The 56,769-nt window shown below is 59.4% G+C and carries 52 protein-coding genes and 1 tRNA gene (2 of these 53 running past the window's edge); 37 read left to right on the forward strand and 16 right to left on the reverse strand.

What is annotated here, in order from left to right:
* A protein-coding gene (gene leuD, locus GOB86_RS02310; RefSeq protein ID WP_165990775.1) for a 3-isopropylmalate dehydratase small subunit crosses the window boundary here: on the forward strand, window positions 1-91 show its end. The gene continues 533 nt to the left of window position 1, outside the view; the window shows 91 of its 624 coding nt (coding positions 534-624); the start codon falls outside the window, past its left edge; it ends in the stop codon at window positions 89-91.
* Between the two features lie 23 nt (window positions 92-114).
* Entirely contained in the window at window positions 115-1,239 is a 1,125-nt protein-coding gene (leuB, locus tag GOB86_RS02315) for a 3-isopropylmalate dehydrogenase (protein WP_165990776.1), read from the forward strand.
* A 171-nt stretch (window positions 1,240-1,410) separates the two neighbouring features.
* Here the strand turns inward: leuB and rpsU are convergent, their stop codons facing one another.
* The gene (gene rpsU, locus GOB86_RS02320) at window positions 1,411-1,614 is read right to left on the reverse strand and encodes a 30S ribosomal protein S21 (protein WP_003623949.1); all 204 of its coding nucleotides are present in this window, start codon (window positions 1,612-1,614) and stop codon (window positions 1,411-1,413) included.
* A gap of 215 nt (window positions 1,615-1,829) precedes the next feature.
* Between rpsU and def the strand changes: the two genes are divergently transcribed.
* From def to GOB86_RS02345, 5 genes are read left to right on the forward strand one after another with little or no spacing between them, the layout of a single operon-like run.
* On the forward strand, window positions 1,830-2,360 hold the full coding sequence (gene def, locus GOB86_RS02325) for a peptide deformylase (protein ID WP_165990777.1): 531 nt from the start codon (window positions 1,830-1,832) through the stop codon (window positions 2,358-2,360).
* Window positions 2,357-3,022 carry a ubiquinone biosynthesis protein COQ9 gene (locus GOB86_RS02330; protein WP_165990778.1) on the forward strand — a complete coding sequence of 222 codons (666 nt, stop codon included), beginning with the start codon at window positions 2,357-2,359 and terminating at the stop codon, window positions 3,020-3,022. The genes def and GOB86_RS02330 overlap by 4 nt, the downstream gene beginning before the upstream one ends.
* A gap of 14 nt (window positions 3,023-3,036) precedes the next feature.
* Window positions 3,037-3,549 carry a MarR family winged helix-turn-helix transcriptional regulator gene (locus tag GOB86_RS02335; RefSeq protein ID WP_165990865.1) on the forward strand — a complete coding sequence of 171 codons (513 nt, stop codon included), beginning with the start codon at window positions 3,037-3,039 and terminating at the stop codon, window positions 3,547-3,549.
* 1 nt (window position 3,550) lies between these two features.
* On the forward strand, window positions 3,551-4,273 hold the full coding sequence (locus GOB86_RS02340; protein WP_165990779.1) for a response regulator: 723 nt from the start codon (window positions 3,551-3,553) through the stop codon (window positions 4,271-4,273).
* A 5-nt stretch (window positions 4,274-4,278) separates the two neighbouring features.
* Entirely contained in the window at window positions 4,279-5,664 is a 1,386-nt protein-coding gene (locus GOB86_RS02345; RefSeq protein WP_242012432.1) for an ATP-binding protein, read from the forward strand.
* A gap of 28 nt (window positions 5,665-5,692) precedes the next feature.
* Here the strand turns inward: GOB86_RS02345 and GOB86_RS02350 are convergent, their stop codons facing one another.
* Entirely contained in the window at window positions 5,693-6,253 is a 561-nt protein-coding gene (locus GOB86_RS02350) for an outer membrane protein assembly factor BamE (protein WP_165990780.1), read from the reverse strand.
* Window positions 6,254-6,509: 256 nt separating this feature from the next.
* On the opposite strand from GOB86_RS02350, the gene GOB86_RS02355 reads away from it, so the two are divergent.
* The 7 genes from GOB86_RS02355 to GOB86_RS02385 all read left to right on the forward strand — a co-directional run bounded on the left by GOB86_RS02355 (window position 6,510) and on the right by GOB86_RS02385 (window position 10,803).
* Complete coding sequence (locus GOB86_RS02355) at window positions 6,510-7,064, forward strand: DUF177 domain-containing protein (protein WP_165990781.1); 555 nt, start codon at window positions 6,510-6,512, stop codon at window positions 7,062-7,064.
* Between the two features lie 170 nt (window positions 7,065-7,234).
* Complete coding sequence (gene rpmF, locus GOB86_RS02360) at window positions 7,235-7,438, forward strand: 50S ribosomal protein L32 (protein ID WP_048852785.1); 204 nt, start codon at window positions 7,235-7,237, stop codon at window positions 7,436-7,438.
* An 85-nt stretch (window positions 7,439-7,523) separates the two neighbouring features.
* The gene (gene plsX / locus GOB86_RS02365) at window positions 7,524-8,630 is read left to right on the forward strand and encodes a phosphate acyltransferase PlsX (protein WP_165990782.1); all 1,107 of its coding nucleotides are present in this window, start codon (window positions 7,524-7,526) and stop codon (window positions 8,628-8,630) included.
* A 72-nt stretch (window positions 8,631-8,702) separates the two neighbouring features.
* Window positions 8,703-9,671 carry a beta-ketoacyl-ACP synthase III gene (locus GOB86_RS02370; protein ID WP_165990783.1) on the forward strand — a complete coding sequence of 323 codons (969 nt, stop codon included), beginning with the start codon at window positions 8,703-8,705 and terminating at the stop codon, window positions 9,669-9,671.
* Window positions 9,672-9,708: 37 nt separating this feature from the next.
* A complete protein-coding gene (locus GOB86_RS02375) occupies window positions 9,709-10,062 on the forward strand; it encodes an integration host factor subunit alpha (RefSeq protein ID WP_264811541.1) in 354 nt (117 codons plus the stop codon).
* A gap of 34 nt (window positions 10,063-10,096) precedes the next feature.
* Window positions 10,097-10,651 carry a MerR family transcriptional regulator gene (locus tag GOB86_RS02380; RefSeq protein WP_165990867.1) on the forward strand — a complete coding sequence of 185 codons (555 nt, stop codon included), beginning with the start codon at window positions 10,097-10,099 and terminating at the stop codon, window positions 10,649-10,651.
* A 78-nt stretch (window positions 10,652-10,729) separates the two neighbouring features.
* Window positions 10,730-10,803, forward strand: a tRNA-Pro gene (locus GOB86_RS02385).
* A gap of 62 nt (window positions 10,804-10,865) precedes the next feature.
* Here the strand turns inward: GOB86_RS02385 and GOB86_RS02390 are convergent.
* Window positions 10,866-11,984, reverse strand: a complete 1,119-nt coding sequence (locus GOB86_RS02390; RefSeq protein ID WP_165990784.1) for an AI-2E family transporter — start codon at window positions 11,982-11,984, stop codon at window positions 10,866-10,868.
* A gap of 200 nt (window positions 11,985-12,184) precedes the next feature.
* Between GOB86_RS02390 and murJ the strand changes: the two genes are divergently transcribed.
* Both murJ and GOB86_RS02400 read left to right on the forward strand, forming a co-directional pair.
* Window positions 12,185-13,735, forward strand: coding sequence for a murein biosynthesis integral membrane protein MurJ (gene murJ, locus GOB86_RS02395; RefSeq protein ID WP_165990785.1), 1,551 nt, complete (start codon window positions 12,185-12,187; stop codon window positions 13,733-13,735).
* A gap of 12 nt (window positions 13,736-13,747) precedes the next feature.
* Window positions 13,748-15,025, forward strand: a complete 1,278-nt coding sequence (locus GOB86_RS02400) for a UdgX family uracil-DNA binding protein (protein WP_165990786.1) — start codon at window positions 13,748-13,750, stop codon at window positions 15,023-15,025.
* A 9-nt stretch (window positions 15,026-15,034) separates the two neighbouring features.
* Here GOB86_RS02400 and GOB86_RS02405 read toward each other — a convergent pair whose 3' ends face one another.
* The 4 genes from GOB86_RS02405 to trxB all read right to left on the reverse strand — a co-directional run bounded on the left by GOB86_RS02405 (window position 15,035) and on the right by trxB (window position 18,368).
* Entirely contained in the window at window positions 15,035-15,325 is a 291-nt protein-coding gene (locus tag GOB86_RS02405) for an integration host factor subunit beta (RefSeq protein WP_086645467.1), read from the reverse strand.
* 152 nt (window positions 15,326-15,477) lie between these two features.
* Window positions 15,478-15,942, reverse strand: a complete 465-nt coding sequence (locus GOB86_RS02410; protein WP_165990787.1) for a MucR family transcriptional regulator — start codon at window positions 15,940-15,942, stop codon at window positions 15,478-15,480.
* Window positions 15,943-16,429: 487 nt separating this feature from the next.
* Window positions 16,430-17,311 carry a LysR substrate-binding domain-containing protein gene (locus tag GOB86_RS02415; protein WP_165990788.1) on the reverse strand — a complete coding sequence of 294 codons (882 nt, stop codon included), beginning with the start codon at window positions 17,309-17,311 and terminating at the stop codon, window positions 16,430-16,432.
* Between the two features lie 103 nt (window positions 17,312-17,414).
* Window positions 17,415-18,368 carry a thioredoxin-disulfide reductase gene (trxB, locus tag GOB86_RS02420; RefSeq protein ID WP_165990789.1) on the reverse strand — a complete coding sequence of 318 codons (954 nt, stop codon included), beginning with the start codon at window positions 18,366-18,368 and terminating at the stop codon, window positions 17,415-17,417.
* A 264-nt stretch (window positions 18,369-18,632) separates the two neighbouring features.
* On the opposite strand from trxB, the gene GOB86_RS02425 reads away from it, so the two are divergent.
* From GOB86_RS02425 to GOB86_RS02460, 8 genes are all read left to right on the forward strand, one after another.
* Window positions 18,633-19,058 (forward strand): Lrp/AsnC family transcriptional regulator, encoded by a 426-nt coding sequence (locus GOB86_RS02425; RefSeq protein WP_408737289.1) that lies wholly within the window; start codon window positions 18,633-18,635, stop codon window positions 19,056-19,058.
* Window positions 19,058-20,179, forward strand: coding sequence for a glycosyltransferase (locus tag GOB86_RS02430; protein WP_165990791.1), 1,122 nt, complete (start codon window positions 19,058-19,060; stop codon window positions 20,177-20,179). The genes GOB86_RS02425 and GOB86_RS02430 overlap by 1 nt, the downstream gene beginning before the upstream one ends.
* 86 nt (window positions 20,180-20,265) lie before the next feature.
* Complete coding sequence (locus GOB86_RS02435; protein ID WP_165990868.1) at window positions 20,266-21,651, forward strand: ArnT family glycosyltransferase; 1,386 nt, start codon at window positions 20,266-20,268, stop codon at window positions 21,649-21,651.
* A gap of 81 nt (window positions 21,652-21,732) precedes the next feature.
* Window positions 21,733-22,728, forward strand: coding sequence for a glutathione synthase (gshB, locus tag GOB86_RS02440; protein WP_165990792.1), 996 nt, complete (start codon window positions 21,733-21,735; stop codon window positions 22,726-22,728).
* 147 nt (window positions 22,729-22,875) lie between these two features.
* A complete protein-coding gene (locus GOB86_RS02445) occupies window positions 22,876-23,571 on the forward strand; it encodes a class I SAM-dependent methyltransferase (RefSeq protein ID WP_165990793.1) in 696 nt (231 codons plus the stop codon).
* A gap of 153 nt (window positions 23,572-23,724) precedes the next feature.
* Window positions 23,725-24,993: a heme-copper oxidase family protein gene (locus GOB86_RS02450; protein ID WP_165990794.1), complete on the forward strand. Its 1,269-nt coding sequence runs from the start codon at window positions 23,725-23,727 to the stop codon at window positions 24,991-24,993.
* Window positions 24,990-25,949, forward strand: a complete 960-nt coding sequence (locus GOB86_RS02455; RefSeq protein ID WP_165990795.1) for a heme o synthase — start codon at window positions 24,990-24,992, stop codon at window positions 25,947-25,949. The genes GOB86_RS02450 and GOB86_RS02455 overlap by 4 nt, the downstream gene beginning before the upstream one ends.
* Window positions 25,950-25,951: 2 nt before the next feature.
* Complete coding sequence (locus GOB86_RS02460; RefSeq protein ID WP_165990796.1) at window positions 25,952-26,089, forward strand: hypothetical protein; 138 nt, start codon at window positions 25,952-25,954, stop codon at window positions 26,087-26,089.
* Between the two features lie 148 nt (window positions 26,090-26,237).
* Here the strand turns inward: GOB86_RS02460 and GOB86_RS02465 are convergent, their stop codons facing one another.
* The 6 genes from GOB86_RS02465 to GOB86_RS02490 all read right to left on the reverse strand — a co-directional run bounded on the left by GOB86_RS02465 (window position 26,238) and on the right by GOB86_RS02490 (window position 34,173).
* A complete protein-coding gene (locus GOB86_RS02465) occupies window positions 26,238-27,197 on the reverse strand; it encodes a TIM44-like domain-containing protein (RefSeq protein ID WP_165990797.1) in 960 nt (319 codons plus the stop codon).
* Between the two features lie 24 nt (window positions 27,198-27,221).
* Entirely contained in the window at window positions 27,222-28,562 is a 1,341-nt protein-coding gene (locus GOB86_RS02470) for a TldD/PmbA family protein (RefSeq protein ID WP_165990798.1), read from the reverse strand.
* Window positions 28,559-29,824: a M16 family metallopeptidase gene (locus tag GOB86_RS02475; RefSeq protein ID WP_165990799.1), complete on the reverse strand. Its 1,266-nt coding sequence runs from the start codon at window positions 29,822-29,824 to the stop codon at window positions 28,559-28,561. Before GOB86_RS02475 ends, GOB86_RS02470 begins: the two co-directional genes overlap by 4 nt.
* 64 nt (window positions 29,825-29,888) lie before the next feature.
* Complete coding sequence (thrC, locus tag GOB86_RS02480) at window positions 29,889-31,289, reverse strand: threonine synthase (protein ID WP_165990800.1); 1,401 nt, start codon at window positions 31,287-31,289, stop codon at window positions 29,889-29,891.
* A 64-nt stretch (window positions 31,290-31,353) separates the two neighbouring features.
* Window positions 31,354-32,505: an L-dopachrome tautomerase-related protein gene (locus tag GOB86_RS02485; protein WP_165990801.1), complete on the reverse strand. Its 1,152-nt coding sequence runs from the start codon at window positions 32,503-32,505 to the stop codon at window positions 31,354-31,356.
* A gap of 162 nt (window positions 32,506-32,667) precedes the next feature.
* On the reverse strand, window positions 32,668-34,173 hold the full coding sequence (locus tag GOB86_RS02490) for a carboxypeptidase M32 (RefSeq protein WP_165990802.1): 1,506 nt from the start codon (window positions 34,171-34,173) through the stop codon (window positions 32,668-32,670).
* A 102-nt stretch (window positions 34,174-34,275) separates the two neighbouring features.
* Between GOB86_RS02490 and GOB86_RS02495 the strand changes: the two genes are divergently transcribed.
* The 3 genes from GOB86_RS02495 to GOB86_RS02505 are packed head-to-tail and all read left to right on the forward strand — an operon-like array spanning window position 34,276 to window position 41,902.
* Entirely contained in the window at window positions 34,276-36,222 is a 1,947-nt protein-coding gene (locus GOB86_RS02495; RefSeq protein ID WP_165990803.1) for a tetratricopeptide repeat protein, read from the forward strand.
* A 15-nt stretch (window positions 36,223-36,237) separates the two neighbouring features.
* A complete protein-coding gene (mutS, locus tag GOB86_RS02500) occupies window positions 36,238-38,904 on the forward strand; it encodes a DNA mismatch repair protein MutS (protein ID WP_165990804.1) in 2,667 nt (888 codons plus the stop codon).
* 46 nt (window positions 38,905-38,950) lie between these two features.
* Window positions 38,951-41,902 (forward strand): [protein-PII] uridylyltransferase, encoded by a 2,952-nt coding sequence (locus tag GOB86_RS02505; protein ID WP_165990805.1) that lies wholly within the window; start codon window positions 38,951-38,953, stop codon window positions 41,900-41,902.
* Here GOB86_RS02505 and GOB86_RS02510 read toward each other — a convergent pair.
* Complete coding sequence (locus GOB86_RS02510; protein WP_165990806.1) at window positions 41,894-42,766, reverse strand: NUDIX hydrolase; 873 nt, start codon at window positions 42,764-42,766, stop codon at window positions 41,894-41,896. The genes GOB86_RS02505 and GOB86_RS02510 overlap by 9 nt on opposite strands.
* A 182-nt stretch (window positions 42,767-42,948) precedes the next feature.
* Here GOB86_RS02510 and GOB86_RS02515 point away from each other — a divergent pair, with 182 nt between their 5' ends.
* The 4 genes from GOB86_RS02515 to fusA all read left to right on the forward strand — a co-directional run bounded on the left by GOB86_RS02515 (window position 42,949) and on the right by fusA (window position 47,813).
* Window positions 42,949-44,691: an ABCB family ABC transporter ATP-binding protein/permease gene (locus tag GOB86_RS02515; protein ID WP_194301044.1), complete on the forward strand. Its 1,743-nt coding sequence runs from the start codon at window positions 42,949-42,951 to the stop codon at window positions 44,689-44,691.
* A 65-nt stretch (window positions 44,692-44,756) separates the two neighbouring features.
* A complete protein-coding gene (locus tag GOB86_RS02520) occupies window positions 44,757-45,071 on the forward strand; it encodes a hypothetical protein (RefSeq protein ID WP_242012439.1) in 315 nt (104 codons plus the stop codon).
* Between the two features lie 119 nt (window positions 45,072-45,190).
* Window positions 45,191-45,496 carry a 50S ribosomal protein L28 gene (rpmB, locus tag GOB86_RS02525; protein WP_025826129.1) on the forward strand — a complete coding sequence of 102 codons (306 nt, stop codon included), beginning with the start codon at window positions 45,191-45,193 and terminating at the stop codon, window positions 45,494-45,496.
* 229 nt (window positions 45,497-45,725) lie between these two features.
* On the forward strand, window positions 45,726-47,813 hold the full coding sequence (gene fusA / locus GOB86_RS02530; protein ID WP_165990870.1) for an elongation factor G: 2,088 nt from the start codon (window positions 45,726-45,728) through the stop codon (window positions 47,811-47,813).
* Here fusA and GOB86_RS02535 read toward each other — a convergent pair.
* Window positions 47,794-47,970 (reverse strand): hypothetical protein, encoded by a 177-nt coding sequence (locus tag GOB86_RS02535; protein WP_165990808.1) that lies wholly within the window; start codon window positions 47,968-47,970, stop codon window positions 47,794-47,796. The two genes, fusA and GOB86_RS02535, sit on opposite strands and share 20 nt — an antisense overlap.
* A gap of 192 nt (window positions 47,971-48,162) precedes the next feature.
* Window positions 48,163-50,961 carry a phosphoenolpyruvate carboxylase gene (locus GOB86_RS02540; RefSeq protein ID WP_165990809.1) on the reverse strand — a complete coding sequence of 933 codons (2,799 nt, stop codon included), beginning with the start codon at window positions 50,959-50,961 and terminating at the stop codon, window positions 48,163-48,165.
* A gap of 149 nt (window positions 50,962-51,110) precedes the next feature.
* On the opposite strand from GOB86_RS02540, the gene GOB86_RS02545 reads away from it, so the two are divergent.
* From GOB86_RS02545 to GOB86_RS02570, 6 genes are all read left to right on the forward strand, one after another.
* Complete coding sequence (locus GOB86_RS02545) at window positions 51,111-52,409, forward strand: DUF445 domain-containing protein (RefSeq protein ID WP_165990810.1); 1,299 nt, start codon at window positions 51,111-51,113, stop codon at window positions 52,407-52,409.
* Window positions 52,410-52,672: 263 nt separating this feature from the next.
* Window positions 52,673-53,137, forward strand: coding sequence for an SUF system Fe-S cluster assembly regulator (locus GOB86_RS02550; RefSeq protein WP_165990811.1), 465 nt, complete (start codon window positions 52,673-52,675; stop codon window positions 53,135-53,137).
* Between the two features lie 3 nt (window positions 53,138-53,140).
* Window positions 53,141-54,625, forward strand: a complete 1,485-nt coding sequence (gene sufB / locus GOB86_RS02555; protein ID WP_165990812.1) for a Fe-S cluster assembly protein SufB — start codon at window positions 53,141-53,143, stop codon at window positions 54,623-54,625.
* A 13-nt stretch (window positions 54,626-54,638) separates the two neighbouring features.
* Window positions 54,639-55,409, forward strand: a complete 771-nt coding sequence (sufC, locus tag GOB86_RS02560) for a Fe-S cluster assembly ATPase SufC (protein ID WP_165990813.1) — start codon at window positions 54,639-54,641, stop codon at window positions 55,407-55,409.
* Window positions 55,406-56,686 carry a Fe-S cluster assembly protein SufD gene (gene sufD, locus GOB86_RS02565; protein ID WP_165990814.1) on the forward strand — a complete coding sequence of 427 codons (1,281 nt, stop codon included), beginning with the start codon at window positions 55,406-55,408 and terminating at the stop codon, window positions 56,684-56,686. Before sufC ends, sufD begins: the two co-directional genes overlap by 4 nt.
* Window positions 56,683-56,769: the beginning of an aminotransferase class V-fold PLP-dependent enzyme gene (locus tag GOB86_RS02570; protein WP_165990815.1), read on the forward strand. It continues 1,167 nt past the right edge of the window; the window shows 87 of its 1,254 coding nt (coding positions 1-87); its start codon is at window positions 56,683-56,685; its stop codon lies off the right edge, out of view. The genes sufD and GOB86_RS02570 overlap by 4 nt, the downstream gene beginning before the upstream one ends.

Here is a 56,769-nt window from a genome sequence, read left to right on the forward strand (position 1 = left end):
CCAGACCCTTAAGCACGAAGCCAATATTACAACGTATGAAAAACGGCAGGATCAGGCCAAATCCTGGCTGCCCACCATTCATTTTGATTGAACAGACCCATACGGAGCACCGCCATGACAGACCCCAAGCAGCCCGTTAAACTCCTTGTCCTGCCCGGAGATGGCATTGGCCCGGAAGTTGTGCGTGAAGTCGGCCGCATTATTGCATGGCTGGAAAAAAAGCGCGGCCTGACATTTGAACTGACCGAAGATCTGGTTGGTGGTGCATCTCTGGCGGAATATGGCGTGCCGATCCGTGATGAGGTGATCGAGAAGGCATGGGCGGCCGATGCCGTTCTGTTCGGTTCGGTGGGGGACCCCAAGTGGGGGCATGTCAGCTTTGACAAGCGCCCCGAGGTTGCCATTCTCAAGCTGCGTCAGGAACTGGGGCTCTTTGCCAACCTGCGCCCTGCCAAGGTGTTTGACGCACTGGTGGATAGCAGCACACTCAAGCCCGATGTTGTGCGCGGTCTGGATATTATGATCGTGCGTGAGACAGTGGGCGGCATTTATTTTGGCGACCCGCGCGGGATTGAAACCCTGCCCGATGGTTCCAAGCGCGGCATTAACACCGAAGTGTACACCACGTCGGAAATCCAGCGCGTTGCCCGCGTTGCGTTCGATCTGGCCCGTAAGCGTGACAACCGCGTGTGTTCGGTGGAAAAATGCAACGTGATGGAAAGCGGACTGCTGTGGAAAGAGGTCGTGACCGATGTGCACGCCCGTGACTTCCCTGACGTCGAACTTTCCCACATGCTGGCCGATAACTGCGCCATGCAGTTGGTGCGGAACCCGCGCCAGTTTGACGTGCTGGTAACGGGCAACCTGTTTGGCGATATTCTGTCCGACCTTGCCTCCACGCTGACGGGTAGCCTTGGCATGCTCCCCTCCGCCACGCTGGGTGCGGAACAGGCCGATGGCCGCCGCCCGGCACTGTACGAACCCATTCATGGTAGTGCGCCCGACATTGCCGGGCAGGGCATTGCCAACCCGATTGCCCAGATCCTCTCCTTTGCCATGTTGCTGCGTTATTCGCTGAACCTGCAGTCGGAGGCGGATATGATCGAGCAGGCTGTCTCCAACGTGCTGGCCAGTGGCCTGCGTACGGCGGACATTATGGCCGAAGGCATGGCCCGCGTTGGTACGTCTGTTATGGGCGAGGCCATTGTGCGCGAACTGGACAAGCTCCAGAACAGCTAGGACCTGCACATACGCAACAAAAAAGCCGCCCACGTAAATGTGAGGCGGCTTTTTTGTGCCTGATAATCCGGTGGAGACGGGGGCTCCCGCACCGTGCCATCAAGACAAACAAAAAGGCCGGTACCCAAGGGTGACCGACCTTTTATGCCTGCAAAACAGGAGGAGGCTGGCTTAGAAGCCTTCGCGTTCCAGACGCTTCCGTTCCATTTTGCGTGCGCGACGTACGGCTTCTGCCGCTTCACGCGCTTTGCGTTCGGACGGCTTTTCAAAGTGCCGACGCAGTTTCATTTCACGGAAGATGCCTTCGCGCTGCATTTTTTTCTTGAGCGCTTTAAGAGCCTGATCGACATTGTTGTCACGGACTAGAACGTGCACTTGGTCACTAACCCCTGTTCAAAAAAAATCCGGTAAACCGGTTTTTGGGAAGCCATTAAGGAAGGAGATCCGCGTTACCCTTCCGGGCTGCCGATTCCACTGTTGGCGGTCTCTATAACACGGCCTTAAGACAAGATACAATTCGTTCTTGCGTATCAGACCCGCACTTCCGTGTGTTTTATTGTGGTTGTGCAAAAAAACAGGACAACAAAAGCATGTCGGTTCTAGCCATAGCCCGGATGGGCCACCCGGTTCTGCTGCAACGTGCGGTTGAGGTGGAGGATGTAAGCGCTCTCCATATCAGGGATCTGTTGCAGAATATGCGAGAAACCCTGACCGAAAGTGGCGGTGTGGGTCTAGCGGCACCTCAGGTGCATGTGCCCCTCAGGCTGTTCCTCTACTCGGTGCCGCCCGCACGCAGCGAGGGGGAGGATGATCCACCACGCCCCGTGCAGGCGCTGATCAACCCCATATTGGAGCCAGATGGCCCGGATATGATGCAACGCCTTGAAGGCTGCCTGTCCATTCCCGGATTCCGGGGGGAGGTGCCGCGTTATCGCCGTGTGCGCTATAGTGGGTGGGATGAGCACGGCGCACGGGTGGAAGGTGTGGCCTCGGGGTTCTGTGCCAATGTCATGCAGCATGAAATGGATCATCTGGACGGAATCCTCTATCCCATGCGTATGACGGATATGGCCCGCTTTGGTTTTGAGGCGGAAATAACACGGTATGGGGTAAAGGCATGAGCATGCTGCCGGGTAAAATGGAACAGGCACTCTCTCTGGCTGTGGCAACGCTGGCAGCAGGCGTTATGCCTGCCCCCATGGAGCGCGATACGGACCGGGACGATGCCCTGCGCAAGCTGGCCGCAGTTGCGGGGGAGTGTGGGTGGAGCATGGCAACACTCCGTTCCGTGGCGGGGCCAAATGCGGACCTCCTTTTTCCCGCAGGGGTGGTGGAGATGGTGGAGGCATGGTCCGACCTGTGTGACCGCACCATGGTGGACGCCATGCGGGACACGCCCGAGCCAAGGCTGAGCAGGCGGGTGCGTCAGGCTATTCTGCTGCGCCTGCCCGTTGATGGGCCACGACGGGCTGCGGCATTGCGGGGCATGAAAGTCTTTTTGTCCTGCAAGGGGCAAAAAGCTTTCAGGCGCGCATGGGTGCGTACGGTCAACGCCATATGGCAGGCCGCGCAGGATGACGCGACGGGTCTGACCTATGTCAGCAAAAGGCTGACTTTGGGGGCGGTGTATGCCTCGGTCTTCCTGTATTGGCTCAGCCGGGGGGGGGATCAGGCCGGGTTGGAGGCGTTTGTTGACCGGCGGTTGGCCGATGTGCTGCGCATAGGCCGCCTTAAGGCCCGTTTTGGCGCACCCGTTGCCACACCAGCCCCCGCCAAAGGATAGGCGCGCGGATGGCCATGCCACCGCCCCACGAGCGCGCGGGCTCCGATCTGCTTTTTTTGCGCGAGGAAAGCCTGCGACTGGCGCAAACACTCATGTTCCTGGCCGCGCGGGATATGGCCGAGGCCGTAGCCCCCGTGCTGGAGGAAGATGGCCTTGGTCGCGCGCATTATCGCGTGTTGCAGGTTCTGGCCTTTAGCCCCGGTATTCCCGTCAGCCGGTTGCAGGACATTCTGGGTGTGACCAAGCAGAGTCTGGGGCGCACATTGCAAGAACTGGATGGGCGGGCCTATCTGGAGAGCCGGACCGGACGGCAGGACAGAAGGCAGAAGCTGCTGTTTTTAAGCCCAACGGGCAAAGCGGCGGAAGCCCGGCTTTTTGCGGTGATCCGCCAAAGGCTGGTCGCTGCCTACCGGGAGGCAGGGGGAACTGCGGTGGAAGGCTTCCGGCGTGTTATAAGTGGTATGCTGTCCGAGCATAGTCGTGCCTTGCTCACGGAAGAGAGCGTAGGCCGCAGGGAAGGGCGTTAACATGTCTGAGCAGATAACAACCACCGAAGGGGACGTTGCGTCCCATGTTATGGTGGTGGATGACGACCCACGCCTGCGCCGCCTGTTGCAGCGGTACCTGTTTGAGCATGGGTTCCGCGTAAGCGTTGCAGCCAATGCGACGGAGGCGCGGCATACGCTTGAAGGGATTCAGCCCGACGCCCTTGTGCTGGATGTGACCATGCCCGGAGAGAACGGTCTGGACCTGACCCGCGCCCTGCGCGATGCCGGGCAGGACCTGCCCATTCTGCTCCTGACCGCGCGGGGCGAACCAGAAGACCGTATTACCGGGCTGGAAGCAGGGGCGGATGATTATCTGGGTAAACCGTTTGAACCGCGAGAACTGCTGTTGCGGCTCAAGGCGCATCTCAGGCGGCACCAGCCTCCGCCGCCCACGGATAACCTGCGGATTGTCAGGCTGGGGGACAAGGAGTTCGACCCGGTCAGGCTGCTGCTGAGCGGGCCGGATGGCAACATCCACCTGACCGGGGGGGAGGCTGCTCTGCTGTGCGTTCTGGCGCGTAGACCCAACGAGACCTTCACGCGTGAGGACATTGCCAAGGCCATGGACATGACCGAAATTGGCGAGCGCGCGGTGGATGTGCAGGTTACGCGCCTGCGCCGCTGCATAGAGCCAGACCCGCGTGAGCCGCGCTTTTTGCATACGGTGCGGGGCCGAGGGTACGTGCTCAAGCCGGGTCTGTAGGGCGTATGACCGGCCGCAAGGGTTTTCGCCTTTTTCCGCGTGGGGGGTGGACCTCACTCAAGATGGAAAAATCGGTCAGGCGTGTACTGCCCCGCTCCCTGTTGGGACGGTCCTTGCTGATTGTTCTCTTTCCACTGCTGATCACGCAGGGAATCGCGCTTGAACTGTATTACGGCAATTTTCTCAAAGTCGTATCCCGGCGGCTTACGGGCTCTGTTACGGCGGAAATTGTTCTGTCCCTCAATGCGCTGGAACGGCTGAAAAACCCGGCGGATAAGGAGTGGTTTGTTGCACAGGCCCGTGAGCAGCTACAGCTTATAGAAATCTGGCGACCGGGAGAAAAACTCGCCCGCGTTGGCTCCACCCATGTTCTGGGCCCCATGGATGATGACCTTGTGCATGCCCTGCATGAGGGCATTGATTATCCGTTTTTTGTCAAATGGCGGCATTTTCATCATACGGTACGGATTTACATTCAGCTCCCGGATGGGGTGCTGGAAATTGATACACCCAGAAAACGGCTGGATATGGGGCAGATCTGGCTGTTTGTCGCGTGGACTGTAGGCAGCACTCTGCTGTTGTTCATTATCGCGGGGCTGTTCATGCGCAATCAGGTGCGGGCCATCCGCCAGTTGGCTCAGGCGGCGGAACAGTTTGGCATGGGGCGCGATATTGGCCCCATACGCCCCGCAGGCGCGCAGGAGGTGCGTAAGGCTGCTGTAGCCTTCAACCGCATGCAGGACAGGATAACCCGCTTTGTGGCGCAACGTACGGGCGTTCTGGCGGGTGTTTCGCATGATCTGCGCACCCCACTGACCCGCCTGCGCCTGTCTTTGGCCATGATGCCCCGTGAAGGGGCCATATGCGCCAAAGGCATGACCGAAGATCTGGACGAGATGATCGGTGATATTGCCGAGATGGAACACATGATCGACAGCTACCTTTCCTTCGCACGGGGGGAAGGGTCGGAGAGCGTGCAAAAGGTTGAAATGCTGCCTTTTCTGGAGGATGTGGTGGCAGCCGCGCGACGGGCCAGTGTGCATGTTCGCGCACTTGTGGTGGAGCCGGGGCTGCACGCACATATGCGACCAGATGCCATGCGCCGCGCATTGGGCAACCTGTTTGATAACGCCCGCAGGCATGGCGCGAGTGTTGTGCTGAGCGCGCGCCACGTTGCCGGGGGGGTCAGTATTCTGGTGGATGACGATGGACCGGGCATTCCGCCAGACCGCCGGGCGCATGTGCTGCGTGCGTTTGAGAGCGGGCAGGGCGGCGGCACGGGGCTGGGGCTGACCATTGCGCGCGACATCATTCGGGCGCATGGGGGCGAAATGGCGTTGGAGAACGCGCCTGAAGGCGGGTTGCGGGTAAGGCTATATCTGCCAAACTAGGGCAGTCTGCCCATCCGGCTGTGTTGTTTTACAGGGAGTTACCCGACCCGAAGTGACCGGGGCCTGAACTGTTGTTGAACATGCCACCCTGTCCGCCAGCGGCCCCGGAACCCATCATGTTCTGCATGGGGTTATAGCGGCCCACATTCCCCAGAATCTGCTGGAGCGCATTGATCTTGGTGCCCGGCGTTGGCGTGATCTCGTTGATCATGGCAACGTGCTTGGCATCCTTGAGGCTGAGGGTGCGCATGCTTTCCAGTGTGCCGGCATTGTTGAACTTGAGCACAACAAGGTTCTGCTTGATCACACCGGGAAAATCCATGGGCACCAGATGGGTGGTCATGGAAATGTAAATCCAGATGTTATCGTCAAACGCACCCTTGGTGGTGGGGGAGCCCATAAGGTCAATGGCGTCCGCACGGGTGCTGGAGCCGGGTTCAAGCTGGCTGTATTCTTCAGGCTCGATAATGGAGCCTCTGGGCGTGGGGGTGGGGCCAAAAACCTGACAGCCAGACAATACAAGAACAGTGGCAAGTGCCCCGCAGGCACTTTTAAGGCGCGATGTCTTGGTCTTGCGTGGCGGCGTCATCTGGTCAGGGTGTCCCAAACGTAAGATTGTGATCCATGATCGTCATCCAACTGGCAACGGCCATTTCTGTCCGATGCCCCAACACTCGCGGGGCGTCAATTGCTGAATGGCAAAAAGAGCACGCTTTGTGCGCTTCATGCATTGTCATTACTCCATAAAGTTCCGCTTGTGTGGTAGATTGTTCATGCGGTGACCAGAAAGCTTTGTCCCGAGCGTGTCCCGCCTGCTTGTTTCAGCGTTACTTCAGGAGACCTCCATGACCGAAAAGCCAGAATTTTTTCGCCCTCTGGCCGTGCGCCGAATCGGAATACTGGGAACGGATATGACTGTGGAAGCCACGCCGGACGAATGTAAAAAAGTAGCCAGGCGGCTGGGCTTGCAGGATGTGGCCATGCTGCGCTGCCGCTACCGGCTCAAGGACAATGGACGGGGCGTTGTTACGGCCGAAGGCGCCATGGCCGTCCGTTTTACGCAGACCTGCGTTGTGAGCATGGAAGCGTTTGAGGATATGATGGCGGGATCGTTTGTTATCCGCTTTGTTCCCGCCAGCCAGTTTGTGGAAGCTGACGCGCCCGATATGGACGCGATTGATGAAATTCCGTATGAGAGGCAGGACGTTGATCTGGGCGAGGCTGTGGTTGAGCAGTTTGCACTGGATCTGGAGCCCTATCCGCATGCGCCTGATGTTGCTCTCCCTCCCGGCCTGATCATGGATGAGGAAGAGGTGGAACAGCACGGTCTTGAGGAAGAGCCAGAGAAAAAGGCCAGTCCGTTTGCTGGTCTGGCCCGCTGGCGGGGTGGAAACGCGTAATTGCCCAAGTGTGGGTGTGGGGTTTTCTTTTAGGATTGCTTGCGAAAACGCTTGCTGTCTGCTAGAGGCCGCGGCTCAGTGCTGGTGTTAAACCTGTTATGTCGTCTGGCTGCGTTAACGCGTGACCGGGCGTGTTGTTCAAACCATTTTTATGAGAAGGGGCTGGGCTTATGGCTGTACCCAAAAAGAAAACCTCGCCTTCACGTCGTGGCATGCGTCGCAGCCATGAAGCTCTGCGTGCAGAAGCTCATGCTGAATGCTCCAACTGTGGCGAACTGAAGCGTCCTCACAATGTCTGCAGTCATTGTGGTCATTACGACGGTCGTGAAGTGATTGCCGCCGGCAAGGCACTCAAGGTCGCCGTTCGCGCCTGATTTTTCAGGCGTGAGAACGCGTGCTGCATCCGTCGCACGCGGGGTAATGGGGGTAAGGCATCTGCGGCATGGCAGAGAAGCAGGCATGAGCAAGACCGAGATTCCAGAAAGTTTTCCTTCCGACCCTAACGAGGTGTTCAATCTCGCCGTGGACGGGATGGGGGGCGATGGGGCTCCAGAAGTGGTTGTTGCCGGGCTTGCCGTTGCCGCCGAACGGCACCGCAATATCAAGGTGCTTCTGATCGGGGATGAAGCGCGCCTGCTCCCTTTGCTGGCGAAGTATCCCAAGGCTGCGTCCATATGCACGGTGTGGCATACGGATGTGTCTGTCTCGATGGACATGAAGCCAACATCCGCGCTGCGGATGCGTCAGTCCTCCATGCGGCTTGCCATGGACGCCGTGGCCAGTGGACGCGCCCAGGGGGTTGTGTCCGCCGGTAACAGTGGTGCCATGCTGGCGCTGGCCAAGATCGTGATCAAAACACTGCCGGGTATTTCCCGCCCGGCCATGGCGGCCATCAGCCCTACGATCAAGGGCGATGTGGTCATGCTCGATCTGGGTGCGAATGTTGCATGCGACTGGCGTAATCTGGTCGAATTTGCCGTTATGGGCGAAGCCTTTGCCAAGTCCGTACTAGGGTTGCCCGCGCCGACCATTGGGCTGCTCAACATTGGCGCGGAAGAACTCAAAGGGGACGAAAAGCTGCGCGTGGCGGCCGAAACCCTGCGCGAAAGTCCTCTTGCCGCCCAGTTCCATGGTTTTGTGGAAGGGCATGATATTACCGCAGGCACCACCGACGTGGTTGTAACTGACGGGTTTACCGGAAATGTCGCTCTTAAAACCGGCGAGGGTGTGCTCAAGATGGCCACAACCCTTTTGCGTCAGGTTTTCCAGCGTGGGATCATCTCCCGCCTTGGTTATCTGCTTGTCCGTCCCGGACTGGAGCGGATGAAGGAATGGCTGGACCCCCGCCGTTACAATGGCGCTGTTTTTGTGGGCCTGAACGGTGTGGTGGTCAAATCCCATGGCGGCACGGATGCCGAGGGTTTTGCCGCCGCAGTCGATGTGGCCATGGATATGGTCACGCATGGTTTTAACGAAAGCATTCGTGAGCGTCTTTCTCACATGGGGGCGTTGTTAATGCGCCCGCAGGTAGATGAGGAATGTGAACCAGCCCTCCCGGTTTCCTGAATAAACGGGACGAATGCATTGCGTGCGCAAGCTCCTGTGCTGCCTGCGCTGGCGGATAATGAAAGAACGGTCATGGCGAAACGTTCGCTTCTGGTGGGTTTTGGTGGGTTTCTGCCAGAAAGAGTTGTCACGAACGAAGAGCTGGCCACCCGGCTTGCCACATCGGATGACTGGATCAGAACCCGCACAGGCATTACCCGCCGCCATATTGCTGGCCCGGATGACAGCGCAACAAGCATGGGGGCGCAAGCTGCACGCAGAGCGCTGGATTACGCGGGCCTGAGTGCGAGCGATATTGATGTTGTTCTGGTAGCAACGTCCACCCCCGATCAGGCATTCCCGGCAACAGCCGTGCGGATTCAGGCTGCTCTGGGCATGACCCACGGCTTTGGTTTTGATATTGCCGCAGCCTGTTCCGGTTTTATTTTTGCTCTGGCAACGGCGGATTCCTTTATCCGCTCCGGGCAGGTGCGCAACGCTCTGGTTATCGGGAGCGAAGTCTATTCCCGTATTGTGGACTGGGAAGACCGGGGCACATGCGTTCTGTTTGGCGATGGCGCGGGCGCTGTTGTGCTCTCCGCAGCGCAGGACGACTCCGACGGGCGTGGGATTTTATCCACTCATCTGCATTCCGATGGCACAACGGGGGACCTGTTGTACGTGGATGGCGCAGTGGGGCAGCCAGAAAAAAGTGGCCACCTGAAAATGAGCGGGCGTGATGTGTTCCGTCATGCCGTTGCCAAGCTTTCCTCCTCCGTTGATGAGGCTCTGAGTGCCGAAGGGCTGAGCTACGCGGATGTGGACTGGCTTGTGCCGCATCAGGCCAACATCCGCATTATTGAAGGTGTTGCCAAAAAGCTGGCGCTTCCAGCCGAACGTGTAGTTGTGACGGTTGACCGCCACGCCAACACGTCCGCGGCGTCCATTCCGCTTGCATTGGATGAAGCCGTGCGGGACGGGCGTATTCAGAAAGGCGAACTGGTGCTGATGGAAGCATTGGGCGGCGGTCTGACATGGGGTTCGGTGCTGGTTCGCCTGTAATCAGGCGATAACAGACAAGTGACATCATTGTGAATGAATTGACGCGCCGCACAGGCGTGTTACCTTTCTGCACATGGAAACTGTCACACGTGCATCTTTGATAGAGCAGATCTATCAGCAGGTAGGGTTGTCTCGTAAAGAGTCGTCTGTGCTCCTAGAAGATGTTCTGGAGACGGTCATGCAGGCGCTTGAACGGGGCGAAAGTGTCAAAATCAGCGGTTTTGGCACGTTCTCTGTCCGTAAAAAGGGGCAGCGCTGCGGGCGCAACCCCAAAACAGGGGAAGAAGTGCCTATTCTTCCCCGCTCCGTTCTGGTGTTTCGTTCCAGCCAGTTGCTGAGGGCCGAAGTCAACCATGAGGAGACAGAGCCGGGAGTCGAGTATGACGATTGATGGCACATTCCCCCCCAGTGAGTTCGCGCATGACATGCCTGACACAGGGGCGGATGTTATGGAGTCGGGGGGAATTGAAAAAGGCCCCCATGCATTCCGGACCATTAGTGAAGTAGCGGATGAACTGCATGTTCCCCAGTATACCCTGCGTTTGTGGGAGACACAGTTCCATCAGGTTCGCCCCTTAAAAAGAGGTGGCGGTCGACGGTACTACCGGCCGGACGATCTTGTGCTGCTCAGCCGGATTGCAGACCTGCTTTATAATCAGGGTTATACCGTAAAAGGTGTGCAACGCCTGTTGCAGGAAGGGCATGCGGAGCCGGAGGCGGCCCCCCTCCAGCCTGCGGCAAATACGGGTATTGAAGAAAATGGCGTGGCCGAACAGGCCATGGTCGCCGAGAGTGATGATGTGCCGGTTGTGGCTGACTATGAGCAGGTGGAAGCCGTGGTGGCCCAGTTGCCAGCAGCGGTTGAGGCAGGCTTGGAACAGGCTCTGGTGCAGGTTATGGGGCAGAATGTCCGCCTGCGTTCGGATCTGGCCGATGTGCTGGTTGAGCTTGAGGCCATTCGGCGCAAGATTCTGGCCTGATTGATAAAAAAGTTAAAAAAAACGGGTGGAGTGGGTTGTGCTCTTCATGGGGTATTGCTAAACACCACCCACACTTAACGGGCAGTAGCGCAGTCTGGTAGCGCATCAGTCTGGGGGACTGGGGGTCGTGGGTTCGAATCCCGCCTGCCCGATATTTTTTCCGAAATGAAAATGCTAAATAACCCCACCCTTGGGGGGAAATGCAAAAGTCTTTTCAGACTTCTGCATTATTTCCGTATGCCCAGCGCCGCCAGATCAGGTTGAGTGCTGCCATTGCGGCCGGGCCAATAAACAGGCCGATCAGCCCCCACATTTCCGCACCACCTAAAATACCAAGCAGTACCCACAGGAACGGCAGTTTTGTTGTGCCGCCGATCAGGGTCGGGCGCACAAAGTGATCGGCTACAAAAATTACCGTGGCCCCAATGCAGAATGTTACAATAGCCGCCACGGACGCGCCCGAGATCAAAATCAGAAGCGAGACCAGACCAATTGCGATCATGGCGCAAAAAGGGATCATCGCGGCCACAGCCGTAATCACGCCAAACAGGGCAGGGTGTGGCGCATGGGCAAACAGATAGACAATCCCCATTAAGACGCCCTCACCAATACCCACCAGCACAAGCCCCTGCACGGAACCGTGAATGGAGGCGACAATCTGGCGGGCAATACTTTCGCCCCTGCGGCCAAAGGCCCGGCAGGAGGCAACGCGGCACTGGCGAATAACGGAAACACCGTCTTTATACAGAAAAAACAGTGTGAGAATGGAAAAGCAGAACAGTGTGCCCCGGTGCGCTATCTGGCTGCCCAGTGCCCGTGTGACCATAACGCCCTTGCTATCCAGCGCTCCCAGCAGGCCCGAGACGTCGCGCGGGTTGGACAGGTGCGTTTCCCATAAATGCGCAATACTCGCGGAGCCTATTGGTAAATGCTGGATAACATCGGGTACGGGCACGCCAAATTTGCGGGCATGGTCCAGCCATTCCAGCGCACTCTGGGCTTCCCCAATTGCTTCGAGGGTCAATAGGGTCAGGGGTATGACAAAGAGCAGCGCCATGACCGCTGTAAACAGCAGGGGGAGCAGCGTGCCGCGCGCAGCGTTTGGCCACATACGGCATGCGCGGCTGTAGAGCGGCCATGTGGCAATGGCAAAAACGCCCCCCCAAGCCAGAGCGGGCAGAAAGCCCTGCACGGTGTAAAGTGCGACGCCCACAATAAAGAGCGCAAGAAGACTGCGCGCCATTTCCTGTCCCCGCTTTGAGCGTTGGCTGGCCTTGATAAGGCCGCAACGCTGGTGGGCGGGCACTAACGAAGATGGAGGCGTATTGGGCATGCGCGATGTGTCTTTCCAATGGTTTTGTAAAGAGCGCTCTTTAGGTCTAGCGCGCAGCATACTGTGTTGTGGGTGAATAATATAGCATATGCGGTGGTGCGCGGTCTGGCGCCGCGCGGCAGGGTATGGATTGCCAGTATCTTTTTCTGAATTTATCTCTAGTGTTCCGCTGCTTGCCTGCACATTGAAGCGGATATCCCATGCTCAGAAATTTTCTGACAGTTGGCGGCTGGACCATGCTCAGCCGCGTTCTTGGACTGATACGTGACCAGCTTCTGGCGGCCTTTATGGGGGCTGGTCCATTGCAGGATGCGTATCAGGTTGCTTTTCGCCTGCCCAATATGTTCCGCCGCCTGTTTGGGGAGGGCGCGTTCAATGCGGCTTTTGTGCCCATGTTCTCCACCGTTATGGTGCAGGATGGACGGGATGAGGCCCGGCTGTTTGCCCGCCGTACGCTGGGGGTCATGCTTGCATGGCTGGTGTTTTTGTGTGTGCTGGGCGAAGTATTCATGCCGCAGGTATTACGGGTGATCGCGCCAGGTTTTTTGCAAAGCGGAGATCGCTACAGTCTGGCGGTCAGCCTGAGCCGCATTACTTTTCCCTATTTGGTTATGATCTGTGCGGCGGCCCTGCTGGCCGGGGTGCTGAATGGTCTGCACCGTTTTGGCATGGCGTCCGCTGCTTATCTGGCATTCAACGTGGTCGGTATTATTGCCATTGTTGGGGCGTCCCCCTTCTTCCCCAGTGTTGCTTTTGCTGCGGCATGGGGGGTTACAGCCTCTGGCGTGGTGCAACTGGGGCTGCTGGCATGGGCGTGTGAGAAAGCCCAGTTTGGCCTTATGCCCCTTTGGCCGAAGTTAACGCCGCGTATTCGCCTTTTGTTGCGCCGTATGGTGCCGGGGCTGATTGGTAGTGGTGTCGGCCAGATCAATCTGACAGTGGATACCATTATTGGCACCCTGCTGCCTGCGGGTAGTGTGTCGCTCATGTATTTTGCGGACCGGATCAACCAGTTACCTCTAGGCGTGCTGGGCGCTGCGGCGGGTACAACCCTCCTGCCCGTGCTGACACGGCATTTGAGTGCAGGGGATATAGAAGGCGCGCATACGGCCCAGAACCGCTCTATGGAATATGTTGTGCTGCTCACCCTGCCTGCCGTTGCGGGGTTGCTGGTTCTGGCCGGCCCGATCATGATTGTTCTGTTCGGGCATGGTTCTTTTACCGAGCATGACGCATTGTTATCCGCCCAGTCCCTACGGGCTTATGCCATTGGGTTGCCTGCCTTTATTCTGGTCAAGGTGTTGTCTCCCGCCTTTTTTGCGCGGGGGGATACACGCACCCCCGTATATATCGGCATTGGCGTGCTGGTGCTGAACTTTATTCTGAACCTGCTGTTTATGAAGCCACTGGCGCATGTGGGGCCGCCGCTGGCCAGTAGTATTACGGCGTGCGTGAATGTGGCTTTTCTGGTGGTTCTGTTGCGGCGTAAAAAGGCTTTGCGCCTTTATGGCGCGACCCTCTCCCGCATGGGGCGTGTGTGCATTGCTGCGGCCATTATGGGGCTGGGGCTTTGGGGGCTGGGGGGCATTTTGCACCTTCCGGGCGTGTTTGTTACCCGGGCACTCTGGCTCAGTGGTATGGTCATGGGGGGAGCTGTGTTTTATGCAGCACTCCTGCATGCTCTGGGCGTGGTCAGCCTGTTTGCTTTGGTTGAACGTATTCAGGGGCGGTTGAAGCGCAAAGCGGGGTAGGGGGGCTGATGCATGCCTGAGGTTGTTCTTGCGCATCAGGTTGATTTTGCAACGTGGCGCGCGGCTAGCAGGTACTTTGTGCTCGCAGGGGTTCTACCGCAGTCTTTGCGCTGGCGGGTTGCGACCACAACGCAGGACATAGCATGGTCCGTACCCTCCACTGATCATCCCCCAGCACAACCACCGCAGGTGTTTACTCTATCCCGCCGTTTTGTGGGGGTGCTGGGCGAGGCATTGCAGGCGCGTGCCCCCCGTCGGTTCGAACTCCTCTACCGCATTGTGTACCGTCTGGCGCATGAGGGGCTGGAGTTAACCAGCAGGCATGATCCAGACCTGCAACAACTCAGGCAGTATGTGTTGGCTGTCAGGGCGGATACGTTGCAGTTCCGGGAGGTTTTTTCCGCCTTTAGTGCGCAAGGGGCGCATAACGTCCTGCATCATGCGCCAGCGCAGTATATTCTGGAGGCTAACTCGCGTTACTGCATGGAGCGCAATGCGCGGTCGTGGCGGGTTGTGGCCCCTTACCGGCGGATGGAATGGGCTGGTGGCATACGCTTTGCCCCGGGAACTGATGTGGCGCCCAAGGAGGACGGCCTGCAATGGCAGGCGGATGGTACTGGCGTGTGGCGTGGTTACAATCTGAGCGTATTGCCCCCGCACCGTAAGGATGTGGAGACCGCTCCCACCCTGGCTATGCTGGCCGCCCGCGCGATGGACTGCCGGGTCTGCGGCCTATGGCAACCAGCATCCCGCACGGTTTTTGGTGAAGGGCCAGAGCATGCAGCCATTATGCTGGTTGGTGAACAGCCCGGTGATCAGGAAGACCTACAGGGGCGGCCATTTGTTGGCCCTGCTGGGCAGATGCTGGATCATGCCTTGCGCGATGCCGGGCTAAACCGGGATCAGCTTTATGTGACCAACGCGGTCAAACATTTTCATTTCACGTGGAACGGCACCCGCCGCCTGCACCAGAAGCCGGAGGCAGATCATATGGCTGCCTGCCGTGTATGGCTGGATGCGGAGCGCCGCCTTGTTCAGCCAAAATTGATGGTCATGCTTGGGGTAACGGCTGCCCAGAGTGTTTTGCAAAAGCCGGTTACAATCTCGCGCACCCGCTCACGCCTGTTTCCACTGGAAGGGCAGGTGCAGGGATTGGTCACGGTGCATCCATCCTATCTGCTACGATTGCCCGATGAGGAGAGCAGGCAGCGGGAATATGCACGATTTGTGGAAGACTTACGGCTGGCAGCCCAATACGTAGCCCAGCCGGGTAATGCAGAACAGGACTAGAGGGACGGGTTAGCCCGCATCTGCTTTATTGAGCCGTTGATGAAGCTCTTTGCCTGTTTTGAAAAAAGGAACCAGCTTTTTGCTGACCTTGACCTGTTCCCCGGTTTTGGGGTTGCGGCCCAGGCGTGGCTCTCTTTCCTTGACGGAAAAAGCGCCAAACCCGCGCAGCTCAACGCGGTTACCTGCTGCCAGGCTGCTTGTTATGCCACCAAAAACCGTATTCACCAGCAGCGTAGCCTCTCTAAGCTGCAGGTGTGGGTTTTTCTCTATTAGAATGGCAATAAGTTCAGACCGCGTCATAGAGCCCTCTGCCGAATAGGGTAGAGAATAAGGTCTGGCTCAATCTGTGCCAGACAGATGCAAGCATTCCGTTCTCTATGGCTGAGCGTCAAGATAAAAAATGCGTGACGGTCAGGCAGTAACGCCAGACCGCCAGAGCATTTGTCGCTATCTTAGGCAGTCGTTGCCTTTTTGCCGCGCTTTGCACGGCCTGACGTATCGTCATCATCTCCAGCGGCGTGGATCTTGCGGCCCAGACCGATTTCACGTGCCAGAGTGGAACGACGTTCCGCATAGTTGGGGGCAACCATGGGGTAGTCCGCAGGCAGGTTCCACCGTTCGCGGTACTGCTCGGGGGACATACCATAGGCGCTCTGAAGATGACGCTTGAGCATCTTCAGTTTTTTACCGTCTTCAAGGCAGACGATATAGTCCGGGAATACCGAACGTTTGACTGGAACAGCTGGCTGCAGTTTTTCTGGTTCGCTCTGCGGCTGGTCAGCCGTTTTGAGAGCCTGAAAAACGTCCTTGATCAGAACCGGAATAGCAGCAGGGTCCGTCTGGTTGTTGGAGACGTGCGCAGACACGATCTCGGATACAAGATCTAGGAGAGGCGAATAGTTCTGGATCTCACTCATGACAGGCCTAATTAAAAATTCAGTGTGAATAATAAGAACCATACTCAATTATTTAATCTTTGTGAACTACCAATATACAAAAAAACAAAAATAAGATCCCACTGGTATAAAATGTTGGAATGATCGGTTGATTTTTTTAGTATTTGAAGGAATTCGTATAAATTATTCGTAATGATTTGCTTAATAATTGTCGATAATTATACAGATGGCTCGTGGTCCCGCAGAGGCGGCTGATGTTCTGCTGGTTGTCTTGAGAATTATGAATTTTGATTAATTATAGTATGGTATTTTGGAATCAGCGTTGATCTGAACACATAAAAATAGCGAAAAAGACAGTCTGCTTTTTCAGAGTTTTCTGTTTCTTGTTAAGTATTGTGTTTTGGGAATGTCTGTAGCGCTTTTAGGTAATGATGTTTTTTAATAAACCAAATCCCGGTCTCTTCGTGCAACGAAAAAACCGGGATTTTGAAATATTGTTCCGGCAAGCTTAACGGATACCGAGTTCGCTCATTAGAAAATCGCGGAATACGGCAACACGTTTGGAGCTGCGCAGTTCTTCTGGGTAGACAAAATAGGCATCTACCGTTGGGGTCGTAATTTCCGGCAGAATCTGGATCAGGTCCGGAAACTTGCTTGCAGCATAAGACGGAATGGAGCCAATGCCCAAGCCCGCGGCAATGGCGGATGCCATGGCGGCCATGCTGTTGACTTCCAGCCGTGCGGGGCGTGCGTGGCTGCTGACCTGCCCTGCGTCGGCCAACCAGTTGATGTGGGCGACTGGGGGATGGTGCTCACCAAACATAACAAGCTGGTGGTTTTTAATGTCTTCCAGGCTGGAAGGCATGCCGTGGCGTTCGATATACTGAGGTGCGGCAAAAATCGGCAGATTGAAGTCCGCCAGATGCCGCTGGATCAGGTCTGGCTGGCGTGGTGCATGCATCCGCACGGCCACGTCTGCCTCACGCATGCCCAGATCCAGATCATTGTCTTCCAGAATAAGGCAGATATCGATTTCGGGGTTGGCTTCCATAAACTTATGGAGTCGTGGCATAAGCCAGCAGTTACCAAATCCTGTAGTGGTTGTGACCCGTAGGCGGCCTGCGGCTTTTTCCTTGCTTTCCGTCAGCAAGGTCTGTGTCATCTCCAGTTTGGAGAACACCTCCCGCACTGTTTTGTGCAAGGTTTCCCCTTGCTCAGTCAGGATCAATCCACGCGCATGGCGGTGGAATAGGGGTACCTGAAGAACATCTTCCAGCGCAGAAATCTGTCTGGATACGGCAGACTGGCTTAGGTTAAGCACATCCCCCGCGTGGGTAAAGGAACCGGCTTCCGCTACGGCATGGAAAACCCGGAGTTTGTCCCAGTCCACGCACGCCTCCTGCTAAATTGACTGAAATTACAAAAGCACAATACCATGCTTTCAAAGCTACTACGTGCAGTAATTACTGCACGTGGTCAAGGTATGGGCAGCCTTACGTTTTGGGCACTTCTGCCAGATACCGTTCCGCGTCCAGTGCAGCCATGCATCCGGTGCCTGCGGCTGTTACCGCCTGACGGTATATTTTGTCCTGTACATCCCCTGCGGCAAACACACCGCGGACAGATGTGCGGGTCGTTCCGGGGGTGGTCTCAATATACCCTTCGGCATCAAGTGCCAGTTGGCCTTTAAAAATCCCGGTAGTGGGGGCGTGCCCAATGGCAATGAACAGGCCATCGGTTTCGACCGTGCTTTCGCTCTGGTCCTTGAGATTGCGCAGGCGCACGGCGCAGACAACCTCTGGTGTGCCAGTGGCCAGAATGTCTTCCACCTCGCTGTTCCAGATGACCGAAACTTTGGGGTGGCTGAACAGCCGGTCCTGCAGAATTTTTTCGGCACGCAGGGAGTCGCGGCGGTGGATCAGGGTTACGTGGGAGGCGTGGTGGGTCAGGTATAGTGCTTCTTCCACTGCGGTATTGCCACCGCCAACCACCGCAACCTTTTTACCGCGATAGAAAAAACCATCGCATGTTGCGCAGGCGGAAACACCACCACCCTGCAAGCGCTTTTCGCTTGGCAGGCCAAGCCAGCGTGCCTGTGCGCCGGTCGCAACAATAACGGCTTTTGCCATATATATGGTGCCGGAATCCCCGATCAGCCGGAAGGGAGAACCGGTGCCGAAGTCCACTTCGGTAATAATGTCGTATTCAATACGTGTGCCAACGTTCAGCGCCTGTTCGGCCATTTGTTCCATCAGCCACGGCCCCTGCACGGCTTTGGCAAAGCCGGGGTAGTTTTCCACGTCTGTTGTAATGGTCAGTTGCCCGCCCGGTTGTAACCCCGCCACCAGAACGGGAGACAGGTTGGCGCGCGCCGCGTAAATGGCCGCAGTGTAGCCTGCAGGGCCTGCGCCAATAACAAGCAGATCGGTCGTGATGGTCTCAGTCATGCCAGAAGAGTTCCCCAAAGCAAGAAGTGCGGGTGCAGTTTATGCCGCGCAAGCATGGTCCAGAATGTATTGGAGAAAAGGATATGACGGGTGACTTGGCGTTGAGCAAGAGTTGAGAGTTGAGTTTGCGGCATGGCGGGGAGCGTGGCATATACTCCCCACTCTTTCTGGGAGTTGCATCTTGCACAGGATAGGTCGGATAAGGTGACGGATCTGGACGCTGTTGATCTTCGTATCGTAGCCGAGTTGCAGGATGACGGTCGCATGACCAATGTCGAACTGGCCCGGCGTGTTGGTATTTCCGCCCCCCCATGTCTGCGGCGTGTGCGCAGGCTGGAGGAGGAAGGCGTTATTCGTGGCTATCACGCCCAGCCCGATGCAACCGCCCTTGGCTGGCCGATTATCTTTTTTGCGCTGATCGGGCTGGATAGTCAGAAGGAAACGGTGCTTTCCGCCTTTGAACGCCAGCTGGCCGAATGGCCCGAGGTGCGTGAATGCCACATGATTCGGGGTGGGGGGGACTTTCTCGTCCGCCTGATCGCGCGTGACGCGGCGCACGAAAACCTGCTGACACGGCAGTTGACGGAAGCCGCGCACGTTATTCGGGTGCAGACATTGCAGACCATCCGGACCAGCCTGGAACGCAAGGGTGTGCCCCTTCCTGGTATTAAGGAAGGAACGCCGGAGTAATGCCCGCCCAGAGTCTGGCTGAGGGTGGTGCGGCAGGCGGGCCTGAAATCAGTATTATTGTACCGTGTTATAATGAGGTCGCCAATGTGGCGCCGCTTGTTGGCATGCTTGAATCTATTATGGCAGGTCGTCGTTGGGAAGTTATTTTTGTCGACGATAATTCGCCAGATGGAACAACAGGCGCGGTCTGTGCGCAGGCCGCGCGCAAGGCGTATGTACGTGGTATCTGCCGCATTGGACGCAGGGGTCTGTCCACTGCGGTGATTGAAGGCGTGTTGTCCTCCTCCGCGCAGATCGTGGCGGTTATGGATGGTGACCTCCAGCACGATGAAAGCCGCCTGATCGCCTTGATCGATGCCGTAGCCAGTGGCGATTGTGAGGTTGCCGTGGGTAGTCGCCACGTTGAAGGTGGGAGTAACGCAGGGCTTGCCAACGCATGGCGGCATGCCCTGTCGGATAGTGGCATATGGCTGGCGCAGCGGTTTTTGCCGGTCAGTCTGACAGACCCCATGAGCGGCTTTTTTGCATTACGGCGGGAAACATTCGTGGCTATCGCGCCACGTCTGTCGGGGACTGGGTTCAAAATTCTCCTCGACCTGCTGCTTTCAGCGGAAAAACCGCTCAGTGTGCGCGAAATTGACTGCGGATTCAGGCCCCGCGTGGCGGGCGAGTCCAAGCTGGATGCATTGGTCATGCTCCAGTTTGCGGCTCTTCTTCTGGAAAAAACATCCCGTGGGCTGGTGCCCCTGCGTTTTGTGGCGTTCTGCATAGTCGGGCTGGCCGGGGTTGGGGCCAATCTGGGCGTCATGCATCTGGTCCGGCTCTGTGGGGTACATTTTTCCACAGCACAGGCCATAGGCACGGTTGCTGCCATGGTTGTGAACTTTTCCCTCGACAATAATTTTACGTACAGGGACCGGCGGCTGCGTGGCCAAAGCTGCGTGTGGGGGCTGCTTTTGTTTATGCTGGTCTGCTCGGTTGGCGCTCTGGCCGATGTGGGTGTTGCGCATCTGATGTACGCACAAAGTTACCGGGTGAATGAGGCCAGTCTGGCCGGGGCCGTGCTGGCCGTGGTCTGGAATTACGCCATGTCCTCCACAATCATCTGGAGAACCCGGTAATCTTGGGTGGTGGCCAACCACGGTACGCGTATTGGGCTGTCGGGCTTGCGCTTGTTACCCTTGTGCGCCTTGTGCTGGCAGCGTGGATGCCACTCTCCCCCGACGAGGCCTATTACCGCATATGGGCGCTAGCCCCTGCCGGGGGGTATTTTGACCATCCCTTCATGGTGGCGGTGTGGGCGCGTGTGGGAATGCTCATTGCGGGGGATACCGCTCTGGGCGTGCGCCTTATGGGGCCGTTATCGGCCTGCCTTGGCACGGTCCTGATTGTTCAGGCTGCCTATTGCTGGCTGCACAGCCCCGGTACGCAGGAGCAGGCGCGCACAGGGGCTGTGCGCGCAGGTGTTCTGCTTAATGGCACTCTGGGCGTTGGTCTGGGCACTCTGGTTATGACCCCGGATACACCTGTGCTCCTGTTTGTGGCGCTCCTGCTCTGGGGGCTGGTCCATGCCTGTGTGGAGCGGCGGCGGTGGATGTGGCTGGTTGTGGGACTGGCCGCAGGTCTGGGGTTTGACAGTAAATATACAATGCTTCTGCCCTTGGCCGGGCTGGTCGTGTGGCTGTTTGCTACAAGGCCGGGGCGTGTGTGGCTGCGTACGCCGTGGCCTGTCGGGGCTGCTCTTGTGGCGGTCGTGTGTACAACGCCGGTTATCTGGTGGAACGCACGGCATGGCTGGGCCAGCTTTCTCAAGCAAGGGGGGCGGGTAGGTGACTGGAACCCTACGCGCGCCTTGAGCTTTATGGGCGAGTTGCTGGGTGGGCAGGTCGGGCTGGCAACCCCGTTGATTTTTTTGTTTTTTGTAGCCGGAATGTGGTTGTTATGGGCGCGGCGGGACAGTTTTGCCATGCTGCTGCTGTGCATGATCGTGCTGCCCGTGGTCGTGTTTGTGCAGCATGCTTTGGGTGCGCGGGTGCAGGCTAACTGGCCTGTGGTGCTTTATCCCGTTCTGGCTCTGGCGGCTGCGCGGGTGGTCTGGCCGTGGTGGAAAGCCGCTGCTTTTCTGGGTTTCGGGCTTGCCGGGGTGGTGTGTGTGCAGGCGGCATTCATGCCGGTCCGCCTCTCCCCCCATTTGGATGTGACCTTGCGGCAGGTGGGGGGGTGGCCAGCGTTTGCCCGCTCTGTGTCTGCCCATGTGCCCAAAGATTTTCCCCTTGTTGCGGATGAATATGGTCTGGCATCCGAACTGGCGTTTTATGCGCCTGAGCGCACCGTAATGGGGGTTGAGCCGCGCTGGGAGCTGTTTGCGCTCCCCCGGCCTGCCTGTGGCGCGCAGGCTTATCTTGTGCTCAGTCACCGTCGGCAGGGACCACCGGATGCACGGTTTTTTGAGGTGCTGGATACATTGCCTGATCAGGTGCGCGCGCGCCGGGGCGTTGTGGCGGATACCTATTCCCTTTTCCATGTTCGCCTGCGTTGCCCAACTCCGGGGGAGATGCGCGATGCAGCCTTGCTCCCCGGCCATGCGCTCTAGACCATGGTGTTTGCGTGTTGATCTGAAACAAGGCAGGATGGCCGGCAATCGCTTTGCCAGCAGGAACAGGAACCCGAGTTTATGGCTTCTCCACGGCTAGTGGCGGTCCAGATGGACCCGCTTGAGCATGTTAATATTGATGGGGATTCAACCTTTGCCCTGATGCTGGAAGCACAGGCGCGCGGGCATAGCCTGTTTGTGTACGAAGTGGGGTCCATGGCCCTTGATGAAGGGACCGTGGAAGCAGGGGGCGCGACCCGCACCGATGTAACGGCGCTGGTACGCCCGGTGACCGTGCAGCGCGAAAAAGGACGGCACGCCACTTTTGGTGAGGCCACACGTCGGTCCCTGCGAACAATGGATGTGGTGCTCATGCGCCAGGACCCACCATTTGACATGGCTTATATTACCGCCACGCATATGCTCGACCATATTCATGGCATAGGTCCGGATCAGGCTCTGGTGGTCAACGACCCGCGCTGGGTGCGTGACAGCCCGGAAAAACTTCTGGTCACGCACTTCCCCCAGCTTATGCCACCAACACTCGTGACGTGGGATATTGAGCAGATTCGGGCGTTCCGCACCAAATGGAAGGACATTATTGTCAAACCGCTATTTGGTAACGGCGGGAGTGGTGTCTTCCGGATCAAAGCAGATGACCAGAACCTGAATGCCCTGCTGGAAATGCACTTTGCCCGCTCGCGCGAACCCCTTATGATCCAGCGGTACGAACCTGCCGTAACAGCAGGGGACAAGCGCGTTATTCTGGTGGACGGCAAGCCGATAGGCGCTATCAACCGCGTGCCATCGGGGGATGACCATCGGTCTAACATGCATGTGGGGGGTGTTGCGCGCAAAGTGGAACTCAGTGCGCGTGATCACGAGATTTGTGAGGCAATCGGGCCGTTTCTTCAAGAACATGGCCTGATTTTTGTCGGTATTGATGTTATTGGGCAGTATCTGACGGAAATCAACGTGACATCGCCCACCGGTTTGCAGGAACTGGAAAGGTTTGATGGCATTAATGGTGCCGCCAGCATATGGGATTGTATTGAACGTAAGCTGTCTGTCCAATAAGAGCCTTTCAGGCTGTGGTGGGCAGTACCATGGCCTAAAAAAAGTATGCTGCCACACATGGGCGCTTTTGTGGTGTGTGCGCCAAGCAGGAAGGAAGAGAGTATAGTGGCTCTTGAAGAAATGTCCGTCAGCGGGCAGAGAGAGAACATGAGTGACGTTCTCCAAGAATACCCCTCCGGCGGAGGGGAAAGCCCCGTACCTCCTCCCTCGCGTTCTGCGCTTGATGCGGAGGCCGTCAAACTGGCCTATCGGCGTTGGGCCAATGTTTATGACGTGGCGTTTGGCGGCATTTCCCGTTTTGGTCGCCTGCGGGCGGTGGACGCGGTCAATAACCTGCCCGGCACGGATGTGCTGGAAGTCGGGGTGGGTACCGGTCTGGCGTTGCCCCATTATACCAAGGTCAAGGCCATTACCGGCATTGACCTCTCGACCGACATGCTGGCCAAGGCCCGTGAACGCGCCAAGCGCGACAGTCTGGCAAACGTGAATGCCCTGCTGGAAATGGACGCCGAGGACACCACGTTCGAAGATAATTCCTTTGATATCGCGGTGGCCATGTTTGTTGCGTCCGTTGTGCCGCATCCGCGCAAGCTGCTGCGGGAGCTCAAACGCGTTGTGCGTCCGGGTGGGCATATTCTGTTCGTAAACCACTTTCTGGCCCCCGGTGGTCTGCGTGGCGCTGTGGAACATGCCATGGCGCGCGCCTCTCACTCGCTCGGCTGGCACCCCGATTTTGCCATGGAATCGCTGCTCCCGCAGGAAGACATTGCACGGGCCACCATTCAGCCTGTACGGCCGTTTGGCCTCTTCACGCTGGTTACGCTGGAAAACCTGCCAGAATAATAAACATGTGCGCTCCTGTTTTGGCAGGGGCGCTAGACATGCGTGGCTTGGCCGGGCGCTTTTGTGCAATAAAACACTAGAATATGGTCGTTTTTTGTCTAGCAGGTTCAAAGTTCTCCTTCATGGACCTGCACAGAATATGGAACATGGAGCATGATCTCCGCTCATAGCCAGTCTAACCAGCACCTTGCCATGGTGGAAAAAACCGCCAGCCAACGGCAGGATGCGGCAGCCGGAACAGCCTATCTGCTACTTGCAGCCATTGCGGCCCTTGTGGGGGGTGGTGTTTCCGTTCTGGCTGGCATGGGCATGCTGCCCGCAGCAGGGCTGTGGGGCAGGCTTGCGCAGGCTCACCCGGCTCTGATGCTGCTGTACGTTGTGGTGCCAGCACTTGTTAGTGGTTTTGGCACGCTGTGGTTGCCTCGTGCTCTGGGGCGGCAGAGCATGTTGCTCGGGCGGCTCAATCTGCTGGCCGTGGGTGTGTTGGGCGTGGCTGCCGTGTTGACCTGCACTTTGGCCGATGCACGGTTGGCCCATGTTCTGTGGTCACTGGGTGCGCTCATGTCCGCTGTGGTGCTGCTGAGCACTATTTTTGACAGTTGTGCGGATAGTCTGGAGCAGACCTCTTTTTCTCCCTTCGTGTGGGGGGAAATGCTGTCTTCTACGGTTCTTCTGCTGTGTGCGCCGGTTTTTGCGGCGGCAACGCTGCGCGCGTGGCTGTGGCCTGCGACCAACGCCATGGTTGGTGCCGAATATTTTGCAGTTCCCGTCGGGTTGATCGTGCTGCTGGCCGGGTTCGGTATCGTGTTTGAAATGGCCGCCAGTATCGGGCAGGTCCAGACACGGCCTGTTGCCTATATTATGGCGGCTACCGCTGCGTCTGGCGTGGTGGCGTGGGCTAAAAGCAGTCTGGCGCATGGGGCCGATAGCCTGACCGCGCAGATGGTTGGCAATGTTCTGCTAGCACTGTGTTCCCTCTCCGCCGTCTGCCTTGCCGGTCTTTGGCTTGCTGGTACGTGGAAGGCGCGGGTTTCGTTGCGTACGCCTTTGCTGTGGGGCATGGGCTTTCTGGCCGTTGTGGCCGGTGGCTGGGTTGTTCAGCTTGTTCAGGGCACGGGTTTGCACCCGGCCTTGCAGCTTGGTGCTCTTTATGCCGTGTGTGGTGGGTTTTATCTGTGGCGGGGCGAGGCCTGTGGCTTCTGGTACCCCCAGAAGCTGGCCCGCCTTCATTTTGTGCTCACTGCAGTAGCAACGCTCTGCCTGTTTGTTTCTGGCATGCAGGTGCTGGGTTGCGCCCTGTTTGGTATGGCTGCTCTGGTGTTTGTGCTGGCGGCATTTATCAGCTTCCAGCGCGACATTCCGGTGCCTGCCGGTACTCTTGCTGTGGCGCAGGCTGATGCCGCCGGGGGAGCCGCCGCATGAGTGAAGCAAGCCTTTCCGAACCCAAAGCAAGGCGGCCACGGTTTAAAACAGAACAGGTTGGCACGCAGGCGCGTGACTGGCTGGCGTTGCTCAAGCCCCGAGTGATTTCGCTTGTTGTGTTTACGGGTGCGGCGGGCATGTTTATGGCACCGGGGCATCTGGACCCGTTTGTGGGGCTGGTTACCATATTCTGCATCTGTCTGGCCTCGGGCGCTGCCGGGGCCATTAACATGTGGTACGACCGTGATATTGACGCGGTCATGCAGCGGACTATTACACGGCCTGTTCCTTCGGGGCGTATCCCCCAGAACGAGGCACTGGCTTACGGGGTTGGTCTTTCCTGTCTGTCTGTCTGTCTGATGTGGATTGCCACAAACACGTTGGCTGCCGCTATTCTGGCATTTTCCATTTTCTTCTATTCCGTCATTTATACCATGTGGCTCAAGCGCTCCACGCCACAGAACATCGTGATTGGTGGAGCCGCGGGGGCCTTCCCCCCCATGATCGGCTGGGCGGCTGCCACCGGGCATATGGCCGTTATGCCCGTTGTCATGTTTGGTATTGTGTTCTTCTGGACGCCGCCGCACTTCTGGTCTTTGGCACTGTATGCCTGCAAGGATTACGGACGTGCGGGTATTCCCATGCTGCCAGTTGTGCGCGGCGTGCGGCATACGCGTTGGCAGATATTTTTCTATACTCTGGTTTTGCTGGCAGTCTCCCTTATCCCGTCTTTTGTCGGGGCAAGTGGGTGGATCTACACGGTCACGGCGGTCGTGCTGGGGCTTGGCTTTGTGGCCTGCGCGGTGCGCGTGCTGCTGGAGCCGCAGGATGAAAATGGTGTCAGCCAGAAGGGAGATAGGGCAGCCCGGATATCGTTCCGGTTCTCGCTGGCGTATCTTTTCTTCCTGTTCTGCGGCCTTCTGGGCGACCACTTCTTTCAGATATGGATGCACTGAGTATGACCACACTCCCCCTAACCCAGACACCAGAGCAGCTTGAACGGCAAAAGCGCCAGAGCCAGCGTGTGCGGAGTATGGTTGTGTTCATGCTTGTGCTGGCCGGGATTATGTTCGGGTTAACGCTGTTCCATCCGTAATACGATGGAACGCTCCGGCTGGCGGTTGATAAAGGCTATACGGCCTGACGGAATATTTGATCACCAAGGATTACAGACGTAAAAAACCCCGCCTTCTCTTGAGGAAAGCGGGGTTTTTGTTGTGTTTTGTCAGAGCTGTTGCTGGCGATCAGCGCGCCTGCTGAATGGCCGAGAGCAGCCAGCGTCCACCGCGAGAGGGACGGACAAACGTCCAGACCTCGGTAATGGTCACGGGGGTGGTGGAACTGCCGTCCACAACCTGCCCGGTGGCGTTGGTTGTCAGGTCGATCAGGCTGTAACGCATGGCGACGCTTGCGTAATCCATACCATTTTCACGCCATGCTTCAGCCAGATCGCCCTGAAGGAAACGCACGTCCGACACAACGTTGCGCGCTCCTTGGCTGGCCAGCGTGGCGAGTTGCTCGTTAAAGTAGGAGACCATCTCCGGCGTGGCCATCTGCTGCATGGCCGGAATGTTCTGCTGGTTCCATGCGCTCTGGATATCCATGAGCGTCTGCTGGAAGGACTGGTAATCTGCTGGGGTGATCTGCACAGGTGCTCCTCCTGCGGGAGGGGGGGCGGAAGCCGGGGGCGCACCGGGCATGCCGCGTGGGGCGGCTCCCATGCCAAATCCGTTCCCGCCCGCATTGCCACGGCTAAAGCGACGGATCAGCCACATGACAAACATGACCACCAGCCCGATCTGGACCATAAGCCCCAGCAGGCTGAAAAAGCCGTGCATGCCGCCCATAAAGCCATGGCCGCTGAGCATGCCAAAGAGTCCAGCCCCCAAAAAGCCTCCGGCCAGCCCGGTCAGGAACGGATGGCGGTTAGCGTAGCCCATGGGGCGGGCAAAGGGAGCGCCCATTTGCGGTGCCCCATAACCGGGAGCCGAAGGATTGGTCCGTGGGGCTATGGAGCGGTCCATGGGCGCTGTGCTGTACGGCGTTGTGCGCGTAACGGGTGGCGCGCTCCATGTGCGACTGCCACGGCTCCCCATGGACCCGCCCTGACCGGGCCGGGCGTCGGCCTGTATGGTCAGTGGTCCGGCCAGCAGGCTGGCGGCCAGCAACGCATGAAGGGTCGATCGTAGCAGACGTGATTTCACTGGTTTTTGGTCTCCGGCTAACAGTTAGGCCCCGGCGGTATTCAGGGCATCTGTCCGTAATGTGGGGGCGTCGGTGCCAAAACGGAATACCAGATCGTTGGCTAATGTGATGGAAGCAAAAATTTCCAGCAGGTTGCCCGCAAGGGTAAACCCGGCTACCGGCTCGGCAATCTGGCCATCGCGGATCATGAAGCCCGAGGCCCCACGGCTGTAATCCCCTGTCAGGCCATTAATGGAGGAGCCCATCATTTCCGTAATGTAGAGCCCTTCCTTAATGTCAGCCATTAACTCCGTGGGGGAGAGGGCTCCGGGTTCAAAGAACAGGTTGCTTGCGGAGGGGCCGGGCGGGCTGGCCGTGCCACGGGCTGCGCGGGCATTGCTTTGCAGGCCAAGCTGGCGGGCACTGCGGCTGTCCAGCACCCATGTCTGCAAAACGCCGTCCTGCACGAGCGAGAGTGGGGTAACGGCCATGCCCTCGCCATCAAACGGGCGGGAGCGCAGGCCCTTTACGCGGGTTGGGTCATCGGTAATGCCAACGGTGCTGGCAAAAATGGCCTGTCCCATTTTGTCTTTAAGGAAGGACGTGCCACGGGCAATGGCCGTGCCCGTAATGGCCCCTACAAAATGGCCCAGAAAACTGCCAGCCACCCTTGGGTCGAACACAACGGGGTAGCGGCCTGTTCTGGGGCGGCTGGGGTTCAGGCGTGCTACGGCTTTTTGCCCGGCATTGCGGCCCAGACCGACCGCGTCCTTAAGGTCGTGGAGCCAGACAGTGCCGTGGTAGTCATAATCACGCTGCATGCCATCGCCAGCACCAGCCAGAACACAGACCGAGTTGGAGTGGCTGGTGCGGCTATAGGTTCCCGCAAACCCCGCCGAGGTGGCCAGAGTAATATCCGTCCGCCCGCACGAGGCACTGCTGCCTGCGCTGTTGGTGACACCTTTTATGGCAAGCGCTGCCTCTTCCCCCGCTCTGGCGCGTTCGAGCAGCGCGGCGGTGTCGGGCTCGGCCGGGTCGGCCAGTTCCAGCGCGTTGGTCTGGTATGTACCCTGCATGGCCCCTGGCGCCAGACCGGCATACTGGTCGTCTGGCAGAACGCGGGCCATGGCCAGCGCCTGATCCACCAGAGCGCCAAACTTGGCCCGGTCAGGGGTTGTGGTGGAGACAATGGCGTTTTTGCGGCCCACAAAAACCCTCAACCCCAGATCGGTTGTTTCCGAGCGTTCCAGTTCTTCTGTCACGCCGTTGCGCACACCAGCACCTACGGCTGTGCTGCTGACAAAAACGGCGTCTGCGGCATCGGCCCCGCTGGCGCGGGCGAGCTTAACCAGATCGGCAATAAGGTCGAGGGGCTGTTGCGTCATGCTGCCAGTGTCTCCTTGATGCTTTGCAGGGAAGGAATGTGGCCGATGGGGCCAAGGGCTGCAAGTGTGGGGGTGCCCGCAAAAATGCGCGCCGCCGCACGGCAGATGTCTTCCTGCGTAACGGCTTCGATCTTGTCGACCGTTTCCTGCGTGGGAATGACACGGCCAAAAATCTGGAGCTGGCGGGCAATCTGCTCACACCGGCTGCCCGTGCTTTCGAGCGACATAAGCAACGAGGATTTAAGCTGCGCGCGCGCGCGCACCAGTTCGTCCATGCTCACGCCAAGTTGCACCTTGCGGAGTTCCTCAAGTGTAACGGGAATAAGCTCGGCACATTCCTTTTCCCCCGTGCCGGCATAAACGCCGAACACGCCACCGCCTTCAAACGGTGCGTTAAAGGAATAGACCGAATAGACCAGCCCGCGCTTTTCCCGGATTTCCTGAAACAGGCGCGAGGACATGCCACCGCCCAGCAGGGTGGAAAGGAGCAGGGCTGCGTAATAATCGGGGTCATGGTACCCGGTGGAGGGGAAGCCCAGCACAATATGCGCCTGATCAAGCTCCTTGACCTGCCGGAACTCGCCTCCTGCGTAAAGGGCGGGTTCCATGGTCGGGGCTTTGGTGGCGGGCAGGCTGGCAAAATGCTGCTCCACCTGCGCCACGACCGATGCATGCTCCAGATTGCCCGCAGCTGCTACAATCATGTTGGACGGGTTGTAATGCGTGCTCATGTAGGAGGTCAGCGTGTCGCGCTGCATGCCCTTGATCAGCTCTTCCGTGCCCAGAATGGGGCGGCCCATGGGCTGGTTGGGGAAGGCAGTTTCCTGAAAATGGTCAAACACGACGTCATCTGGAGTGTCGTTCGCCTGACCGATTTCTTGCAAGATCACGCCGCGTTCGCGCTCAAGCTCGGCTGCGTCAAAGGTGGAGTGGGTCAGAATATCGCCAATAATGTCGATCCCCAGACCAAGGTTTTCCTTGAGGAGCTTGACGTAGAACACCGTCTGTTCGCGCGCGGTGTAGGCGTTAATGTGCCCGCCCACATTTTCAATTTCTTCGGCAATACGCAGGGCGGAGCGGCTTGTGGTGCCTTTGAAGGCCATGTGTTCCAGAAAATGGGATACACCATTTTCCGCCGCGGTTTCATTCCGGGTGCCAGCGGAAATATAGGCCCCGAAGGAAACGGTTTCCACACGGTCCATGCGTTCGGTCACAACGGTCAGGCCGGAGGGCAGGCGGGTTAGCTGGATGGGGTCTGTCATTCTCGTCCTGAAAAACAGCAGGGCTACCGTACGGGTAGCCCTGCAATGGGGGAGGGTGTTTTACTCAGCCAGCGTTGGAGAGGACCGCGGCACGGACCGCGTCCTTTATGGCACCTTCGGTCGCGGGGACCGTGCGGTAACGCTCTTCACGCTCAAACAGGTCGGCCAGATGCACGGGGAGTGCGGGGTGAATACCCGTGGCGGCCACCATGGCATCGGGGAACTTGGCCGGGTGGGCCGTGGCTTCGGCCACCATGGGAATCCCCGGCTGGCGGAAGCGGCGACCTGCGGCAATGCCAATGGCGGAGTGCGGGTCGGCCATATAGCCCGAACGCTGGTGCAGGGTGCGGATCTCGGCCTCGGTCTGGGCATCATCCAGTGCGAGACCGCAGAACAGGGTGCGCGCGTTCTCCCAGACTTCTGCTGGTACATCCATATGCCCCGTGCTGCGGAAGCCGGTCATGATGCGTGCGCAGGCCGTGGCGTCCCGCCCAAGCAGTTCAAACAGCAGGCGTTCGAAGTTGGAGGAGACCTGAATGTCCATGGAGGGGGAGAGGCTGGGCACCACGCCTTTGATGGTCATGTCATTGGCGTTGAGGAAACGGGTCAGAATATCGTTCCGGTTGGAGCCCACGCAAAGCTGGCGGATGGGCAGGCCCATTTTGCGCGCGGCCCATGCAGCCAGAATATTGCCAAAGTTGCCCGTAGGCACGGCAAAGGAGACTTCACGCTCAGGCGCGCCCAGTGCAAGGGCTGCATGCACATAATACGGAATTTGCGCGGCAATTCTGGCCCAGTTGATGGAGTTGACGGCGGAGAGGTGCATTTCCTGGCGGAAAGGAATATCCGCGAACAGGCTTTTGACCAGATCCTGACAGTCATCAAACGTGCCTTCCACCGCAAGGTTGGTCACGTTGGGTTCGCGCACCGTGGTCATCTGCCTGCGCTGCACTTCGGATGTGCGGCCCTTGGGGTGCAGAATAATAACGGACAGGCGCTGGCGGCCACGGCAGGCCTCAATGGCGGCGGAACCTGTATCGCCCGATGTGGCGCCAACAATGGTTACGTGTTCGTCGCGCTGGGTCAGGACGTATTCAAACAGCTGGCCAAGCACCTGCATGGCCATGTCCTTGAAGGCAAGGGTCGGGCCGTGGAACAGTTCTTGCACAAACAGCCCGTCTTCCACCTGTGTCAGTGGCACAATGGCGGGGTGGTCAAAACCTGCATAGGCTTTGGCACACAGGGTTTTGAGCGTGTCCTCATCAATATCGGAGCCGGTAAAGCGGGCCAGAATACGCGCGGCCAGCTCCGGGTAGGGCAGGGCACGCATGGCCTGCCAGTCCGCGAGCGAAAATTCGGGCCATGTCTGCGGCAGGTACAGCCCGCCATCTTCGGCAAGGCCACTGAGCAGGACATCGGAAAAAGAAAGAACGGGAGCATTCCCGCGTGTGGAAATGTAGCGCATGAGGGCGTTTATATCCTGAATGACGGATGCCGCGAAGTGGCTTGTACGATAAATTCGGCCAGACCTAGCCCGGCGGAGGTGTTGTGGGCAGCGTCAGCTCATAAATGGTGATCGGCCATGTAATGGTGGCTGTGGGCGCGCCAAAGGCCGTGCTGTGGTCGATCTGGCTGGCCGAAACATACAGGTGGCCGTGCCCGTCCAGCCCCGGTGTGGTGGGCCATTGCAGGCGCGGGTCGGTGATCAGCCTGCGTGGCACCCGCCCCGTGGTGTAGCTGAGGATGCTCGCTGTTGTAATGTCCGCCCAGTAAAGGGTGCCGTCATTATCAATGGTCATACCGCCCAGCGATGGGGTTTTGAACCACTGGGTCACACTTTCCTCAAACGCTGCGGGGGTTATGTCCGGGTCGTTGAAAATGGCGGTGGACACGCGGGAGAGGTATTGCCCGGGTGCTTGCAGCACAATCCACGATCCATCGGGGCTGACTGCGACCATGCTGGCGTCCACGGCGGCGTAATGGCCCGAACTGTCCCGCACAGGGCCGTTGGGCGTTACAATCGGGCGGCTGGCGATCAGGTCCGGGTGGTGGTCCAAAAAGCGTCTGGCTGTGGCGGTGGTCGTGTCGATGACCAGTAGGCCCGCAACGCCGGAATCCGGTACGTAGGCGGTTGTGCCATGCACAGCAATGCCGGAGAGAATGCTCCCCGGCCGCAGGGCGCTGGCCTGTATGGGCACAACGCGGAGCACAGTGTTGGTGGCGGGGTCAATTTCCACCAGTTTGGGGGGGGCTGCGGGTGGGGTCTTGCGGTTGGTTACGCCGCTGTCGAGCACCCATATGTGGCCATCCGCTGTTCTGGTCAGCCCGCCAAGGGCTACAAACCGGCTGGCTGAATCACCCTCGGTTCCATTCCATGCGGCATTGGGCCACGGTTCCAGTTGCCCGTCTGTGCTGCGTACAAAAAGCTGGGGGCCGGTATTGCCCACCCATGCCGGGGCCTCCAGCAGCATGCGCCCGTCGGGCAGGGGCACAATGGCGTCCCATATCTGGCTGTTGGACTGCATGAAGGGCTGGAGCGCGCTGGCGGGTAGTTCCGCTACTTTGGGCATGTGCAGCGCCCATGAGGGGGCGTTGCACATGGACAGGACAAGCATGGCCGCCAGCAGGCCAAAAGCCGTGCGGCGACCGGGGGAGGAAAGGCGGAAAAAAGGAACAGTCATGCGCGCGGGCATCCGGTTGGTGGGGCTTTGTGGCATAAAAACGCAAAAGGGATTTTCCGCCCCATGGCGCGGCCTTGCAAACGCCTTGTGTGCAGAGCCGGTGTGCCGTGGTGCCGGTAGAGAGGTCGAGCCTCCATGCCAACGATGCAGGAAGGGGCGCGCTTACGCATCCGGTGCGCGCTCAAGGTAGCGGCGGCGGATGTGGGTCAGGTAGGCTGTGGCGTCCAGCGGTTTGCCGGTCGCGTCCTGCATAATCTGGGGCAAGCTGGCGCTACGTGCGCGGCCATGCACGTTCTGGCGCAGCCATGCCAGCAGGGGAGCAAAGTCGCCCTGACCTATGGCGGGGAGAATGGCCGGGTTGGCTGTGCAGGCCGCGTTGCGCAGTTGTGCCGCCGTCATGGCCCCCAGCGCGTAGCAGGGGAAATAGCCGAACAGCCCCGCAGGCCAGTGAATATCCTGCAAACAGCCGCGCCGGTCGTCTGGTACGCGCAGCCCCAGCAGGGCGTGCAGGCGGTCATTAAAGGCCGCAGGCAGATCGGCCAGCGCCAGATCGCCCGAGATCAGGGCTTTTTCCAGCTCATAGCGCACAAGAATATGGGCGGGGTATGTGACCTCGTCTGCATCAACCCGAATAAAGCCGGGTTCAACATGTGTCAGGTGGCGGTGCAGGCTGGTGGCATCCCACCCTGCGGTGCCTTCGACCACACCAAAGCTGCTGTGGACCTGTGGGGCCAGCCAGTTTGCAAACGTGAGAGAGCGGCAGAACTGCATTTCCATCAGCAGGGACTGGCTTTCATGCACGGTCATGCCGCCAGACTGGCCAACGGGTTGGCTGGCCCATTCGGCCGGTAGTCCCATTTCGTACAGAGCATGCCCGGTTTCGTGCAGGACCCCCATCATGGCGGGAATAAAGTCGGCTTCCACATACCGCGTGGTCAGGCGCACATCATGCGTGGCACCCCCGCAGAAGGGGTGGGCGCTAACGTCCAGCCTGCCGCGTGTTGTGTCAAAACCCATCCGTTGCATCAGGCGGCGGCCAAGGGCCTCCTGCTCGGCAATGGGGAAGGGGCCTGTGGGGGCGGTAACTGCGGGCAGGCTGGCCTGCTTTTCCAGCACGGTGCCAATAAGCCCGGGCAGGTCAGCCGCCAGAGACGTAAAAATAGGGTCAATGTCGGTCTGCCGTGTGCCGGGGTCAAAGCTGTCCAGCAGGGCATCGTACATGGTCAGGCCCATGGCCTCGCCCGTGGCTACGGCGGTTTCCCTTGTCAGGCGCAGCACTTCGGCCAGATGTGGCTCAAGGCTTTTAAAATCACTTTCCTCGCGCGCGGTGCGCCATGCCATTTCGCACCGGGCCGTGGCCTGCGCGCTGGCTTCCACCAGTTCCCCCGGCAGGGCGGTGGCCTGTGTGTGCTGCCTGCGCATCTGCTCCAGATTGGCGGTGCGCCATACGTCATCCCCCGCATCGGCTTCGGCCAGCAGGTCGGCCATGATGGGGGCTGTCAGAATTTCGTGCCGCAGCCCTTCGAGCATGGCCAGATTTTCCGCCCGGCGTTCGGCCGCACCCGATGGCATGATGACTTCCTTGTCCCAGCCCAGAATGCCAAGGGCATCATTGAGGGAGGAAAGGCGCGCAAAGTGGCGTTCGAGGGAAAGATAGGCTTTATTCATGCGCGGGATGGTACAGCATCACGCACGCAAACGAAACGTGTCTGATCGCGCAAACCCGCCTTTCCAACCAGCTTTGGTCGCAAAACATGGGTGCCAGCCAGCATGGATAAGAAAAAAGCGGACCAGCGGGGCAAACCGCCACTGGCCGATGTGGCGCTGGCCTGTCTGGCGCAGGGGGATGCGGTGCAGGCCGAATCCCTTTTGCGCGCGCATCTGCGCCTTAATCCCTTGGATGCGGATGGCTGGCACGCCATGGCCTGCGTTGCCCGCGCAGGGGGGAATGCAGGAGCCGCAGTGGCTCTGGCTGACAAGGCGGTGGGCTTGGTGCCTGAACCTTTCTTTCATATCACGCTTGGGTTGGCTCTGCTGGAACTGGGGCATGTGGAGCCAGCGCGCGCCGCTGCCAATGTGGCAGCCATTGCCACCCCCAACGACCCCCGCGCGCATGACGCCATGGGCCAGATACTGGAAAAAGCGGGGCGTCTGGCCGATGCCGAACGGGCGTTAAAAAAAGCGCTCGCCCTGCGCCCACTGGAGCAGGAGCGGCATATGGCGCTTGCGGCTTTTCTGGCCCGGTGTGGGCGGGTGGGCGAGGCAGTAACCCTGTCCGCCCGCGCTCTGGCGCTGGAGGAGGGGAATATTGCAGCGCGCAACCTGCATGCCATGGTGCTCGAACAGGCCGGGCGTATGGTGGAGGCGGAACCGCATTTCCGGCGTGTGGCGCAGGCCATGCCCAATAACCCGGAGGCACTGGCAAACCACGGTGCCGCCCTGTTTGCCCAGCAACGGTATGAGGCGGCTGAGCAGGCGCTGCGTCTGTCCGCAACACTGGCGCCAGATGTGGCGGAAACCCGCACCAACCTCGGGCTGGTGCTTATGGCGCAGGGCCGGTTGCACGGAGCCGAGCACGAACTCGGGGCCGCCTACAGGCTGCGCACGGGGGATGCCCGTCTGGCGCTGAACTACGGCACGGTGATGATGGACCTTGGGCACACACAGGCAGCGGAAGAGTTGTTTACGCAGGCCATGCAGCAGGCCACCACGCCACGCGACCATGCCCGCGCAGCGCTTAACCTTGGGAGTCTGTGCCTGTCGACCGGGCAGTTTGCCAAGGGGTGGGATCTGTTTGAGGCACGCACGAACCTGCTGCTCCCCCCGGCCTGCGTTGCCGCTATGCCGGAATGGGATGGGGCCGTGAGTGCCCAAACCGTGCTGCTCTATGCCGAGCAGGGGCTGGGCGATGCCTTGCAGTTCCTGCGTTACGTGGGGCTGGCAGCCCAAAAAGTAAGGATCTGCCTGCTGGTGCCCCAGACCATGCGTTCTTTTGTGCAGGCTCTGCTGCCTCAATGGGGTGGGCGTGTGCAACTGGTCATGCCAGAACAGGCAGGTGGGGCGCAGGCGTGCTGTAGCCTGCTCAGCCTGCCCCACAGGCTTGGAGTGGCAGCCCCGTTTGCATGGCAACCCGATACGACCTGTTTTGTAGGCCCAACTGCCCCCCATGGGCGCGGGAAGGTGCGGGTTGGTCTGTGCTGGTCGGGTAATCCTCGCTACCAGTTTGACCGGCGGCGTTCGCTGGACCCGGCCCTGCTGGGCGGACTGGCAGCGGTTGACGGGCTTAGCTTGCAGGCCCTGCAACCATGCGTGCCCCCTGCGGATAGCCCCGTGCCGCTCACCCCATTGCCAAAGGGCGACCTGTTGGCAACGGCACAGATCATAGCCGGGTTGGATGCGGTGGTGAGTGTGGATACCATGATTGTGCATCTGGCGGGCCTGCTGGGTAAGCCAACCCTGCTGCTTGACCGGTATGGGGGGGACTGGCGCTGGGCGGCGGGCTCCGTTGCCCCGGACACCCCCCTTGTGGCAGATGCAGGCCTAGGCCCCGGTGTGTTGGAGCGCAGTTTGTGGTACCCCTCGGTAAGGATTACCCGCCAACCAGCCCCACGGGACGACAGGCCCAGCTGGCGCATCCCGCTTGCCACCGCAGCGCTCTGGCTGGAGCATGTGGCGGCGCGGGCGGTGGGACCGGGTGGTTGCTCCCACGCAATGTAGCTTTATGATGCAGGCATGACACGTATTTCTCCCGATGGCGCAACACCCGCCATGGCGCAATGGTTTACCCTCAAGGCGGAAAATCCCGAGGCCCTTCTGTTTTTCAGGATGGGGGATTTTTACGAACTGTTCTTTGATGACGCCACGGCCGCCGCTGCCGCACTGGATATTGCCCTGACCGCCCGTGGCAACCATGGGGGCGAACCCATTGCCATGTGTGGCGTACCGGTTGCCGCCGCGCCTGCTTATTTACAACGCCTGATCCGCAGGGGGTTCCGGGTTGCCGTGGCGGAGCAGACCGAGGTGCCACGCAAAGGGCGGCCTGCCAGCAAGGGGCCACTCGCGCGCGCCGTTGTGCGTGTGGTGACCCCCGGTACCCTGACCGAGGATGAACTGCTTGAGCCGGGGCGTTCCAACCTGCTGCTCGCACTGGTCTGCCAGCAGGAAGGGGGGCGTGGCAAACGCAGGAAGGATGCCCCGCCGGAGGGGGCTGACCAGCTTGGGGCTGCGTGGATTGATGTATCCACCGGCCTGTTCGAGACCGCCAGCCTGCCCTCCAGCGGACTGCCTGCTCTGCTGGGCCGTCTGGACCCGGCAGAAATTCTGGCGACTGCTGGCGTGGAACTGGGGGATTACGAGACCCGGCGTGCGCCCGAGGCCACGTTGCCCGCACCCGGTAGTGCAAAGCAGCGTTTGGCCGCAGCCTTTGATGTAGCGAGCATTGAAGCCTTTGGCACGTTCTCGGACGAGGAGAGTATCGCCGCTGCCATGGCGGTGGATTACGTGCGCCGCTCGCAGGCGGGCAGACTGCCCCGGCTGGCGCACCCCATTCCGCAAAGCCAGAATGGGGTGCTGGGTATAGACCCGGCCACCCGCGCCAGTCTGGATATTCTGCGTGCGCGGGATGGTGGGGTGGAGCACACCCTGTTTACCGCCATCAATCGTACGGTCAGTGCCGCAGGCGCGCGCATGCTGGCGGAGTGGCTGGCATCCCCCCTTACGCAGGTGGATGCCATTGCTGCCCGGCAGGAGGGATGGTGGTGGCTCAAGGACCACGCCGCCCGGTGTGCGGCACTGCGCGATGCATTGAAAAAAGCGCCAGATATTGCCCGCGCACTGGGCCGCCTTTCGCTCGGGCGGGGGCTGCCGCGTGATATGGCCGGTATTCGTGACGGGCTGGCCGCCGCACGGGAGGCCGCGCGTATTCTGGCGGGGCAGGAGGGGGCGCAGGCAGCACAACTTCCTACGGTTCTGGCCCACGCCATAGGCTGGCTTGGTGCCGCCCGTGCCCTGGAGGCGGAACTGGGCACGGCGCTGGCGGAGGAACTGCCCGCCCGGCTGGATGATGGTGGCGTGATCGCCGCAGGCTACGACGTGGAACTGGATGAGCACCGGGCATTGCGTGATAATTCACGCCGCCTGATTGCCGCCCTACAGGCGGATTACGCAACCCGCTTTGGGGTTTCCAACCTCAAAATCCGCCACCACGCGCAGCTTGGGTATGTGATGGAAGTCCCCGTGGGGGCCAGTGCGCGGCTCAAGGACAACCCGGACCTTATTCTGCGCCAAGGCACGGCCAGCACCGCGCGTTTTGCCACGGAGGAACTGGCCAGCCTGAACGTGCGTATTACCGAGGCCGCGGACAAAGCCGCCCAGCGCGAAAAACTGGTTTTTGCGGAGTTGACGGCCAAAGTGCTGGCTGAGCGCGAACTGCCCGAATTGGCGCAGGCATTGGCAGTGCTGGACGTGTTGCAGTCCTGCGCATCGCTGGCCACAGGGGGCACGTGGTGCAGACCCGAAGTGAGCGAGGACACCGCGTTTGATCTGCAAGGTTGCCGCCACCCTGTGGTGGAGGCCGCCCTGCCTCCGGGTGCGCGTTTTACGCCCAATGGCTGTGTGCTGGCCCCCCAGCGGCGGGTCATGCTGCTGACCGGCCCAAACATGGCGGGTAAGTCCACCTTTTTGCGGCAGACGGCGCTGGCCGTTATTCTGGCGCAAGGGGGCTTTCCCGTTGCTGCGGATTGCGCGCGCATTGGCATTGTGGACCAGTTGTTCTCCCGCGTTGGCGCGTCGGATGATCTGGCCCGTGGGCGCTCCACCTTTATGGTGGAAATGACCGAAACCGCCGCCATTCTCAATCAGGCCGGGCCGCGCTCGCTTGTTGTGGTGGACGAAATCGGGCGGGGTACGGCAACGCTGGACGGGCTGGCCATCGCATGGTCGGTGCTGGAGGCTCTGCATTCAACGGTGCGCTGTCGTGCAATTTTTGCAACCCACTTCCACGAACTGTCCCGTCTGGTCGATACGTTGCCCCGTTTGTGCCTGCATACCATGGCGGTGCGGGAGTGGCGCGGGCAGATCGTTTTTTTGCACGAAGTGCTTGCAGGATCAGCAAAAAAAAGCTGGGGTGTGCATGTGGCGCGGCTGGCTGGCGTGCCCGTTGGCGTGGTGGAGCGGGCGGGGCGGCTGCTGCGGGAGCTTGAACGTGCTGAAAATACCATACCCGAACCGTTACCGCTTTTTGACACACAGAAGACATTACCCCCACCATACGAAAATACGTTAAAGAAACGATTGATGGAGATTGACCCGGATAGTCTGACCCCAAGGGCCGCGCTGGATATTCTGTACGATCTGCGCAGGCAGGCCGGGCAGGAGACAGACCTGCCCACCCCCGGCTGATCCACCCCATCCCCCGATCGACCTCAGGAGCTGAACCCGTAACCCTATGCCCACCTCTTCCGCACAGGCTGCCGCCGGGCAGCAGACCGACATGTCCGTTCTGGCGACCCTGACGCCAGAAGCCCTTGCCGCGTGCCTGACGCGGGAGTTGAGGGATGCCACACCAGATGATGCGGCCATCCCCCCGCGGGATGAGGCCGTGGCCATTTTCCGGCGGCATCTGGGGCGGTATCAGGCGGATGTTCGCAAACGCTTTGAGCGGTATGAACTCAAGGGAGCAGCAGCGGCCAAAACCCTTGCCACCTTTGCCGATGTTATGCTGCGCGCCATTGTCGATCTGGCCGTGCGGGCCACAACACCGGACGAGCCACCTGCCATGGGGAGCCGTTCAGGCTTTGCGGTTGCCGCAACGGGGGGGTACGGGCGCGGGCTTTTGGCCACGTTCAGCGATATTGACCTGCTGTTCCTGATCGCGCAGGGCGCGGGGGAGCGCGCGCACCCGGTTGTGGAATACGTGCTGTATTTTTTGTGGGATCTTGGGGTCAAGGTTGGTCACGCCACACGCACGATTGATGAATGTATTGCCGAGGCCTCCAAGGACACAACAGTCCGCACGGCTCTGCTGGATGCGCGGTTGCTGGAGGGGGACACGGCACTGTTTGCCATGTTCGAAGCCCGCTACATCCTCTCCTGCGTGGAGGCGGGGGCCGCGGGCTTTATCCATGACAAGCGGCGGGAGCGGCTGGAGCGGCATCGTAAGTTTGGTGACAGCCCCTATCTGGTCGAACCCAACATAAAGGAAGGGCGCGGCGGGCTGCGGGACCTGCAAACCCTGTACTGGATGTGCCGCAACACTTTTGGCACCCGCCATGTGCGCGACCTGCTGGCCCCCGAATTCATATGGATGGGTCTGCTCACGGAGCAGGAAGCTGCCCGTGCGCGCCGGTCATGGGACTTTTTGTGGACCGTGCGCCTGCATCTGCATTACGTGGCCGGACGGGCGGAAGAACGCCTGACGTTTGACATGCAGCCCGTTATTGGCGCGCGCATGGGCTATACCCGCCATGGCCGCCAGAATGGGGTGGAGCGGTTCATGCGCCATTACTTCCTGACCGCGCGGGAAGTCATGCGCCTGACCCATGTGCTCGAACCCGCCGTGCTGCGGCAGGCGCAAGGCCCGGTGGCCAACGCGGCCAAGCCGGACGAGGCCATGCGTGAGGCGGGCTTTACCCTGCTGGATGGGCAGATATTGCCTGACCGTGGTGTGTCCTTTGATCAGGATCCCATTAAAATGATGCAGATTCTGGACTGGGCGCGTATCCGCCGCCGTCCGCTGCATCCGCTGGCCCGCCATCAGCTTATCCGCTGGGAGCGCCGGGCCATTACCCTGCGTGATGACCCCGAGGCTGCGCGTATCTTCCTCGATCTGCTGTGTGGCGATACATCCGAGGACGAGCAGCGCCCGCGCAGGCGGGGTGCAGCCGTTGTGGCCCCACCTCCTGCGGAGGAAAATACGCCTGTCTATTCCGCCGCCTATGGCAGCCACCCGCCATCGGGGCATTCCTACTGGCTGCATATTCTGAACGAGACCGGTATTTTCGGCCGCCTCATTCCCGATTGGGCGCGTATTGTCGGGCAGATGCAGTTCGATACCTACCATGTGTTCACAGTGGATGAGCATACGGTGGAAGCCATTCGCATTCTGGACGAAGTGGCGGCCGGGCGCATGGCGGCCGAAATTCCCATTGCGTATGAACTGATCAAGGGCCTGCATTCGCGCCGTGCCCTGTATATGGCCGTACTGCTGCATGACGTGGCCAAGGGCCGTGGTGGCGACCATTCGGAAATCGGGGCGGAAATTGCCGCCGAACTCTGTCCCCGCCTCGGTATGTCGGGGGAGGAGACGGAAACGGTGTCGTGGCTGGTGCTACACCACCTCCTGCTCAGTCATACCGCCTTCCAGCGTGATATTGACGACCCCAAAACCATTCTGGATGTGGCCGATATTGTGCAGTCGCCCGAGCGGCTGCGCCTTTTGCTGCTGCTGACCATTGTGGATATGCGCGCAGTCAGTTCGCGCGTGTGGAACGCGTGGAAGGCAACACTCCTGCGCGAGCTATATTTGCGCGTGGCGGAAGTTCTGGCCGGTGGCCTGTCCACCACGGAGCGTGACGTGCGCGTGCGCCACGCCAAGGACGTAACAGCCGAAATTCTGGGCGAGGAAGGTGTGCCCCAGCGCGATATCGAGCACTTTCTGGGCTTGGGTTACGCTGGGTACTGGCTGTCGTTCGATTACGAAACACACAGCCGCCATGCCCGCCTGATCCGTGATGCGGATGCGCGTGGCGCTCCTCTTACGGTGGAGGTTCTGCCCCTGCCTGCGCGGGGTGTAACCGAGGTAACCGTTTATACGGTGGACGTGCCGGGCCTGTTCTCCAAGATCGCGGGTGCTCTTGCGCTGGCCGGAGCCTCCATTGTGGATGCGCGCATCCATACCATGACCCACGGCATGGCGCTTGATACCTTCTGGATTCAGGACACATCAGGTCAGGCGTATGAGGAAACACACCGTCTGGCGCGCCTGACATCGCTGATCGAGCAGGGGTTGAGCGGGCAGCTTGATATTGGGGCGGAAATTGCCCGTGCGGGTTTTGGCCACATGCCGCTGCGCATGCGCGCTATTCATGTTCCCCCGCGTGTGGTGGTGGATAATGGCGTGTCCAACACCTACACGGTGATCGAAATTAACGGCCGCGACCGTCCCGGCCTGCTGCATGACGTAACAGCCGCCATGAGCCGGGAGAACCTTCAGATCGCCTCCGCTCACATTACCACCTACGGCGTACGGGCGGTGGACGTGTTCTACGTCAAGGACCTGTTTGGTCTCAAGATTACGGACAAGAAGAGGCTGGAGGAAATCCGCGAACGTCTGCTGGCCGGACTGAAGGAGGCGGAAGCCGAAGCATCCGCCTGCGCCAACGCCCGTTATTCAGCCTAGAACCGCGCTCCGTCCCGGACTGGCGGGGGAAAGCCCCCGGTCCAGCCCGGTGCGCAGGGCCATGCCTTCCGCACTGGTGGGGTCAATCAGCCCGGTGCGCAGGAACAGGTCGATCAGCACCAGATTGACGTTGAACTTGAATGCGTCCGTATCGCGCACAATGCGGTAGGCTTCGGTTAATGGGAGCAGGGTAAAGCTTTCAACCTCACCATCGGCCGCACTGGGTTCAAAGCTTTCGGGCAGGTACAGGTCGTAGCAGTATAAAATATCGCGCCGCAGACCTTCTGCTCGGTCCAGAGCATAGACCAGCCTGCCAGACTGCACGGCCTGCTCCGCCAGAACTGCGGGTATGCTGGCCTCTTCAGCAGCTTCCTTCACCAGTGCTTCACGCGGGGTGTGGCCTGCGGGCATGCCACCTGCCACCAGATGATCAAGTTTGGAGGGGTCCAGCCTTTTGTTGGCCGCCCGCCGTCCGGTCCACAGGTGCAGCCCGTCCGCCTTGCGCACCAGTCCGTTCATATGCACGCCTGTTGCCACAAACCCGAACAGGGGCAGGGCACCGCGGTCTATGCGGCCCACAACGGGCTGGTCCATATCCGGGTAGACGTCGAACAGTTCATGGTGGGATTTGTAAAATCCTTCTTGCGCCAGTTCTTCTCCCAAGGCTTCAAGCCCGGAGGGGTGGGGGATGTTAAAACCTTTGTCTGGTGTGCCAAATCCGGCTTTTTCCATGCGGGTGAACAACGCGGGCGCGAGCCAGCCTGAAGGGGTGCCGCCAAGGGCAAGGGGGGCGCGTGCTCCCGGAAGAATGACCGTGTTGCAGTCTGTCAGGTGCCGGAGGAACGGGCTTGCATTGGAAGGCATAAGGGCAAAGGTCCTGTTCTTGCTGTGCCAAAACACGAACGCTGTTATCGGGGCATAAAACGGGCATGGCAAGGTGGCGGGGGGTTGCAAAAACTGCCTGACGTGCCACATCCGGGGGCATGTCCCCCCGTAGAGCAGTGTCTGGCCCACTCAATAGGCCGGTTTCTTATACTTTTACCCGTTTGTTGCCTTACCTTTGGCCGCAGGAGAACAAGGCATTACGCTGGCGCGTTCTGTTGGTGCTGCTGGTTCTTGTGGCCGGAGAGCTGGCCACGCTGGCTGTGCCCATTGTGTATAGCAAGGTGGTAGACAGGTTTGTGCACCCTAGCAGCATGGCCATGGCGCCTGCATTGCTAATTGTCAGCTACGGGCTGGTGCGCCTTGTGTCTGGCGCGCTGACCAACCTGCGGGATTCCCTGTTTGCTCCCATACGCTTCCGTGTGGCGCGGCAGGCGGCCTATCGCAGTTTTGCGCATATGCACAGGCTGTCCCTGCGCTTCCATCTGGACAGGCGCACAGGCGGGGTTACACGGGCCATAGAGCGGGGAACCGAGGCGGTGGAGACCCTGCTGCGGATGCTGATGTCCCTCTCCCCCACCATTTTGCAGGCGTTGCTGGTCATGGGGGTTATCTGGCGGCTGTTCAATTGGACCTATGTTGCCGTGATCGCGCTTATGATCATGACCTACATTGTGTTCACGGTCCGCTTTACGTCATGGCGGCTGGGTATTCGCCGCCGTATGAACGATACAAATAGCGAGGCATCGGGCCGGGCACTGGACAGCCTGCTTAATTACGAAACCGTGAAATATTTTGGCAACGAGCAGCACGAGGCCAACCGCTACGACAACGCACAGGCCCGTTACGAAAAAGCCGCCATGAAAACCCAGTACTCGCTGGGGCTGCTTAACTTTGGTCAGGCCGCCATTATCGCCATCTCGCTGGCTGCCATCATGCTGCTTGGTGGGCATGACGTGGAGGCAGGGCATATTACGGTGGGGGACTTTGTTATGGTCAACACCTACCTGCTCCAGCTTTATGGTCCGTTGAACTTTCTGGGCTCCGTATATTCAGGCATTCGCACGGCACTGGTTGATCTCGAACACATGCTCAGCTTGACGGAGGAGGATGTGGAGGTGGCCGATCCTGCGGCCCCGCTCCCCATTGCCACGCGTCTGGCGGGATCAGCCCCCGCGCGGGTGGCTTTTGAGGATGTGCATTTTGGGTATCGACCCGAGCGCGAAATCCTGCATGGGATCAGTTTTGCTGTGCAGCCCGGGCACAAGGTTGCCATTGTCGGCAGCACGGGGGCGGGCAAGTCCACCATAAGCCGCCTTCTGTTCCGGTTTTACGATACGTGGTCGGGGTCCGTTATGGTGGATGGGCATGACGTGCGCCATTACCGTCAGGCGGACCTGAGAGCAGCCATAGGCGTTGTGCCGCAGGATACCGTGCTGTTCAACGACAGCATAGGCTACAACATCGCCTACGGGCGGCTGGGGGCTACTCCCGCGCAGGTGGAGGAGGCGGCCCGTCTGGCCCAGATCCATGATTTTATCATGACCCTGCCCGAAGGGTATGAAACACAGGTGGGCGAACGGGGGCTGAAGCTCTCCGGTGGGGAAAAGCAGCGTGTGGCCATAGCCCGCACGATTTTAAAAGACCCACGCGTTCTTGTGCTTGACGAGGCCACGAGTGCGTTGGACACACATACGGAAAAAGAAATTCAGGCAGCCCTTAAAACTGTCTCGGCCAACCGGACTACCCTTGTGATCGCGCACCGGCTTTCCACCATTGTGGATGCGGACGAAATTCTGGTCATGGGGCGCGGGCTGGTTGTGGAGCGTGGCACGCATGCACAACTGCTGGCGGCACAGGGCCATTACGCGGCCATGTGGGCTGCGCAGGCCACGGGGGAGGGCTGACCCAACAGGTCGTTGCCATCGCGCCGAATCCGGCAGATGCTGCAAAAAACGTAAGGAGTAAAAACATGGCGGATACTCACGCACACGCCACAACGGAGCCAGAAAATACAGCCAGCGCCGAACCGCGCATGGATGTGCCCGAAGACCTAGCCCGCTGCGCTATGGTGATCGAACACGCCATTGACCATTTGCGGAACGAAAAGTTTCCGCCACTGGCCGTGGCCTCGGCATTGCTGGGCGGATCGCTGGGTGTGATGGCCCGCAGCATGGACAAGGAGACCATTCTGCGTATCCTTGACTCCGCCGCGCAAAGCGTGCGTTTGGGCGATGTTCATGCCTCCGTCATGGCCGATGGTGGCAGTGAAAGCGACAAAGCCTGAGCTTCAACCCTTGACTGGAGGCGATGGCTCAGTCATAAGCCGCGCCAATCCTGAATGTGGTCGCCGGGCATTTGTCTCGGCCCTCTAGTTCCTTTTTTGTTTAAGACAAGGATGAGACAATGTCCCGTCGTTGCCAGATCACCGGCAAAGGCGTGCTGACCGGAAATAACGTCAGTCATGCCAACAACAAGTCCCGTCGTCGTTTTCTGCCCAACCTGCAGGAAGCGTCCCTGACGTCCGAAATCCTCGGTTCCGCCGTCCGTATGCGTGTTAGCACGCGCGGTCTGCGCACCATTGAGCACAATGGTGGCCTGGATTCCTTCCTGCTGAGTACGCCTAACCGCAAGCTCCCCACGGAAGCACAGGTTATCAAGCGCCGCGTTCTGCGCGTGCAGGCCAAGAAGCAGGCCGCCGCTGGCGCCTGATTCAGGGCTTTTGTCTATCCGTGGGAACCGGGGTCTGCCACATTAGGTGACAGAACCCGGTTTCTGCGGTTCAGGCGTCTGCCACTCCTTGTCAGGCGCTTTTGTCTATCGGCCGGTGTCCGGCAGCCGGCTTCCTGAAAAAATATTTTCAGGTGGCACCATACGGCGTTCGGCGGCCACAGGCGCGAGGGTTCTCCTGTCGCGCCTTACCTGTTTTCTGGAGGTTTTCGTGTCCGCCACAACTGATCTGTCCAAGATCCGTAATATCGGTATCACCGCGCACATTGATGCTGGTAAGACAACCACGACCGAACGTATTCTGTACTACACCGGCGTGTCCCATAAGATTGGTGAAGTGCACGAAGGCAACACCACCACGGACTACATGGCGCAAGAACGTGAGCGTGGTATTACCATCACCTCCGCCGCCGTGACCTGTGACTGGAAAGATCACCGGATCAACATCATCGACACCCCCGGACACATCGACTTCAACATCGAAGTGAACCGTTCGCTGCGCGTGCTCGATGGTGCTGTGTTCATCATCGAAGGTGTTGCCGGTGTTCAGCCGCAGTCCGAAACCAACTGGCGTCTGGCTGACCGCTACAACGTTCCGCGCATCATCTTCATCAACAAGCTCGATCGTACTGGCGCTGACTTCTACCGTGCATTCGACACGTTGAAGGAAAAGCTGGACATCGTCGCTATCCCCCTTCAGCTGCCCATCGGCGCGGAAGACCAGTTCCTCGGCGTTGTCGATCTGGTGGAAATGAAGGCCATCGTCTGGGAAGGCGGTGAACTGGGTGCGAAGTTCCATGACGAAGAAATCCCGGCTGACCTGAAGGAAAAAGCTGCGGAAGCACGTCAGGAACTGCTGGACACCGCCCTGGCTGTTGATGAAAAAGCCATGGAAGAATACTTCGAAAATGGCGACGTTTCCGTTGAAACCCTGAAGCGCTGCATCAAAAAAGGTGCGATCTCGGGCGAATTCCGTCCGGTTCTGTGCGGCACGGCGTTCAAGAACAAGGGCGTGCAGCCCCTGCTCGACGGGATCATTGACTACCTGCCCGCTCCTAACGACGTTGAAGGCATTCGTTGCGCCCCGCCCGAAGGTGAGGACGAAGACGAAGCATCCCAGCCCATTCTGCCGGTTGACCCCAATGGCAAGTTCGCTGGTCTTGCGTTCAAGATCATCAACGACAAGTACGGCACGCTGACCTTCGTGCGCGTCTACCGTGGCGTTCTCAAGACCGGTGATACCGTTCTGAACACCACCAAGGGCCACAAGGAACGTATTGGCCGCATCTATCAGATGCACGCTGACAAGCGCGTAGAACTGAGCGAAGTGCATGCTGGTGATATTGCCGCGTTCGTGGGTCTGAAAGACTCCCAGACGGGTGACACGCTGGCCGACGCTTCTGATCCGGTTGTTCTGGAACGTATGTCCTTCCCGGTTCCGGTTATCGACATTTCTGTTGAGCCAAAAACCAAGGACGCAGTGGAAAAGATGACACTGGCCCTGCAGAAGCTGGCTGGTGAAGATCCCTCCCTGCAGCTGAAGACGGATCAGGAAACAGGCCAGACCATTCTGTCCGGCATGGGCGAACTGCATCTGGACATCATCATCGACCGTCTGCGTCGTGAATATGGTGTGGAAGCCAACGTGGGCGCACCGCAGGTTGCCTACCGCGAAACCATCTCCAAGCCGCACACGGAAACCTATACCCACAAGAAGCAGTCTGGTGGTTCGGGTCAGTTCGCAGAAGTGAAGATATCCTTCGAGCCGGTTGAACGGAACGAAGGTATCTCGTTCGAGAACAAGGTTGTCGGTGGCACCGTGCCCAAGGAATACATTCCTGCGGTTGAAAAAGGGATCCGCATGCAGTCCTCCACGGGCGTGCTGGCTGGCTTCCCCACGGTTGACTTCAAGTTCACCCTGCTTGACGGTAAGTACCATGACGTTGACTCGTCCGCTCTGGCGTTCGAAATCGCGGCAAAGGCCTGCTTCCGTGACGGTATGAAGAACGCTGGTCCGGTTATTCTGGAACCGATCATGGACGTGGAAGTGACCACCCCGAACGATCACGTTGGTGACGTTGTGGGCGATCTTAACCGCCGCCGTGGTATGATCCAGAGCCAGGAAACCTCGGGCTCCACAGTTATGGTGCGTGCTCATGTGCCGCTGAAGGAAATGTTTGGTTACATTTCCCACCTGCGTTCCATGACCAAGGGCCGTGCGTCCTTCACCATGCAGTTCCACCACTATGATCCGGTGCCGCGCAACGTGGCAGACGAAATCATGGCGCAGTCCCGCTAAGTTTTTCCTCCTTCGGGTTGAAAAAAGCATCAAGGCCGCTTCCCTTCGGGGAGGCGGCTTTTTTGTTGCGTGGTGTGCCAGATTGTGGTGCGCAAGCCAGAGCCAGAGCCAGAGCCAGAGCCAGAGCCAGAGCCAGAGCCAGCAGTCTGGCTGGCATGGCGTATTTAATTTTGAGTTGGGAAGTCAGGCCAAGAACAGGGAGGAGCGCAAGTAGGGCTTGCCCCCGTGTCCTGTGCGTTACGCTCTGACAGATATGCCCGCTCAGCTAGAAGATGGTGCGGGCCTTAGCCTTGGTTTGCGTCAGGTCTGGCGGCAAACAGGGGGGTGTTTGCCGCCTTTGGTTGGGGTGTTAACCAAACTCGCCAATATCGTGCATCAGCGCCACACTGATTTCGCGCAGGAGTTCGAACATCTGGCCCATGGGGGTAAAGATGTCGCGGTGTTCGCGCACGTAAATCCCTTCTTCGCGCGGGCCGCGAGGTTCGTGGAAATCCAGATCGGATGGTCCCGTGCCCGTGGGGAAGATGAACTTCATTTCCTTCAGGACGGTTGGAATATCCAGACACAGGATATGCTGCATCATCATCTCGTGGTTGAAGCCGCCACGGGGCATGAAGAAGGGAATGCGGCAGGCCAGCAGCCAGATGCGTTCGATCAGCATGATCCGTATGGCGTGCAGCAGGCGTATGCGCGGCTCGGTGCGGGGGGCATGCTGCCATGCCTCGCGCAGGGCAAGGTGGTCGGCCTGAATGCGGCGGAACATGGTGTGCAGTTCCGCTGACAGGTTAAGTCCTTCCAGCCCGCTCATAAGGGCCAGAAATGCCTTTTGCCGCTGGGGAGAGGTTTCCTCCGTTGCCCGGTCCAGCCAGAAGCCGGGGTCCAGCATGCACACAACGCTTTTGAGCACCTTGTCGTCCGAGCAGGTCAGAGCGTGGCGCGCAAAGTCGAGCGCGCGATGGAAGCGCGGGCTGGAGGTGTTGAGTGTCTCAAATGTTTCGGGGTGGCGCTGGGCGGCGGCCCCCAGACCTTGCAGGGTGTTGGCGCACCAGCCAAGCTGCTGAAGAATGGCGTTGTTGGGTATGGCCCGCAACTGGCTCGGGTGCGTGATCCGGCTACGTGTTGCAGCCTCCGCACTCTGGCGTGCAGGTGGGCGTGAGCCGGTGCGGTCAATCAGCGATGGGCCAAATGCCCCCAGCAGGGCTGCGTAGCCGGGGTCGGCTACAAGCCCTTTCATGTTGTCGATCACGCTGGAGAAGAAGTCGGCCGAAAAATCCGGGTGGTCGTAAATCGGGTCGCTTTTCTGCTGGTTGCTGAGGAACAGGTTTTCCGCAATGGTAGCCATGGTGGCGGTGGCCAGTTCGGGGCTACCGAACAGCAGGTAACCGTCCCCTCCCTGAAAAGCGGTTTCCTCACGGCAATGGATATTGGAGCCTTCAAAACGTTTCCGCACATGGGCGGGGGAGAGGTAGTCCAGCCGGTCAGCCATGCGGAACGGGTGCGCCCCACGGCCTATGCTCTCGCCGTGCGTGTCAAAGAACACGACTTCAACATCGCTCAGGTCCCAGCGTACCAGCAGGTCATGAATATGCAGGCGCAGGCGTTCGATCTGGTAGGAGGCTGCAAGCTGGCCGATATAACGCCCCGAATCCGAATAGCCGAACTGGAAGCATATCCGCCCGACGCGCCGCACGTAGTCGCGCCATGTGGGGGAGCGGAGCGCTTCCTCCACAATATGTTCACCGTTGACCAGGGCATCTTCTGTTTCAAACAGCGGCGAAATTTCAATGCGGTCGGCAACGCCAAAATAGGTCGCAATCCATAGTGCCGTCAGCAGGGTGTAACCTGTTTCGGTCTCGGCAATCAGGAATCTTACGGGGGTGTCGGAATCCACGTATTTGACAATCTGGGCGATTGTCATCATCAGCCGCCCGGCGGACGAGGGGTCGCTGAGCAGTGCGCCAAAGTCCACCGGCACGGGGGTTACGCTTTCCAGCGCGTCGTTTACGCGGTTGAGCAGGGCGCGGCGTTGGGCGGGGTTGGTCGGGTCGTCCAGCAGGTTCAGCTTCTGGCGCACAAAGTTGTGGATCTGGCTGGCGTTGAGCCGCACATGCGTGTGGGCCAGCCCAAGGCCGTGCGCCATAAACCCGGCACGTGCCACAGCCAGCGGCAGTTGGGCGGACGGGGGGGCTGCCTCTATGGCGGCCTGCAACAGGGCGTTCAGGTCGGAGGCGGCCGTGAGTGCTGTGGTGCGGCCATTCACCAGTAGTTCCGCAAAGCGGGCCACGGCCTGACCGTCCGTAGCACCATTGGGCACGGCGGTAATCTGGGCCTTCACGCAGTCTATGGCTTTTTGCAGCGTTTCGCTCAGTTCGGGGGCGAGAACGCCTTCATGCGCAATCTGGCATTCCAGCCGCATAAGCTGGAACAGCTTCATGCGCAGGCGCAGGCGCAATGTGTCCCACCAGCCGATGTCGGTCCGGCCGTCCGTATCGTACCCGACCCAGCTTGTGGCGACGATGGGGCAGGGGGAGAGTGTGCTCCATGCATCGGGCCATGTGTTTTTTGCGGTGGCAAGGAGTGCGGTGTTCAACTGGTCTATGGCGTCGCGCGCACGGGTAATGGCTTGTGCGGCCAGCGTGAACTCTTCTTCCAGCGTTGGGTGAACACTGCGGCGGTGCGAAGCAAAAAAAGGTGCTGTTTCAGGCGGAATGTCGAGAGAGGCGCTCTGGGCCAGCGCCTCATAAACCGGGTTGCTCAGAGCAAAGGTCGGGTGGGCCGTAAATACGGCGGCAAAACGGATGGAGGAGACAAGCTGGCTGTAGGCCGCGAATGTGGGGGACGGCAGATTTGCGCAGAGCTGCTCGGCAACATGGCGCAGTTTGTCCTGTGCGGTGTCCAGTGCTGCACCGCCCACGTAGCGGTGCAGGCGGCGCGAGCGGCTTAAAAAAGCCTGATCACGCAGGGTGCGTACCAGTTGGGTCACATCCTCAAACGTGATGGCTCCGCTTTCCAGCGCATCACTCAGCCGCAGGGCCGTGCCCATAACGGGGTTGGTGCCTTCCGCCGGGGTGCCGGTGGAGGACATGTTGGCAATGGAGGCGAGCACGCTCCCGATGCGAGGGGGAAGGGAAGAAAAGTCCGTGTTCATGGCGCGCTCTATATCCTTGCGGATTGAATCGGAAAAGAAACAAAACGGTCGGGCAACAATTTATTCGTCAGCTTTCCATGTCTGCTTTATGTGCGCAACCGCCTCACGCACACTTGGGGTGGCGGAGGTGGAGTGCTATTCATGATCGCATGACAGCGCATACCGACACGGAAGGGGACATCGCCGCCCGGCAGACACTCCGGCGATACCAGAATGCAGCCACCGGGCTGCTGGTGCTGATGGGGGGGCTGACCGTTGTCGGTTACGCTGCTCCTGCCGCTGGCTGGGTTGAGGATGGTTTTTTTCTGGAGATGTTCCGCGCGGGCGCGCGGGCGGGTGTTGTTGGGGGGGTGGCTGACTGGTTTGCGGTAGTGGCCCTGTTCCGCCATCCGTTAGGCTTGCCCATTCCGCACACTGCGATCCTGTCCGCACAGAAGGACCGCCTTGCCCGCGCCCTTGGCCGCTTTGTGGCCTCTCAGGTGTTTACGGCCAAGGAGGTGGAGCGTGTTCTGGCCAAGGTGGATGTGCCCGGATTTATTGCCAATCTGCTGGAGGACCCCGCAACGCAGGATGCGGTTGTGGGGGCCATGGCCCGCTCCATGCCGCAGCTGCTGGACCGACTGGAGGATGGCAGGGCCAGCAATGCCATAGGCCGGATTATGCCTGGCCTGCTGGGGGGGAGCGATCTTTCTCCCGTTATTGCCAAGGCGTTGCGCAGTCTGGTCGATGATGACCGGCATCAGGAGGTGCTGTCCTACTTCCTTAGCCAGCTCAAGGATGGGCTGAAGGCCAAGGAAGGTGCCCTGCGAGACATGATCGAGGAGCGCGTGCGTGAGCAGGGGGGGCGTATTCTGGGCTGGGCTATTGGCGGTTCCATTGCCACCAAGGTGCTGACAGCTGCAGCGCAGGAACTGGACCGAATCGACCCTGAAAATTCCAGCCTGCGCGAAGGCTTTACAAGCTGGGTCAGACTCCAGATCGACCGGATAGAAACCGACCCCGAACGTGGGCGGGAGTTTACGCAGGCGGTCACGTCCGTACTCTCGCACGAAAGTGTTGTGGGTTGGTGGGGCGATATCTGGCTGCGTTTCCGGCGCATGGTGGAAGCCGATGTGGAAGATCCGCAGGGACGCACGGCCTGTCTGCTGCGTGATGCGCTGGGCCGCATGGCGGGGCAGTTGCGGAACGATGATGTGTTGCGCCAGCGCATAGTGGAGCGTGTGGACGGCACAATTGGCAAAGCCCTGCCGTTTGTGCGCGACCAGATGGCCGAATTTATTGCCCGTGTGGTGTCCGGCTGGAACGCGGTGGAAATTGCGGAAAAGCTGGAACTGCGCGTGGGCAAGGACCTTCAGTTCATTCGGTTTAACGGTACATTGGTCGGGTTTGCCGTGGGCGCTCTGCTGTTTGCGGCGCTGAGGCTGACGTTTGGTATTAACGCCCAGTAAATTTTCTTTTTTGTGCCAACTGCCTTCGAGGGCGGCAAAAGTTGGTCGCATGGCACTTGAGCGGATATGGAAAGGCTTGTGTCGCAGGGATGAGCGTAAGCTTGGCTTAAAGGCAGCCTTGCAGGGCACCGCAGATCACATATGCGTTGAAAGGCCGGGGCTGGCTGCCTGTAACAGGAGGTTTTGGGTTGACGTTGGCACCGCTAGTCGCCATGTATCCGAAACAGGACCATTCAGGTCTTTAATTAGGTGAAAGCCGGATTATGCTGAAACTTTCCCGTCTGGCGGACTATGCGATCGTCATACTTGTTAAACTGGGAGAACAGGACGGCGTGGTGACATCCCCAGCCCTTGCCGTCATTACCGGTGTGCCCGAACCTACGGTCGCCAAGGTGCTCAAGGTTTTGTCAGCGCATGGTTTTGTGTTGTCCCAGCGTGGCGCAAAGGGTGGTTATCGTCTGGCCCGGTCTTTGGCGGATATGTCTGTTGCCAGCGTTATTGCCGCAGTCGATGGTCAGATCGCCCTGACCGCCTGCGTTGGCGGTCGTGAGTGCGATACCGGGCTGTCCTGCGGTCTGTGCGGTAGCTGGGACGTTATCAATACGGCAATACGCTCTACGCTTGAGGGAATTTCGCTGGAGAGCATGCGCCCCAAGGAGGCATGCCCCACGGTTCTCTCCCAGATCAACAAGCTCAACGCGCCCCACACAGTACGGGAAGGAGCCTGAACAATGCCAGCAGTCACACAAACGCGCGAAGCCGTCGAAAAGCTGGGTCAGTCCACGTACAAATGGGGCTTTGAGACCGATATTGAAATGGACATGGCTCCCAAAGGGCTGAATGAGGACATTATCCGTCTGATTTCCAGCCGTAAGGAAGAGCCCGAATGGATGCTGGAATGGCGTCTGGCCGCCTATAAAACATGGCAGGCCATGACCGAGCCCAAATGGGCCAAGGTCGGCTACCCCCCCATTGATTATCAGGACGCGCATTACTACGCGGCTCCGCTTAAAAAGCCCGGCCCCAAATCCTTGGACGAGGTGGACCCCGAACTCCTGCGCACATACGAAAAACTGGGCATTCCCCTGCATGAACAGGCCATGCTGGCCGGGGTGGAAGTGCCTGAGGGCGAGCGCATGCCCGTGGCCGTGGATGCGGTGTTTGACAGCGTGTCCGTTGCCACCACCTTCCGCAAGACGCTGGAGGAAGCAGGGGTCATCTTCTGCCCGATTTCCGAGGCGGTGAAGGAACACCCCGATCTGGTGCGCAAGTATCTGGGCACGGTTGTGCCCGCGGGGGATAACTTCTTTTCCGCGCTCAATTCCGCCGTGTTTACGGATGGTTCGTTTGTGTACGTGCCCAAAGGGGTGCGTTGCCCCATGGAACTGTCCACCTACTTCCGCATCAATGCCAAAAATACCGGGCAGTTCGAGCGCACGCTGATTGTGGTGGAGGAGGGGGCGTCTGTTTCCTACCTTGAGGGCTGCACGGCCCCCATGCGTGATGAAAACCAGCTCCACGCCGCTGTTGTGGAACTTGTGGCCATGGATGATGCCTCCATCAAATACTCCACGGTGCAGAACTGGTATCCGGGGGATGAGGACGGGCGGGGTGGCATTTACAACTTTGTGACCAAACGCGGCATATGCCGTGGCGCGCGCTCCAAAATATCCTGGACGCAGGTGGAAACAGGGTCCGCCATTACGTGGAAGTATCCATCCTGCATTCTGCAAGGCGAAGGTTCGGTGGGCGAGTTCTATTCCGTAGCCGTTACCAATAACCGTCAGCAGGCCGATACCGGCACCAAGATGATCCATCTTGGCCGCAATACGCGCTCCACCATTATTGCCAAAACCATTAGTGCGGGCCGTTCAGACAGCACCTATCGTGGGTTGGTGCGGGTGCAGCCCAAGGCGTCTGGCGCACGGAACTTTACCCAGTGCGATAGCCTGCTGATTGGTGACCAGTGTGGGGCACACACCGTGCCTTATATTGAGAGCCGCAACATGAATGCGCGCATTGAGCACGAAGCAACAACATCCAAAATTTCAGAAGACCAACTGTTTTACTGCCGCCAGCGTGGCCTGTCCGAGGAAGACGCCGTCGGCCTGATCGTAAACGGTTTTTGCCGTGATGTTCTGAAGGAACTCCCCATGGAGTTTGCCGTGGAAGCGCAAAAACTGTTGCAGATCAGCCTTGAAGGCAGCGTGGGTTAAGGGAGAGCAGAGTATGAGCCAGTTTTTGGAAATTTCGGGTCTGTGCGCACAAATTGACGCCGATGGACAGGAAAAGCAGATTCTGCGTGGCGTGGATCTGAGCATCCCGCCGGGTGAAGTGCACGTGATCATGGGGCCTAACGGGTCCGGCAAATCAACACTCTCCTACGTTCTGGCTGGACGGGAGGACTACGAGGTAACGGCAGGTACGGCTACCTTCCATGGGCAGAATCTGCTGGCCATGGAGCCGGAGGAGCGGGCCGCTGCCGGGCTTTTTCTGGCTTTTCAGTCCCCTATCGAACTGCCGGGTGTGAACAACGCCAACTTCTTGCGTACGGCTGTTAATGCCGTGCGGCGTGCGCGTGGGCTGGAGGAGCTGGACGCCGTTGCGTTCCTTAAAATGGCGCGCGAGGCAGCCAAGGCGCTTTCCATGGCGCCGGACATGCTTAAGCGGAACGTGAATGTCGGTTTTTCGGGTGGGGAGAAAAAACGCAACGAAGTGTTGCAGATGACCCTTCTCCAGCCGACCTTTGCCATTCTGGACGAAACGGATAGCGGGCTGGATGTGGATGCCCTGCGTATTGTGGCCGAAGGTGTCAACCGCCTGCGGGCCCCCACGTTCTCGGCGCTGGTGATCACACACCACCAGAAGCTGCTGGATTATCTGGTGCCTGACCGTATTCACGTTATGGCACGGGGGCGGATCATTCTTTCTGGCGGGCCAGAGCTTGCGCGCCAGATTGATCAGGAAGGCTACACCAAGTTTCTGGCGGAGGTGGCGTGAACGCACTCAGCAAAGATATGTCCGGCCCGTTGGCGCTGTTTGCAAACAGGCTGAACACCCCTACCGGGGCCGAGCGGCAGTCCGCTGCCGGGGCTCTGGCCAGAACAGGCCTGCCAGACCGCAAGGTGGAAGCATGGCGCTACACAGCCCTGCGCGCTTTGGGCAAGCAGGATTATGCGGCTCCGCCCGAGCAGGTGGATGCCAGCACGGTCCGTGCATTGCTGGATGGCGTTTTGCAGGCTCACCCAGCCATGGCGGCCCTGCCGCGTGTGGTGTTTGTCAACGGTCGGCACGCTCCCGCATTCAGCGCTTTGCCGGATGATGTTGACCTGTCCTTTTTTGCGCACGAACCCCAGTTTGGCTTGCAGGCGGCACCTGACCGGGACCCGCTTGTGGCCCTGAACACCGTGCTGGCGGAAGATGGTCTGGTTCTGCGCGTACCCGCCGGGGTGGATGCAGGGCATGTTATGCTCATCTCCTTGGGGGTTGCGGGGGCGGAGCCGCTTTCTTTCCACCCAAGGCATACGGTTGTTGTGGAAAAAGACGCGCATCTGCGACTGATCTGCGTGCAGGCCGGGCAGGGAACGTATTTTCACAACCCGGTTATGGATATTCGGGTGGAAGATGGCGCAACGCTTGAACATGTAACGTTGCAGACGGAGGGCGCGCAGGCCATCAGTCTGGGCACCCTGTATGCCCATGTTGGCCACCAGAGCGTGTATGACAGCTTTGTACTCGGGCTTGGCGGCCTGCTTGTGCGGCACGAGGTTCATGCTCATCTGGCGGCAACCCGTGGCGAGGTGCATGTGAACGGTGCGCAGCGTCTGGCCGGGCAACAGGTGGGGGATATTACCAGCGTGATCACCCATGCCGCATCGGACTGCACATCGCGCCAGACCGTGCGTAATGTGCTGGATGGCCATGCGCGGGGTGTTTTTCAGGGTAAGGTGCTGGTTGAGCGGATTGCCCAGAAAACAGACGGCTACCAGATGAATCAGGCTCTGCTGCTCTCCCCCGATGCGGAGATAGACGCCAAGCCCGAACTCGAAATTTATGCCGATGATGTCCGGTGCAGCCATGGTGCAACCGTTGGCGCGCTGGATGACGAGCAGCTTTTTTACCTGCGTAGCCGCGGCATACCCGAGCACGAGGCCCGCCAGATTCTGATCGACGCATTTCTGGACGAGGCGGTGGCCCTTGTGGTGGACGCAACAGCCCAGACCTTCTGCCGTTCTGTTCTGGCAGCCCGGTTTGCGGGGAAGGGAGAGCCGTCATGAGCACGCAGACTCCAACAGTTCACGCCGTGCCGCAACTGGACGTGCATGCCATTCGCCAGCAGTTCCCTATTCTGGGGGAAAAG

The organism is Acetobacter lambici (assembly GCF_011516885.1).
Classification (GTDB): Bacteria; Pseudomonadota; Alphaproteobacteria; order Acetobacterales; family Acetobacteraceae; genus Acetobacter; species Acetobacter lambici.

What these genes read in the sequence shown, in the direction of transcription:
- GOB86_RS02490 (WP_165990802.1), bottom strand. Translation starts at nt 34,173, where the DNA reads ATGAATAAAGCCTATCTTTCCCTCGAACGCCACTTTGCGCGCCTTTCC.
- GOB86_RS02390 (WP_165990784.1), bottom strand. Translation starts at nt 11,984, where the DNA reads ATGCCCAATACGCCTCCATCTTCGTTAGTGCCCGCCCACCAGCGTTGC.
- GOB86_RS02400 (WP_165990786.1), top strand. Translation starts at nt 13,748, where the DNA reads ATGCCTGAGGTTGTTCTTGCGCATCAGGTTGATTTTGCAACGTGGCGC.
- GOB86_RS02355 (WP_165990781.1), top strand. Translation starts at nt 6,510, where the DNA reads ATGACCGAAAAGCCAGAATTTTTTCGCCCTCTGGCCGTGCGCCGAATC.
- GOB86_RS02505 (WP_165990805.1), top strand. Translation starts at nt 38,951, where the DNA reads ATGCCCACCTCTTCCGCACAGGCTGCCGCCGGGCAGCAGACCGACATG.
- GOB86_RS02475 (WP_165990799.1), bottom strand. Translation starts at nt 29,824, where the DNA reads ATGACAGACCCCATCCAGCTAACCCGCCTGCCCTCCGGCCTGACCGTT.
- GOB86_RS02460 (WP_165990796.1), top strand. Translation starts at nt 25,952, where the DNA reads ATGACCACACTCCCCCTAACCCAGACACCAGAGCAGCTTGAACGGCAA.
- GOB86_RS02455 (WP_165990795.1), top strand. Translation starts at nt 24,990, where the DNA reads ATGAGTGAAGCAAGCCTTTCCGAACCCAAAGCAAGGCGGCCACGGTTT.
- murJ (WP_165990785.1), top strand. Translation starts at nt 12,185, where the DNA reads ATGCTCAGAAATTTTCTGACAGTTGGCGGCTGGACCATGCTCAGCCGC.
- GOB86_RS02380 (WP_165990867.1), top strand. Translation starts at nt 10,097, where the DNA reads ATGCCTGACACAGGGGCGGATGTTATGGAGTCGGGGGGAATTGAAAAA.
- GOB86_RS02445 (WP_165990793.1), top strand. Translation starts at nt 22,876, where the DNA reads ATGAGTGACGTTCTCCAAGAATACCCCTCCGGCGGAGGGGAAAGCCCC.
- GOB86_RS02450 (WP_165990794.1), top strand. Translation starts at nt 23,725, where the DNA reads ATGATCTCCGCTCATAGCCAGTCTAACCAGCACCTTGCCATGGTGGAA.
- thrC (WP_165990800.1), bottom strand. Translation starts at nt 31,289, where the DNA reads ATGCGCTACATTTCCACACGCGGGAATGCTCCCGTTCTTTCTTTTTCC.
- sufC (WP_165990813.1), top strand. Translation starts at nt 54,639, where the DNA reads ATGAGCCAGTTTTTGGAAATTTCGGGTCTGTGCGCACAAATTGACGCC.
- GOB86_RS02345 (WP_242012432.1), top strand. Translation starts at nt 4,279, where the DNA reads ATGACCGGCCGCAAGGGTTTTCGCCTTTTTCCGCGTGGGGGGTGGACC.
- GOB86_RS02435 (WP_165990868.1), top strand. Translation starts at nt 20,266, where the DNA reads ATGCCACTCTCCCCCGACGAGGCCTATTACCGCATATGGGCGCTAGCC.
- GOB86_RS02550 (WP_165990811.1), top strand. Translation starts at nt 52,673, where the DNA reads ATGCTGAAACTTTCCCGTCTGGCGGACTATGCGATCGTCATACTTGTT.
- GOB86_RS02350 (WP_165990780.1), bottom strand. Translation starts at nt 6,253, where the DNA reads ATGACGCCGCCACGCAAGACCAAGACATCGCGCCTTAAAAGTGCCTGC.
- mutS (WP_165990804.1), top strand. Translation starts at nt 36,238, where the DNA reads ATGACACGTATTTCTCCCGATGGCGCAACACCCGCCATGGCGCAATGG.
- GOB86_RS02545 (WP_165990810.1), top strand. Translation starts at nt 51,111, where the DNA reads ATGACAGCGCATACCGACACGGAAGGGGACATCGCCGCCCGGCAGACA.
- GOB86_RS02410 (WP_165990787.1), bottom strand. Translation starts at nt 15,942, where the DNA reads ATGAGTGAGATCCAGAACTATTCGCCTCTCCTAGATCTTGTATCCGAG.
- trxB (WP_165990789.1), bottom strand. Translation starts at nt 18,368, where the DNA reads ATGACTGAGACCATCACGACCGATCTGCTTGTTATTGGCGCAGGCCCT.
- plsX (WP_165990782.1), top strand. Translation starts at nt 7,524, where the DNA reads ATGAGCAAGACCGAGATTCCAGAAAGTTTTCCTTCCGACCCTAACGAG.
- GOB86_RS02520 (WP_242012439.1), top strand. Translation starts at nt 44,757, where the DNA reads ATGGCGGATACTCACGCACACGCCACAACGGAGCCAGAAAATACAGCC.
- leuB (WP_165990776.1), top strand. Translation starts at nt 115, where the DNA reads ATGACAGACCCCAAGCAGCCCGTTAAACTCCTTGTCCTGCCCGGAGAT.
- GOB86_RS02535 (WP_165990808.1), bottom strand. Translation starts at nt 47,970, where the DNA reads ATGCCAGCCAGACTGCTGGCTCTGGCTCTGGCTCTGGCTCTGGCTCTG.
- GOB86_RS02485 (WP_165990801.1), bottom strand. Translation starts at nt 32,505, where the DNA reads ATGACTGTTCCTTTTTTCCGCCTTTCCTCCCCCGGTCGCCGCACGGCT.
- sufB (WP_165990812.1), top strand. Translation starts at nt 53,141, where the DNA reads ATGCCAGCAGTCACACAAACGCGCGAAGCCGTCGAAAAGCTGGGTCAG.
- GOB86_RS02495 (WP_165990803.1), top strand. Translation starts at nt 34,276, where the DNA reads ATGGATAAGAAAAAAGCGGACCAGCGGGGCAAACCGCCACTGGCCGAT.
- GOB86_RS02405 (WP_086645467.1), bottom strand. Translation starts at nt 15,325, where the DNA reads ATGACGCGGTCTGAACTTATTGCCATTCTAATAGAGAAAAACCCACAC.
- GOB86_RS02425 (WP_408737289.1), top strand. Translation starts at nt 18,633, where the DNA reads ATGACCAATGTCGAACTGGCCCGGCGTGTTGGTATTTCCGCCCCCCCA.
- rpmB (WP_025826129.1), top strand. Translation starts at nt 45,191, where the DNA reads ATGTCCCGTCGTTGCCAGATCACCGGCAAAGGCGTGCTGACCGGAAAT.
- GOB86_RS02335 (WP_165990865.1), top strand. Translation starts at nt 3,037, where the DNA reads ATGCCACCGCCCCACGAGCGCGCGGGCTCCGATCTGCTTTTTTTGCGC.
- gshB (WP_165990792.1), top strand. Translation starts at nt 21,733, where the DNA reads ATGGCTTCTCCACGGCTAGTGGCGGTCCAGATGGACCCGCTTGAGCAT.
- GOB86_RS02510 (WP_165990806.1), bottom strand. Translation starts at nt 42,766, where the DNA reads ATGCCTTCCAATGCAAGCCCGTTCCTCCGGCACCTGACAGACTGCAAC.
- def (WP_165990777.1), top strand. Translation starts at nt 1,830, where the DNA reads ATGTCGGTTCTAGCCATAGCCCGGATGGGCCACCCGGTTCTGCTGCAA.
- rpmF (WP_048852785.1), top strand. Translation starts at nt 7,235, where the DNA reads ATGGCTGTACCCAAAAAGAAAACCTCGCCTTCACGTCGTGGCATGCGT.
- GOB86_RS02430 (WP_165990791.1), top strand. Translation starts at nt 19,058, where the DNA reads ATGCCCGCCCAGAGTCTGGCTGAGGGTGGTGCGGCAGGCGGGCCTGAA.
- GOB86_RS02370 (WP_165990783.1), top strand. Translation starts at nt 8,703, where the DNA reads ATGGCGAAACGTTCGCTTCTGGTGGGTTTTGGTGGGTTTCTGCCAGAA.
- GOB86_RS02330 (WP_165990778.1), top strand. Translation starts at nt 2,357, where the DNA reads ATGAGCATGCTGCCGGGTAAAATGGAACAGGCACTCTCTCTGGCTGTG.
- GOB86_RS02340 (WP_165990779.1), top strand. Translation starts at nt 3,551, where the DNA reads ATGTCTGAGCAGATAACAACCACCGAAGGGGACGTTGCGTCCCATGTT.
- GOB86_RS02540 (WP_165990809.1), bottom strand. Translation starts at nt 50,961, where the DNA reads ATGAACACGGACTTTTCTTCCCTTCCCCCTCGCATCGGGAGCGTGCTC.
- GOB86_RS02470 (WP_165990798.1), bottom strand. Translation starts at nt 28,562, where the DNA reads ATGACGCAACAGCCCCTCGACCTTATTGCCGATCTGGTTAAGCTCGCC.